Origin of the sequence: Micromonospora sp. DT233, assembly GCF_049841815.1 — a bacterium.
Lineage (GTDB): Bacteria > Actinomycetota > Actinomycetes > Mycobacteriales > Micromonosporaceae > Micromonospora.
Genome location: NZ_JBNCLB010000021.1, coordinates 1 through 57,671 on the forward strand (window position 1 = coordinate 1; position 57,671 = coordinate 57,671).

40 protein-coding genes, 1 pseudogene and 1 riboswitch (1 of these 42 running past the window's edge) are annotated in these 57,671 nt (G+C 73.3%); of the genes and pseudogenes, 16 read left to right on the forward strand and 25 right to left on the reverse strand.

The genetic code is table 11. From position 1 onward, the window contains the following. Window positions 1-649: 649 nt before the first annotated feature. Window positions 650-1,294, reverse strand: coding sequence for a LuxR C-terminal-related transcriptional regulator (locus ACLQ2V_RS27025; RefSeq protein ID WP_425721402.1), 645 nt, complete (start codon window positions 1,292-1,294; stop codon window positions 650-652). Between the two features lie 106 nt (window positions 1,295-1,400). After that, on the reverse strand, window positions 1,401-2,420 hold the full coding sequence (locus ACLQ2V_RS27030; RefSeq protein WP_425721403.1) for a LacI family DNA-binding transcriptional regulator: 1,020 nt from the start codon (window positions 2,418-2,420) through the stop codon (window positions 1,401-1,403). Window positions 2,421-2,703: 283 nt separating this feature from the next. Here ACLQ2V_RS27030 and ACLQ2V_RS27035 point away from each other — a divergent pair, with 283 nt between their 5' ends. Beyond that, the gene (locus ACLQ2V_RS27035) at window positions 2,704-5,067 is read left to right on the forward strand and encodes an AbfB domain-containing protein (RefSeq protein ID WP_425721404.1); all 2,364 of its coding nucleotides are present in this window, start codon (window positions 2,704-2,706) and stop codon (window positions 5,065-5,067) included. Window positions 5,068-5,122: 55 nt separating this feature from the next. On the opposite strand, the gene ACLQ2V_RS27040 is transcribed toward ACLQ2V_RS27035, so the two are convergent. The 10 genes from ACLQ2V_RS27040 to ACLQ2V_RS27085 all read right to left on the reverse strand — a co-directional run bounded on the left by ACLQ2V_RS27040 (window position 5,123) and on the right by ACLQ2V_RS27085 (window position 17,639). Next, on the reverse strand, window positions 5,123-5,725 hold the full coding sequence (locus ACLQ2V_RS27040) for a LutC/YkgG family protein (protein WP_425721405.1): 603 nt from the start codon (window positions 5,723-5,725) through the stop codon (window positions 5,123-5,125). After that, on the reverse strand, window positions 5,722-7,155 hold the full coding sequence (locus ACLQ2V_RS27045) for a LutB/LldF family L-lactate oxidation iron-sulfur protein (RefSeq protein ID WP_425721440.1): 1,434 nt from the start codon (window positions 7,153-7,155) through the stop codon (window positions 5,722-5,724). The genes ACLQ2V_RS27040 and ACLQ2V_RS27045 overlap by 4 nt, the downstream gene beginning before the upstream one ends. A 17-nt stretch (window positions 7,156-7,172) precedes the next feature. Continuing rightward, window positions 7,173-7,964 carry a (Fe-S)-binding protein gene (locus ACLQ2V_RS27050; protein WP_425721406.1) on the reverse strand — a complete coding sequence of 264 codons (792 nt, stop codon included), beginning with the start codon at window positions 7,962-7,964 and terminating at the stop codon, window positions 7,173-7,175. Between the two features lie 2 nt (window positions 7,965-7,966). After that, window positions 7,967-9,406, reverse strand: a complete 1,440-nt coding sequence (locus tag ACLQ2V_RS27055) for a rhamnulokinase (RefSeq protein WP_425721407.1) — start codon at window positions 9,404-9,406, stop codon at window positions 7,967-7,969. Window positions 9,407-9,471: 65 nt separating this feature from the next. Then, a complete protein-coding gene (locus tag ACLQ2V_RS27060; protein ID WP_425721408.1) occupies window positions 9,472-11,625 on the reverse strand; it encodes a bifunctional aldolase/short-chain dehydrogenase in 2,154 nt (717 codons plus the stop codon). Continuing rightward, window positions 11,618-12,799, reverse strand: a complete 1,182-nt coding sequence (gene rhaI / locus ACLQ2V_RS27065; protein WP_425721409.1) for an L-rhamnose isomerase — start codon at window positions 12,797-12,799, stop codon at window positions 11,618-11,620. Before rhaI ends, ACLQ2V_RS27060 begins: the two co-directional genes overlap by 8 nt. A 78-nt stretch (window positions 12,800-12,877) precedes the next feature. After that, the gene (gene rhaS, locus ACLQ2V_RS27070) at window positions 12,878-13,969 is read right to left on the reverse strand and encodes a rhamnose ABC transporter substrate-binding protein (protein ID WP_425721410.1); all 1,092 of its coding nucleotides are present in this window, start codon (window positions 13,967-13,969) and stop codon (window positions 12,878-12,880) included. Between the two features lie 31 nt (window positions 13,970-14,000). Further along, the gene (locus tag ACLQ2V_RS27075) at window positions 14,001-15,068 is read right to left on the reverse strand and encodes an ABC transporter permease (RefSeq protein ID WP_425721411.1); all 1,068 of its coding nucleotides are present in this window, start codon (window positions 15,066-15,068) and stop codon (window positions 14,001-14,003) included. Continuing rightward, complete coding sequence (locus ACLQ2V_RS27080; protein ID WP_425721412.1) at window positions 15,058-16,119, reverse strand: ABC transporter permease; 1,062 nt, start codon at window positions 16,117-16,119, stop codon at window positions 15,058-15,060. Before ACLQ2V_RS27080 ends, ACLQ2V_RS27075 begins: the two co-directional genes overlap by 11 nt. Beyond that, window positions 16,116-17,639: a sugar ABC transporter ATP-binding protein gene (locus ACLQ2V_RS27085; RefSeq protein WP_425721413.1), complete on the reverse strand. Its 1,524-nt coding sequence runs from the start codon at window positions 17,637-17,639 to the stop codon at window positions 16,116-16,118. The genes ACLQ2V_RS27080 and ACLQ2V_RS27085 overlap by 4 nt, the downstream gene beginning before the upstream one ends. Before the next feature lie 235 nt (window positions 17,640-17,874). Here ACLQ2V_RS27085 and ACLQ2V_RS27090 point away from each other — a divergent pair, with 235 nt between their 5' ends. Continuing rightward, window positions 17,875-18,897 (forward strand): LacI family DNA-binding transcriptional regulator, encoded by a 1,023-nt coding sequence (locus ACLQ2V_RS27090; RefSeq protein WP_425721414.1) that lies wholly within the window; start codon window positions 17,875-17,877, stop codon window positions 18,895-18,897. A gap of 15 nt (window positions 18,898-18,912) precedes the next feature. On the opposite strand, the gene ACLQ2V_RS27095 is transcribed toward ACLQ2V_RS27090, so the two are convergent. After that, window positions 18,913-23,559, reverse strand: a complete 4,647-nt coding sequence (locus ACLQ2V_RS27095) for a family 78 glycoside hydrolase catalytic domain (RefSeq protein WP_425721415.1) — start codon at window positions 23,557-23,559, stop codon at window positions 18,913-18,915. 611 nt (window positions 23,560-24,170) lie between these two features. Next, window positions 24,171-24,385, forward strand: a riboswitch (cobalamin riboswitch). Between the two features lie 138 nt (window positions 24,386-24,523). On the opposite strand from ACLQ2V_RS27095, the gene ACLQ2V_RS27100 reads away from it, so the two are divergent. The 7 genes and pseudogenes from ACLQ2V_RS27100 to ACLQ2V_RS27130 all read left to right on the forward strand — a co-directional run bounded on the left by ACLQ2V_RS27100 (window position 24,524) and on the right by ACLQ2V_RS27130 (window position 34,421). Next, complete coding sequence (locus ACLQ2V_RS27100) at window positions 24,524-26,917, forward strand: ribonucleoside-diphosphate reductase subunit alpha (protein ID WP_425721416.1); 2,394 nt, start codon at window positions 24,524-24,526, stop codon at window positions 26,915-26,917. Next, a complete protein-coding gene (locus ACLQ2V_RS27105) occupies window positions 26,914-27,966 on the forward strand; it encodes a ribonucleotide-diphosphate reductase subunit beta (RefSeq protein ID WP_425721417.1) in 1,053 nt (350 codons plus the stop codon). Before ACLQ2V_RS27100 ends, ACLQ2V_RS27105 begins: the two co-directional genes overlap by 4 nt. Window positions 27,967-28,115: 149 nt before the next feature. Continuing rightward, window positions 28,116-28,610, forward strand: a pseudogene (locus ACLQ2V_RS27110) (DUF6244 family protein); the annotation flags it as partial. Window positions 28,611-28,805: 195 nt separating this feature from the next. Beyond that, window positions 28,806-29,216: a hypothetical protein gene (locus ACLQ2V_RS27115; protein ID WP_425721441.1), complete on the forward strand. Its 411-nt coding sequence runs from the start codon at window positions 28,806-28,808 to the stop codon at window positions 29,214-29,216. 12 nt (window positions 29,217-29,228) lie between these two features. Continuing rightward, entirely contained in the window at window positions 29,229-29,681 is a 453-nt protein-coding gene (locus ACLQ2V_RS27120) for a SitI3 family protein (protein ID WP_425721418.1), read from the forward strand. A 508-nt stretch (window positions 29,682-30,189) separates the two neighbouring features. Next, entirely contained in the window at window positions 30,190-31,371 is a 1,182-nt protein-coding gene (locus tag ACLQ2V_RS27125) for an exonuclease SbcCD subunit D (RefSeq protein ID WP_425721419.1), read from the forward strand. After that, complete coding sequence (locus ACLQ2V_RS27130; RefSeq protein ID WP_425721420.1) at window positions 31,371-34,421, forward strand: AAA family ATPase; 3,051 nt, start codon at window positions 31,371-31,373, stop codon at window positions 34,419-34,421. Before ACLQ2V_RS27125 ends, ACLQ2V_RS27130 begins: the two co-directional genes overlap by 1 nt. 76 nt (window positions 34,422-34,497) lie before the next feature. On the opposite strand, the gene ACLQ2V_RS27135 is transcribed toward ACLQ2V_RS27130, so the two are convergent. From ACLQ2V_RS27135 to ACLQ2V_RS27150, 4 genes are all read right to left on the reverse strand, one after another. Beyond that, a complete protein-coding gene (locus tag ACLQ2V_RS27135; RefSeq protein ID WP_425721421.1) occupies window positions 34,498-35,634 on the reverse strand; it encodes an acyl-CoA dehydrogenase family protein in 1,137 nt (378 codons plus the stop codon). Between the two features lie 46 nt (window positions 35,635-35,680). Then, a complete protein-coding gene (locus ACLQ2V_RS27140; protein WP_425721422.1) occupies window positions 35,681-36,838 on the reverse strand; it encodes a CaiB/BaiF CoA transferase family protein in 1,158 nt (385 codons plus the stop codon). After that, window positions 36,835-36,990: a hypothetical protein gene (locus ACLQ2V_RS27145; RefSeq protein ID WP_425721423.1), complete on the reverse strand. Its 156-nt coding sequence runs from the start codon at window positions 36,988-36,990 to the stop codon at window positions 36,835-36,837. Before ACLQ2V_RS27145 ends, ACLQ2V_RS27140 begins: the two co-directional genes overlap by 4 nt. A 413-nt stretch (window positions 36,991-37,403) precedes the next feature. Further along, window positions 37,404-38,606 (reverse strand): macrolide family glycosyltransferase, encoded by a 1,203-nt coding sequence (locus tag ACLQ2V_RS27150; RefSeq protein WP_425721424.1) that lies wholly within the window; start codon window positions 38,604-38,606, stop codon window positions 37,404-37,406. Window positions 38,607-38,789: 183 nt separating this feature from the next. On the opposite strand from ACLQ2V_RS27150, the gene ACLQ2V_RS27155 reads away from it, so the two are divergent. The 3 genes from ACLQ2V_RS27155 (at window position 38,790) to ACLQ2V_RS27165 (ending at window position 41,741) form a co-directional block, all read left to right on the forward strand. Next, window positions 38,790-39,461 (forward strand): hypothetical protein, encoded by a 672-nt coding sequence (locus ACLQ2V_RS27155; protein ID WP_425721425.1) that lies wholly within the window; start codon window positions 38,790-38,792, stop codon window positions 39,459-39,461. After that, complete coding sequence (locus tag ACLQ2V_RS27160; RefSeq protein WP_425721426.1) at window positions 39,458-40,336, forward strand: 1,4-dihydroxy-6-naphthoate synthase; 879 nt, start codon at window positions 39,458-39,460, stop codon at window positions 40,334-40,336. Before ACLQ2V_RS27155 ends, ACLQ2V_RS27160 begins: the two co-directional genes overlap by 4 nt. 91 nt (window positions 40,337-40,427) lie before the next feature. Next, a complete protein-coding gene (locus ACLQ2V_RS27165) occupies window positions 40,428-41,741 on the forward strand; it encodes a PIG-L deacetylase family protein (protein WP_425721427.1) in 1,314 nt (437 codons plus the stop codon). A 206-nt stretch (window positions 41,742-41,947) separates the two neighbouring features. Here the strand turns inward: ACLQ2V_RS27165 and ACLQ2V_RS27170 are convergent, their stop codons facing one another. From ACLQ2V_RS27170 to ACLQ2V_RS27190, 5 genes are all read right to left on the reverse strand, one after another. After that, the gene (locus tag ACLQ2V_RS27170; RefSeq protein ID WP_425721428.1) at window positions 41,948-42,130 is read right to left on the reverse strand and encodes a hypothetical protein; all 183 of its coding nucleotides are present in this window, start codon (window positions 42,128-42,130) and stop codon (window positions 41,948-41,950) included. Window positions 42,131-42,331: 201 nt separating this feature from the next. Next, window positions 42,332-43,621 (reverse strand): macrolide family glycosyltransferase, encoded by a 1,290-nt coding sequence (locus ACLQ2V_RS27175; protein ID WP_425721429.1) that lies wholly within the window; start codon window positions 43,619-43,621, stop codon window positions 42,332-42,334. Beyond that, window positions 43,605-44,639 carry a Gfo/Idh/MocA family protein gene (locus ACLQ2V_RS27180; protein WP_425721430.1) on the reverse strand — a complete coding sequence of 345 codons (1,035 nt, stop codon included), beginning with the start codon at window positions 44,637-44,639 and terminating at the stop codon, window positions 43,605-43,607. Before ACLQ2V_RS27180 ends, ACLQ2V_RS27175 begins: the two co-directional genes overlap by 17 nt. 53 nt (window positions 44,640-44,692) lie before the next feature. Continuing rightward, a complete protein-coding gene (rfbH, locus tag ACLQ2V_RS27185) occupies window positions 44,693-46,003 on the reverse strand; it encodes a lipopolysaccharide biosynthesis protein RfbH (protein WP_425721431.1) in 1,311 nt (436 codons plus the stop codon). After that, window positions 45,996-47,036 carry an NAD-dependent epimerase/dehydratase family protein gene (locus ACLQ2V_RS27190; protein WP_425721432.1) on the reverse strand — a complete coding sequence of 347 codons (1,041 nt, stop codon included), beginning with the start codon at window positions 47,034-47,036 and terminating at the stop codon, window positions 45,996-45,998. The genes rfbH and ACLQ2V_RS27190 overlap by 8 nt, the downstream gene beginning before the upstream one ends. Window positions 47,037-47,253: 217 nt before the next feature. On the opposite strand from ACLQ2V_RS27190, the gene ACLQ2V_RS27195 reads away from it, so the two are divergent. Beyond that, window positions 47,254-48,519: an activator-dependent family glycosyltransferase gene (locus ACLQ2V_RS27195; protein WP_425721433.1), complete on the forward strand. Its 1,266-nt coding sequence runs from the start codon at window positions 47,254-47,256 to the stop codon at window positions 48,517-48,519. A gap of 44 nt (window positions 48,520-48,563) precedes the next feature. Here the strand turns inward: ACLQ2V_RS27195 and ACLQ2V_RS27200 are convergent, their stop codons facing one another. After that, window positions 48,564-49,214, reverse strand: coding sequence for a response regulator (locus ACLQ2V_RS27200; protein WP_425721434.1), 651 nt, complete (start codon window positions 49,212-49,214; stop codon window positions 48,564-48,566). Then, on the reverse strand, window positions 49,211-50,413 hold the full coding sequence (locus tag ACLQ2V_RS27205) for a sensor histidine kinase (protein WP_425721435.1): 1,203 nt from the start codon (window positions 50,411-50,413) through the stop codon (window positions 49,211-49,213). The genes ACLQ2V_RS27200 and ACLQ2V_RS27205 overlap by 4 nt, the downstream gene beginning before the upstream one ends. Window positions 50,414-50,581: 168 nt before the next feature. On the opposite strand from ACLQ2V_RS27205, the gene ACLQ2V_RS27210 reads away from it, so the two are divergent. From ACLQ2V_RS27210 to ACLQ2V_RS27220, 3 genes are read left to right on the forward strand one after another with little or no spacing between them, the layout of a single operon-like run. After that, on the forward strand, window positions 50,582-51,097 hold the full coding sequence (locus tag ACLQ2V_RS27210; protein ID WP_425721436.1) for a YceI family protein: 516 nt from the start codon (window positions 50,582-50,584) through the stop codon (window positions 51,095-51,097). Window positions 51,098-51,124: 27 nt separating this feature from the next. Then, window positions 51,125-52,063 carry an ABC transporter ATP-binding protein gene (locus ACLQ2V_RS27215; protein ID WP_425721437.1) on the forward strand — a complete coding sequence of 313 codons (939 nt, stop codon included), beginning with the start codon at window positions 51,125-51,127 and terminating at the stop codon, window positions 52,061-52,063. After that, entirely contained in the window at window positions 52,060-52,851 is a 792-nt protein-coding gene (locus ACLQ2V_RS27220) for an ABC transporter permease (RefSeq protein WP_425721438.1), read from the forward strand. The genes ACLQ2V_RS27215 and ACLQ2V_RS27220 overlap by 4 nt, the downstream gene beginning before the upstream one ends. 179 nt (window positions 52,852-53,030) lie before the next feature. Here the strand turns inward: ACLQ2V_RS27220 and ACLQ2V_RS27225 are convergent, their stop codons facing one another. Continuing rightward, window positions 53,031-57,671 carry the 3' portion of an SDR family NAD(P)-dependent oxidoreductase gene (locus ACLQ2V_RS27225; RefSeq protein ID WP_425721439.1) on the reverse strand. 4,479 nt of this gene lie beyond the right edge of the window, so only the last 4,641 of its 9,120 coding nucleotides appear in the window; its start codon lies off the right edge, out of view; the stop codon is at window positions 53,031-53,033.

The following is a 57,671-nucleotide window of genomic DNA, read 5'->3' on the forward strand; positions in this document are numbered from 1 at the left end:
GAAGCCTTCCTCACCCTCGCCTGCGCCATCATCTGCTGGCGCCGACTCCAACACTCAAAGAGTTAGGAGTTGTTAGAATCCGGTCCCGGCATGGACATGCCGGGACCGTGTTGCGACCACGAAAAAGTGTCGATCGACCGGATGCTTTTCGAACCGCCCGGCACCGCAGATCCGGCAAGGGCACGACCGGCGAGCGGCAACTACCGCCGCGACAGCCGATCCAGCGACCTGGACCCCAATTTGCATACTTGCTTGGAGCTATGTTTGTGCGCCGAGCTCGAACGGTTGCGCCTACTTGGAAGGCTCCGCCGCAGAGCGAGCTGCCTCAATCACGATCACTGACCCGCCCCCGTGTAATTCTGGTCACCTGAGCCCGGACAGTAGCCCGGAAGGTCCAGACCGCGCGACCCTTCCTGGTCAAAACCCCAGCGTCGGCCATGGTCCGGAATCCTCAATACCGACGATTTCCGGCACCCGAATCCCCACTCGACCGCCGTTGGCGCAGCTCAGGGCCGACGGCGATCGGCTAGATCAACCGTTCGTCCATAGTTGATCAGCGATCCAGCGCGCGCGGCCATCCCGACGGTCCTACCGACGGGTAGGGCTGACCAGGGCGCGGGCCCCGAGCCACGGCCGCACGCCGCCGGTGTCAGCTGCCGAGGTAGGCGAGGACGGCGAGCACCCGCCGGTTGTCGCTGCCGGAGAGGTGCAGGCCCAGCTTGATGAAGATGTTGTTGATGTGCTTGGCCACGGCCTTCTCGGAGACGAACATCCGGGCGGCGATGGCACTGTTGGATCGCCCCTCGGCCATCAGCCCGAGGACCTCCCGCTCGCGCGGGCTCAACGACTCCAGGGAGCGTTCCCGCGACCGACCGGTCAGCAGCTCGGCGATCACCTCCGGGTCCATCGCGGTGCCGCCGGCAGCCACCCGCCGGACGGCCTCGATGAACTGCGCGACGTCGAGGACCCGGTCCTTGAGCAGGTAGCCGACGGCACCCTCGCCGTCGGAGAGGAGCTCACGCGCGTAGAGCGGCTCGACGAACTGCGAGAGCACGAGCACCGGCAGCCGTGGCACGACGGCGCGGGCCTCGATGGCCGCCCGCAGCCCGTCGTCGGTGTGGTTCGGCGGCATCCGGACGTCGACTACGGCGACCTCGGGGCGATGCTCGATCAGCGCCGCCTTGACGTCCGGCCCGTTGTCCACGCAGGCCACGACCTGGAATCCGGAGGCCTCCAGCAGGCGCACGAGACCGTCACGAAGCAGGGCCGAATCCTCACCCAAAACGACCCGCACGTTTACCCTCCGTAATAGCTGGACACCGGCGGGCGCATCATCGCACAACCGGTTGCGGCCCCGGCCGTAGGGCGAACGCCGTCCTGGCGGGCGAGGACGTGGCGGGTCAGCCGCCGCCGGCAGGCCCGGTGCTCTCCCTCGGGACGAGGACGAACGGCGTCTGCACGGTGAAGGGATCGGGAACTTCCCCGCCCTCGATCCGGGCCACCAGGCGCCGCACCGCCAGCCGGCCGATCTCGTCCTTGTCCGGCGCGACGGTGCTCAGCGTCGGGGAGCTGAAGCGCCCCTCCTCGATGTCGTCGATGCCGATCAGGGCGACGTCGTCGGGCGCGCGGCGGCCGGCCTCGGTCAGCGCGCGCAGCGCGCCGATGGCGACGAGGTCGTTGTAGCCGAGCACCGCGTCCGGCGGCTCGTCGAGGGCGAGCAGCCCGGCCATCGCCCGCCGGCCGTCGCGCCGGCCGAACCGCTCGGTGGGCGCGACGAGCTGCGGGTACGCCGGCAGGCCGGCCGCCGAGAGCGCCTCGCGGTAACCGCGCAGCCGCAACTGCGCCGAGTGCCGGTCGTCGCCGGGCGACGCCCCGATGAACGCGATCCGCCGCCGGCCGAGCGCGATCAGGTGTGCCACGGCGGTCCGGCTGGCGGCGACGTTGTCGATGGCGATGTGGTCGTGCGGCACGTCGTAGACGCCCTCGCCGATGAGCACCAGCGGGGTGTCGGCGGTGCGGGCCAGCACCTCGGCCCGGCCGACCCGTACCGGGCTGAGGATCAGGCCGTCGATGGGGTGGCGCTGCGCGTCGCGCAGCAGCGCCAGCTCCGTGGCCCGGTCGGCGGCGGTGTTCTCCATCAGCAGCGTGTAGCCCAGCTCGGCGGCCTGCCGGATGGCCACCTCGGCCAGCTCCGCGAAGTACGGGTTGTTCAGCTCCGGGACGGCCAGGGCGATCAGCCCGGTGCGGCCCCGGCGCAGGTGCCGGGCGCTGAGGTTGGGGCTGTAGCCCAACTCGTCGATCGCCCGCTGGACGCGCCGGCGGGTCTGCTCGCCCACCGGGCGGTACCCGTTGACCACGTTGGAGACCGTGGCCAGGGAGACACCGGCGCGGGCGGCGATGTCCTTCAGGCTGACGACCATGCGCCGCTTCCTCCGGAGTCGTTCGGGCGCTGCCGTGCGGCGGGTCCCACCGAGGCGCCGATCGGCGCGGTTCGGAAAATACATCGACATACAGTGATTGACGGGACGTCCGCCGTACCTCTATAACGTTATAGGGAGCCGGTCGACTGTCAATGCGGCACCGTCGTCGTCCGACGCAGCCACCACCGGCGTCCGTCCCAAGTCGAGCGACCGCCCACGCCCACCACCAGCGCCGGGAGCCCGTTCCCCCGCCTCCCCGGCGACTCGTCCCTCTGGAGACGGCATGACTCGTCAGGCCACCATCCGCCGCCATCGCAGCCTCCTGCTCACCCTCGCCCTGGTCCTCGGCGTGCTCGCCGCACCGACCGGCCCGAGCGCCCCGGCCCAGGCCGCGCCCGCCAAGCCCCCGCCCCTGACCACCCCGTGGACCAGCCAGGCGCTGGTCGGCACGCCGCTGCCGGAGTACCCGCGCCCGCAGATGACCCGCGCCGACTGGCTCAACCTCAACGGCGAGTGGCAACTGCGGCAGTCCGCCACCGACGACGCCCCGCAGTTCGGCACCGACCTGCCCGAGCGGGTCAACGTGCCCTTCCCGGTCGAGAGCGCGCTCTCCGGGGTGCACCGCGCCGCGAACGACAACCGCAACTACCTCTTCTACCGCCGCACCGTCACCGTGCCGACGAACTGGGCCGGGCGGCGCACCCTGCTGCACTTCGGCGCGGTCGACTGGCAGAGCACCGTCTGGGTCAACGGCACCCGGGCCGGCCAGCACACGGGCGGCTACGACGCCTTCAGCTTCGACGTCACCCCGTACCTGCGGGCCGGGGCCAACGAGATCGTGGTCAAGGTCTGGGACCCCACCGACACCCGGCAGAACGGCAGCCTGCCGCCCATCGGCAAGCAGACCAAGCAGCCCAGCGGCATCTTCTACACCCCCAGCTCCGGCATCTGGCAGACCGTCTGGCTGGAGCCGGTCCCCACCGCCTCGATCAGCAGCGTCGACGTCTACCCCAACCTGGCCACCAACACCCTGCGGGTGCGGGTCTCCACCCGGGGCACCGTCACCGGGCACAGCGTCCGGGCCGAGGCGCTCAACGGCACCACCGTGGTCGGCTCCGCCACCGGCGGCTTCACCGAGTTCAGCGTCCCGGTGCCCAACGCCCGCCGCTGGTCACCCGACGACCCGTTCCTCTACAACCTGCGGGTCACCCTGCGCAACGGCCAGGGCGCGCAGGTCGACCGGACCATGCACTACTTCGGGATGCGGGAGATCAGCACCGGGCTGGTCGACGGCGTGCTGCGCCCGAAGCTCAACGGTCAGTTCGTCTTCCAGGTCGGCACCCTGGACCAGGGCTACTGGCCGGACGGGGTCTACACCGCCCCGACCGACGCCGCCCTCGCCTTCGACCTGCAGAAACACAAGGACCTCGGCTTCAACATGGTGCGCAAGCACATCAAGGTCGAACCGCAGCGCTGGTTCTACCACGCCGACCGGCTCGGCCTCCTGGTCTGGCAGGACATCCCCTCGCTGACCGCCCAGAACGTCGACCCGACCAACGCCCAGCAGGCGCAGTTCGAGGCCGAGGCGCGCGAGATCGTCGACGAGCACCGCAGCTCGCCCGCCGTGGTGGCCTACACGGCGTACAACGAGGGTTGGGGGGAGCGCGCCCTCGACGACACCCGGCGGGTCGCCCAGAACATCAAGGACCAGGACCCCACCCGGCTGCTCAACCCGCACAGCGGCTACAACTGCTGCCAGTCGCTCGGCAACCCCGGCAACGGCGACATCGACGACTGGCACGTCTACCTGGGCCCCGACTCGCCGTCGCCCTCGGCGACCCGGGTGGCGGTGCTCGGTGAGTTCGGCGGCCTGGGCCTGCACACCCCCGGCCACGAGTGGAGCCCCAGCGGCGAGTTCTTCGCCTACGAGTGGCAGACCAACCGCACCACCCTCACCGACCGGTACGTCGGCCTGGTCCAGGGCGCGCAGAACCTCATGCTCGGCAAGGGGCTCAGCGTCTCGATCTACACCGAGATCACCGACCTCGAAGGCGAGCTCAACGGCTTCCTGACCTACGACCGTCAGGTGGTCAAGATGGACGAGGCGCGGGTCCGCGCCGCCAACCTCGCGTTGATCGCCGCCTCGAGGACGGCGGGCGGCGCGACGCCCGTCGCGCTGCCGCTGGACACCCGGCGGTCGTTCCAGGTGACCACCCCCGGCTACACCAACCGCTACCTGCGCCACCAGGACAGCCTGGCCTACACCGAGGTGGTCGACGCGGGCAGCCCGGCGCTGCTCAAGCAGGACGCCACCTACACCGTCCGCCGGGGGCTGGCCGACGCCGCCTGCTACTCGTTCGAGTCGGTCAACTTCCCCGGCCAGTACCTGCGCCACGCCGACTCCCGGGTCCGCAACTCGCCCAACGACGGCACGGCGCTGATGCGCGCCGACGCCACCTGGTGCGCCCGGGTCGGGCTCACCGGCAGCGGCGTCTCCCTGGAGTCGTACAACTTCCGGGGGAAGTTCCTGCGCCACTACGACGCCCAGGTCTGGCTGAGCAACGGCGCCGGCGGGCAGGCGTGGAACACGCCCGCCTACTGGGCCGCCGACAGCACCTGGAACGTCACCACCCCCTGGGCGCCCTGACGCATCGACGTGGCGGGGCCGGCCGACCCCGGCCGACCCCGCGCGCCGACCGGCCTCAGCAGATCACGATCACCACGTGCAGGTTCCGGGGGCCGTGCACGCCCTCGACCCGGTTGAGCTCGATGTCGCTGGTGGCGGAGGGCCCGCTGATCCAGGTGAGCGGGCGGTGCGGGTCGAGCCGCGCCACGGCGTCCGGCACCCCGGCGACGACCTGCTCGGCGCGCAGCACGCAGACGTGCACGTCGGGCAGGAGCGTGATGAGCCGCCGCCCCTGCTCCGGGCCCGCGTCGAGCACGACGGTGCCGGTCTCGGCGACGGCCACCGCCGCCGCCGTGACCACCCCGTCGGCCCCGTCCACCTGCTCGGCCGACAGGCCGTCGTCGACCAGCGCCTCGACGGTCTCGGGCAGCCAGTGCCGGGGCAACCCCGGCGGGACCACGACCCGCCGGCCGCCGAGCACCGCGTCGACGACCTGCGCCACCTCGCCGTCGCAACAGAGGTGCACGGTGGCCCGGTAGTCGGTGAGCCGGTGCACCAGGACCTCGAGATCCACGACGCCGCCGCCCCGGTGGTAGTCCCGCGCCACCTCGGCGGGGGCGGCCGGGTTGGGGCCGAGCGCGGCGCGCAGCCGGCCGAGGATCAGCGCACGGGAGCTCATCGTCGCGCCCACCATTCCCGGAAGGTCTGCGGCGGCGGCTGCGGCAGGTCCCGCCCGATGGTCCAGCCGCTCAGCGGCGGGGGCAGGCCCCGCCCGCTCCGGCCGGCGAGGCGGGCGCCCCGCGCGGCGCGCTGCGCGGCCTCGTACAGCCTGCGGTGATCCATGGTGTACGCGGCGGCGGCCATCGCGACCGCCTCGGCGCTCGGCAGCCGGTGCTCGCTGCGGTACGCGGCGACCTGCCGGGCGCGCAGGTGCACCAGGATCGACGGGATGTCGATCATCACCGGGCAGGCGTCGAAGCAGGCCCCGCAGAGCGAGGAGGCGAAGGGCAGCGACGCGTTGTCGCCCACCCCGGTCAACTGCGGCGAGAGCACCGCGCCGATCGGCCCGGGATAGACCGAGCCGTACGCGTGCCCGCCGACGCGCTCGTAGACCGGGCAGACGTTCAGGCAGGCCGAGCAGCGGATGCAGTGCAGCGCCTGGCGGCCCACCTCGTCGGCGAGCACCGCGCTGCGGCCGTTGTCCAGCAGCACCAGGTGCACCTCCTGCGGCCCGTCGCCGGGGGTGACCCCGGTCCACATCGAGGTGTACGGGTTCATCCGCTCCCCGGTGGAGGCCCGGGGCAGCAGTTGCAGGAACACCTCGAGGTCGGCCCAGGTGGGGATCACCTTCTCGATCCCCATGACGGTGATCAGGGTCTGCGGGAGGGTGAGGCACATCCGGCCGTTGCCCTCGGACTCGACCACGGCGAGGGTGCCGGTCTCGGCCACCGCGAAGTTCGCCCCGGAGACGGCGACCCGGGTGCTGAGGAACGTGCGGCGCAGGTGCCGGCGGGCGGCGGCGGCCAGCGCCGCCGGCTCGTCGGTCAGCGCCGGGTCGACGCCGGGCATCTCGCGCAGGAAGATCTCCCGGATCTCCGCCCGGTTGCGGTGGATCGCGGGCACCAGGATGTGGCTGGGCCGGTCCCGCCCGAGCTGCACGATCAGCTCGGCGAGGTCGGTCTCCACCGGTTCGACGCCGGCCGCCTCCAGCGCCTCGTTGAGCCCGATCTCCTGGGTGGCCATCGACTTGACCTTCATCACCCGCTCCGCGCCGGTGGCCCGGACCAGCTCGGTGACGATCCGGTTGGCCTCGACGGCATCGGCGGCCCAGTGCACGGTGCCCCCGGCGGCGGTGACCGCCGTCTCCAGCTGCTCCAGCAGCTCGGGCAGGCGGGCCAGCACGTCGGTCTTGATCGCCGAGCCGGCGGCGCGCAGCTCCTGCCAGTCGGGGACCTCGTCGATCACCGCCGCCGACTTGGCCCGGATCGTGGCCGTGGCGTGGCCGAGGTTGCGGCGCAGTTGGGCGTCGGCCAGGCCGCGCCGGGCGGCCACCGGGAAGGGCTCGTCGCCGCGCAGCTGCCCGACGCCGCGCGGCGCGGTGGCCGGCATACCGAGGAAGGTCTCGCTCACGCCGTCACCCCCGCCCGCCCGACCGGCCCACCGGCTGCCCGCCCGACCGGGCCGGCGGCGGACTCGGTGCTGGCCAGGATCTCCGCCAGGTGCACGGTGCGCACCCCGGCCCGCAACCGGGACAGGCCGCCGCCGATGTGCAGCAGGCAGGAGGCGTCCCCGGCGGTGCAGACGTCGGCCCCGGTGGCCAGCACGTGGCGCATCTTGTCGGCCAGCATCGCCGTGGAGGTGTCGGCGTTCTTCAGGGCGAAGGTGCCGCCGAAGCCGCAGCACTGCTCGGCCTGCGGCAGCTCCACCAGGTCCAGGCCCCGGACCTCGCGCAGCAGCCGCAGCGGCTTCTCCCCCACCCGGATCATCCGCAGCGAGTGGCAGGTCGGGTGGTACGTCACCCGGTGCGGGTAGAACGCGCCCACGTCGGTCACCCCGAGCACGTCGACGAGCAGCTCCGAGAGCTCGTAGGTGTGCCGGGCCACCTCCTCGGCGCGGCTGGCCAGCCGCTCGTCACCGGCGGCGCGGGCCACCGTGGCGTGCTGGTGGCGCACCGAGCCGACGCAGGAGCCCGACGGGGCCACCACCACGTCGTACGGCGCGAAGGTCCGCACGTGCCGGCGCACCAGCCGCAGCGCCTCGTCCGGATAGCCGGTGTTGACGTGCAGCTGCCCGCAGCAGGTCTGCTCGGCGGGGAAGACGACCTGATGACCGAGCCGTTCCAGCAGCCGCACCGTGGCCTTGGCCGCCTCGGGGAAGAGGGTGTCGGCCAGGCAGGTGACGAAGAGGGCTATGCGCATCCTCAGTCCTCCCATCCGAGGCGTCGGGCGGCGGCCCGCCACGCCGGGGCGGTGCCGCGCGGCTCGTACCGCACGACCTGTTGGGTCCGGCGCAGCAGGGCCCGCAGCGCCGGCAGGTCGCCGCCGACGACACCGAGGGCGCGGGCCTGCACCAGCACGTTACCCAGCGCGGTGGCCTCGATCGGCCCGGCGAGCACCGGCAGGGCGCAGGCGTCGGCGGTGAGCTGGCACAGCAGCGCGTTGCGGGCCCCGCCGCCGACGACGTGCACGGCGTCGACGTGCCGGCCGGTGAGCCGCTGCGCCTGCGCCACGGCGCGGTGATGGGCCAGCGCCAGGCTGTCGAGGATGCAGCGGACCGTGGCCGCCGGGGTGGCCGGCACCGGCTCGCCGGCCCGACGGCAGGCGTCCGCGAGGCGCGCGGGCATGTCGCCGGGGGGCAGGAACGCGGGGTCGTCCAAATCCACCACCGCGCCCAGGGCCGGCTCCCCGGCGGCCCGCCGGAGCAGGTCGGTCAGCTCGACGGCGCCCCAGGCGCGCAGCGACTCCTGCAGCGGCCACAGCCCCATCACGTTGCGCAGGTAACGGATCGTGCCGTCCACGCCGGACTCGTTGGTGAAGTTGGCCCGCCGGCTGGCCTCGCCGAGCACCGGGGCGGCCAGCTCGACGCCGACCAGGGACCAGGTGCCGCAGGAGATGTAGGCGAAGTGCTCGCCCGCCGCCGGCACCCCCACCACCGCCGACGCGGTGTCGTGCGAGCCGACCGCCAGCACCGCCGGGTCGCCGGGCAGCCCCACCGAGGGCAGCACCGGGCCGATGCGGGTGCCCGGCTCGCGCAGCGGCGCGAAGAGTTCGGCGCGGATGCCCGCGTCGGCCATCAGGTCGGTCGCCCAGGCGCGGCGGCGCGGGTCGTAGAGCTGGGTGGTGGAGGCGTTGGTGACCTCGGCGCCGAGCTCACCGGTGAGCCAGTACGCGATCAGGTCCGGGATCAGCAGCAGGCGGTGCGCCGACTCCAGTTGCGGCGTGCCGGCGGCGGCGACGAGCTGGTACAGGGTGTTGAACGGCAGGTGTTGCAGCCCGGTGGTGGCGTAGAGGCGCTGCGCGCCCAGCCGCCCGGCCACCCGGTCGCCGACGCCGTCGGTGCGCCCGTCGCGGTAGTGCACCGGGTTGCCCAGCAGCGCGCCCGTGGCGTCGAGCAGCCCGTAGTCCACCGCCCAGGTGTCGACGCCGATGCCGGCGACCTCCCCGGCGGCGCGCAGGCCGTCGAGGACGCCCCGGTACAGGGCCAGGATGTCCCAGTGCAGGGTGCCCGCCACCCGCACCGGCTCGTTGCCGAACCGGTGCGCCGAGGTCAGTTCCAGCCGCCCCGGCGCGACCTCCGCCACCATCACCCGGCCGCTGGACGCGCCCAGGTCCACGGCGGCGACGCGGGCCGCCCCGCTCACCGTCGCCCCCTCGTCACCGTCGCCCCCTCGTCACCGTTGCCCCCGCATCGTCGCCTCGGCCCGGCTCAGCGCAGGAAGGCCGCGGCGACACCGGCGTCCACCGGGACGTGCAGGCCCGTGGTGTGCGACAGCTCCCCGCCGGTGAGCACGAAGACCGCGTTGGCCACGTGCTCCGGCAGCACCTCGCGTTTGAGCAGGGTGCGCTGGGCGTAGAACTCGCCGAGCTCGGCCTCCGGCACGCCGTAGACGGCGGCCCGCTGGGCGCCCCACCCGCCGGCGAAGATGCCGGAGCCGCGCACCACCCCGTCGGGGTTGACGCCGTTGACCCGGATGCCGTGGCCGCCGAGCTCGGCGGCGAGCAGCCGCACCTGGTGGGCCTGGTCGGCCTTTGCCGCGCCGTAGGCCACGTTGTTCGGGCCGGCGAAGATCGAGTTCTTGCTGGAGATGTAGACGATGTCCCCGCCCATCCCCTGCGCCAGCAGCACCCGCGCGGCCTCCCGGGAGACCAGGAAGGAACCCTTGGCCATCACGTCGTGCTGCAGGTCCCAGTCCGCCTCGGTGGTCTCCAGCAGCGACCTCGACAGCGACAGCCCGGCGTTGTTGACCACCAGGTCGACCCCGCCGAAGGCCAGCACCGCCTGGCGCAGGGCGGCGGCCACGGCGTCGCCGTCGCTGACGTCGGCGGCGACGGCGACCGCCACGTCGGCGGTGCCAGGCTGCGCGACGCCGGCGGCGGCGCCGATCTCGGCCGCGACCGTGGCGGCGGCCTCGGCGTCGCGGTCGGCGACCACCACGCAGGCCCCCTCGGCGGCGAGCCGGTGGGCGACGGCCCGGCCGATGCCGGAGCCGCCGCCGGTGACGAAGGCGATCCGGGTGGCGAGGGCCTTCGGCTTCGGCCGGCGGCGCAGCTTCGCCTCCTCCAGGGCCCAGTACTCGATCCGGAACTTCTCGGCCTCGTCGATCGGCGCGTACCGCGACACCGACTCCGCGCCGCGCATCACGTTGACGGCGTTGACGTAGAACTCCCCGGCGACGCGGGCGGTCTGCTTGTCGGCCCCGAAGCTGAACATGCCCACCCCCGGCACCAGCACCACGGCCGGGTCGGCGCCGCGCATCGGCGGGCTGGCCGGGCCGGCGTGCCGGGCGTAGTAGGCGCGGTAATCGTCGCGGTAGGCGGCGTGCAGCTCGCTCAGGCGGGCGATCGTGTCGTCGAGCCCGGCGGTGGGCGGCAGGTCCAGCACCAGCGGGCGGACCTTGGTGCGCAGGAAGTGGTCGGGGCAGGAGGTGCCGAGGGCGGCCAGCGCCGGGTGCCTCTCCCGGGCCAGGAAGTCCAGCACCACGTCGTCGTCGGTGAAGTGGCCGACCTGCGGCCGGTCGGTGGAGGCCAGCCCGCGCAGCACCGGGAAGAGCGCCGCCGCCCGGCGTCGCCGCTGCTCGGCGGGCAGCGGCCGGTAGCCGTCGACGACCGGGCCGAACGGCTCGGCCCGCCCCCGCGAATCGAGGTACGCCTGCGCGCCCCGGATGATCTCCAACGAGTGCCGTTCGCACTCCTCGCTGGTCGCGCCCCAGGCGGTGATGCCGTGCCCGCCGAGGATCACGCCGATCGCCTGCGGGTTGGCCCGCGCCACCGCCGCGATGTCCAGGCCGAGCTGGAAGCCGGGACGACGCCACGGCACCCAGAGCACCCGGTCGCCGAAGATCTCCTCGGTCAGCGCGGGCCCGTCGGCGGCGGCGGCGATCGCGATGCCGGCGTCGGGGTGCAGGTGGTCCACGTGCGGCGCGTCGACCAGGGCGTGCATGGCGGTGTCGATGGAGGGCGCGGCCCCGCCCCGGCCGTGCAGGCAGTAGTCGAACGCGCCGACCATCTCGTCCTCGCGCTCCACCCCGGGGTAGACGTCGACGAGGGCGCGCAGCCGGTCCAGCCGCAGCGCCGCCAGGCCGGCCTCGGTGAGGGTGCCCAGGTCGCCGCCGGAGCCCTTGACCCAGAGCAGGTCGACGGGGCCGCCGGTGACCGGGTCGGTCTGCTCGCCCTTGGCGGAGGTGTTCCCCCCGGCGTAGTTCGTCGTGCTCGGGTCGGCGCCGAGCCGGTTACTGCGCGCGATCAGCGCCTGAACCTCGGAGTGCATCGTCCTCACGCCTTCGTCTGCGTTTCTTCGGTGGTGGTCGGGCGCCCCGGCGGCGGGGGCCGGGGCCCCGTGCCGGCGGCGGCGCTCAGGCACCCCAGCCGGCCTGCTGGCCGCCGGCGCGCTCGACCCGGATCCGGTCGAAGTAGCCGGAGCGGGCGTACGCGGCCATCGGGTCCGGGTCCAGGCCCGCCTCGGCGCGGTGCTCGGCGAGCAGCGGCCGCACGTCGGTGTGGTACGCGTCCATCAGCACCGCGTTCGCGCCGAGCACGTCGCCGGCGCGCTGCGCGGCGGCGAGCGCCACCGGGTCGACCAGCAGCGCCTTCGCCGTGGCCTCCTGCACGTTGAGCACCGAGCGGATGATCGCCGGGATCTTCGGCTCGATGTTGTGGCACTGGTCGAGCATGAAGGCGATCCCGGCGGCCGGGTCCAGCGCGTCGGCCCGCACGATCTCGTGCATGATCCGGAAGAGCTGGAACGGGTCGGCGGCGCCGACCATCAGGTCGTCGTCGGCGTAGAAGCGGGAGTTGAAGTCGAACGCGCCGAGCTTGCCGGCGCGCAGCAGGAACGCCACGATGAACTCGATGTTCGTGCCCGGGGCGTGGTGCCCGGTGTCGATGACGACCTGCGCCTTCGGCCCCAACTCCAGACAGTGCGCGTACGCGGTGCCCCAGTCCGGCACGTCGGTGGCGTAGAAGGCCGGTTCGAAGAGCTTGTACTCCAGCAGCAGCCGCTGGTCGTCGCCGAGCCGGTCGTACGTCTCGCGCAGCGCCACCGTGAGCCGGTCCTGCCGGGCGCGCAGGTCGTCCTGGCCTGGGTAGTTGATGCCGTCGGAGAACCAGAGCTTCAGGTCGCGCGAGCCCGTGCGGTCCATGATGTCCACGCAGTCGAGCAGGTGGTCGATGGCCTTGCGGCGCACCCCCGGGTCGGGGTTGGTGACGCTGCCGAGCTTGTAGTCGTCGTCCTGGAAGACGTTGGCGTTGATCGCGCCGAGCGTGACCCCCCGGTCGGTGGCGTACGCGGCCAGGTCGGTGTAGTCGTCGACCCGGTCCCACGGGATGTGCAGGGCCACCGTCGGCGCGACGCCGGTGAGCCGGTGCACCACCGCCGCGTCGGCGATCTTCTCGTACGGGTTGCGCGGCACGCCCTGCTGCGGGAAGACCTTGAACCGGGTGCCGGAGTTGGCGTACGCCCAGGACGGGGTCTCGATGCGCTGGGCGCGCAGGGCCGACCTGACTCGCTGGAGGGTCTGCGCGTCGGGCTGCGTCATGGGGTTCTCCCGTCTCTGCGGTGGGCAGTTCCCCCGGTCGGTGCCACGCCGACGCGCGGCACCGGCCGGGGATGCGCCTCAGAACTGGAACTGGTCGATGTTGTTCTTGTCGAAGACGGTGGGCGGGCCGAGGACGACCACCCCGTCCTTGCCGACGGTGTACTCGCCGAGCTTGCCGGCGGTGAACTTGTCGCCCTCGGCGCCGGTGATCTGGCCGGAGGCCAGCGCCGCCCCGGCGTACGCCGCGAGGTAGCCCAGGTCGGCGGGGCTCCAGAGGGCGAACGCGTCGACGGTGCCGTCCTTGACGTACTGGCGCATCTGGTTCGGGGTGCCCAGGCCGGTCAGCTTGACCTTGCCCTTGTACTGCGACCCGCTGAGGTAGCGCCCGGCCGCCGCGACGCCGACGGTGGTCGGGGAGACGATGCCCTTGAGGTTCGGGTACGACTGGAGCAGCCCCTGGGTCTCCTGGAAGGACTTCTGGTCGTCGTCGTTGCCGTACGCCACGGTGACCAGCTTGATCTTGCTGTACTCGGGCTTCTTCAGCTCCTCCTTCATCAGCGCGATCCAGGCGTTCTGGTTGGTCGCGTTGGCGGTGGCCGAGAGGATCGCGATCTCGCCCGCGCCGCCGATCTGCTGCGAGATGAGCTTGACCTGGTTCTCGGCGATGCCCTCGGCGGTTACCTGGTTGACGAAGATCTGCCGGCACTCCGGCTTGGTGTCGGAGTCGAAGGTGACGATCTTCGCGCCGGCCGCCTTCGCCTGGTTGAGCGCCCCGCAGATGGCGTTGGGGTCGTTGGCCGACGTGACGATCACGTCCATGCCCTGCTGGGAGAGGGTGTTGATGTAGCTGACTTGGGACGAGGCGCTGGCCTCGGAGGGGCCGACCTCCTTGAACTCGCCCTTGAACTCGGCGATGGCCGCCTTGCCGCCGTTGTCGGAGACGGTGAAGTACGGGTTGTTCAGCGCCTTGGGCAGGAAGGCGATCTTCAGCCCCGCCTTCAGGGCGGCGTCGGGGTTCGCGGCGCCGCTGGCCTGGCCGCCGGCGGTGTCGTTGCCGCCGGCGTCGTCGCGGGTGGTGCCGCCGCCGCAGGCGGCGCTGAACAGCAGTGCGGCGAGGGCGAGGCCGGTGGCCCCGGCGCGGAGACCTCTGCGGTACAAGGACATCGTCATCCTTTCGAAGGTGGGTGGTGGGCGGTGGGCGTCACGGGGCGACGGGGTGGCGTTGTCGGCGGCGATGCAGCCGGGCGCGGACGTCGGCGACGGCGTTGGGTAGCACCACGGAGGCGATGAGCAGGCCGCCGGTGACGATGGTCAGCGCGTTGGCGTCCACGTCGGCCAGTTGCAGCGCGTTGCGCAGCACGCCGAGCAGCAGCACGCCGGCCAGCACGCCGGGCAGGGCGCCCCGACCGCCGAAGATCGAGACCCCGCCGAGCAGCACGGCGGTGACCACGGTCAGCTCCAACCCGGTGGCGTTGTCGCCCCGGGCGCTGGCGTAGCGCAGCGTCCAGAAGAGGCCGACCAGTCCGCAGACCGCGCCGGAGACCACGAAGAGCCAGAACTTCGTCCGGGCCACCGAGACGCCGGTGAAGGTGGCGGCCTGGTCGTTGTTGCCCATGGCGTAGAGCGCCCGACCGGCGGCGGTGGCGTGCAGCACGACGCCGAAGGCGACCGCGAGCGCCAGCACCGCGACCAGCACCACCGGGACCGAGGTGCCGGGGATGGTGCGCAGCACGGCGGCGGTCCAGTCGGCCGGGAAGTCCGCCACCGCCTGGTCACCGAGGACCACGAAGGAGAGCCCCCGGTAGAGGGCCAGGGTGCCGATGGTGACCGCCAGCGACGGCAGCCCGAAGCCGGTGACGAAGAGGCCGTTCACCGCCCCGAGCGCCGCGCCGGTCAGCACCACCACGACGCAGATCAGCTCCAGCGACAGCCCGCTGGTCAGCCAGAGCTGCCCCATCAGGGTGCTGCAGAGCCCCACCGTGCTGGCCACCGAGAGGTCGATCTCGCCGGTGATCACGATGAGCGTCATGGGCAGCGCGAGGAACGCCAGCGGCACCAGGTCGAGCAGCAGGAACTGCGCGTTGCGGCCGGTGGCGAAGTTCTCCACGGTCAGGCCGGCGACCAGCACGGCCGCCGCGAGCGCGGCGATGATCACCGCGTCCCAGGAGGCCAGCAGCCCGCGCAGGGTGGCCAGCGGGCCCGCCTCGGCCTCGACCCCGGCCTCGGCGTCGCCGGTGGGCGGGGCGGCGTAGAGGCTGTCATGCGCCATGGGCGCTCCTTGATCGCAGGCGGGCCGCCACCCGCAGGGCCAGCAGCCGGTCCAGCCCGATGGCGGCGAGGATGAGCGCGCCGACCACGGCCTGCTGCCAGAACGGGTCGATGCGCAGCACGGCCAGCGAGCTGCCGATCGTGGTCAACAGCACCGCGCCGAGGGCCGCGCCCCAGGCGCTGCCGCTCCCGCCGAAGATCGCCACCCCGCCGACCACGGCGGCGGCGACGACCTGGAGTTCCAGGCCGGTGCCGGCGGCGGCGTCGAGGGTGCCGAAGCGGGCGGCGTAGAGCACCCCGGCGAGGCCGGCGAGGGCGCCGTTGGCGACGAAGACGGCGAAGACCCGCCGCCCCACCGGGATGCCGGAGAGCCGGGCGGCGGCCGGCTCGGAGCCGATCGCGTAGAGCTCCCGGCCGCTGCGGTAGGAGCTCAGGTAGAACCCGACGGCGGCGACGACGACCAGCGCGACGAGAAAGAGCACGGGCACGCCGAGCACCGTCTGGTTGCCCAGCCGCAGGAACGACGCGGGCATGTCGGCGGCGTTGATCTGCCGGCCGGACGCCCACTGGTAGTCGATGCCGCGGAAGGCGTAGAGGGTGCCCAGGGTGATGACCAGGGCGGGCACCCGGGCCACCGCGATCAGGCCGCCGTTGACCGCCCCGCAGAGCGCGCCCAGCGCGACGCCCAGGGCCAGCGCCACCGGCCACGGGGTGCCGGGCGCGGCGAGGAAGAGCGAGCCGGTGGCGAAGGCGACCAGGCCCAGGATCGAGCCGACCGAGAGGTCGACGTTGCGGGTGACGATGACGAGGGTCTGGCCGACCGCCAGGATCACCAGGATCGCGCAGCCCAGCAGCAGGTCCTTGACGCTCTGCGCGCCGAGGAAGCGGTCGTTGCGCGCGACGGTCACCGCGACCAGCGCGCCGAGGGCGAGCAGCAGGCTCAGCTCGCGTACGGCCAGCAGCCGCTCGGCCAGCCTCCGGCGCTGCCGGTCGGGGCCGGCCGGGGCGCCCTTGGTGGGCGGCGCGGGCGCGTCGGTGTCGGTGCGGCTCATGCGCCCACCCGCTGACCGGTGGCGGCGAGCATGACGGTGTTCTCGTCCGCCTCGGCGCGGGGCAGCTCGCGGACCAGCCGCCCCTCGCGCATCACCAGGACCCGGTCGGCCATGCCGAGCACCTCGGGCAGCTCGCTGCTGATCATCAGGATGGCCAGCCCCTCGCCGGCCAGCTCCGTCAGCAGCCGGTGCACCTCGGCCTTGGTGCCGATGTCGATGCCCCGGGTCGGCTCGTCGACGATCAGCACCCGGGGCTCGGTGGCCAGCCACTTGGCCAGCACGACCTTCTGCTGGTTGCCGCCCGACAGGGTCGCCACGGACGCGCTCAGCCGGGCGGCCTTGACCCGCAGCCGCCGGGTCCAGGTGTGGGCCTCGGCGCGTTCCGCGCCGCCGAGCAGCAGCCCCAGCCGGCTCAGCGCCCGGCGGCGGGCCAGGGTGGCGTTGCGCTGCACCGACAGCTCCATCACCAGCCCTTGCTGCCGGCGGTCCTCGGGGACCAGCGCCATCCCGGCGGCGATGGCCCGGCCCGGCCGCCCGGCGGGGACGGCCCGCCCGGCCACCAGCACCTCGCCGGCGTCGTAGCGGTCGACGCCGAAGACGGCGCGGGCGACCTCGCTGCGACCGGCGCCGACCAGCCCGGCGAGCGCGACGATCTCCCCGCCCCGCACTGTGAACGACACGTCGGTGAAGACCCCCGCCCGGGTCAGCCCACGGACCTCCAGCAGGGTGTCGCGCGGCCGGGCGGCCCGCTTGGGGTAGAGCGCGGAGACGTCCCGGCCGACCATCCGCCGCACCACCTCCTCGACGCCCACGTCGGCGGCCGGGTCGGTGGAGACCCACGCGCCGTCGCGCAGCACGGTGATCCGGTGGCACAGGTCGAAGACCTCGTCGAAGCGGTGCGAGATGAACAGCACCGCCGCGCCGCGCGCGCAGAGCGACCGGGCGACGGCGAAGAGCCGTTCGACCTCCACCCCGGAGAGCGCGGCGGTGGGCTCGTCCATGACCAGGACCCGGGCGTCGAAGGAGATCGCCTTGGCGATCTCGACGAGTTGCTGGTCGGCGATGGAGAGCCCCCGGGCCGGGCGGGCCGGGTCGATCCGCACGCCCAGCCGGGCGAAGAGCCGCTCGGCGTCGCGGTGCATCGCTGTGGTGTCGATGCGGCGCAGGCCGCGCAGCGGTTGCCGGCCCATGAAGATGTTCTCGGCCACGGAGAGGTCGGGGAAGAGCGTCGGCTCCTGGTGGATCACCGCGATGCCGGCGGCCCGCGCGTCGGCGGGGTCGCGCAGCCGCAGCGGCCGACCGTCCATGGTGATCGTGCCGGAGTCGGGCGGGTGCGCGCCGGCCAGGATCTTGACCAGGGTGGACTTGCCCGCCCCGTTCTCACCGACCAGGGCGTGTGCCTCGCCGGGGTGCAGCGCGAGGCGCACCCCGCGCAGCGCGGCGACGGCCCCAAAGGACTTCGTCACGCCGTCGAGCACCAGCAGCGCGGCGCCGTCCCGGCCGGGCGCGTCGGCGGTCATCCGACCCCCTCCTGAATCGTTTCATACCTCGTGCATGGACCGTAGGGGCAGTCGTTCTTGAGCGTCAAGGGGTTCGATGATTTCCGCGCCGTCGCCGCGCGCCGCGCCCGGTCGGTCGCCGGGGCGGGTGCCGGCCGCGTGGATGAAACGTTTTACCCGCTATAGACTGCCGGGGCGACCTGGTCGGACGTCGTGCGCGTGTGCTCGCTAGAGCGCACTGAAAGGTAACGGAGTCATGGCAGCGGCGAACATCAAGGAGGTCGCCCGGCACGCCGGGGTCTCCCTGGGCACGGTGAGCAACGTGCTCAACCGCCCCGACACGGTCGCCCCCGCCACCCGGCAGCGGGTGCTCGACGCCATCACCACCCTCGGCTACGTCCGCAACGACTCGGCGCGGCAACTGCGCGCCGGGCACAGCCGCACCGTCGCCATCGTCGTGCTCGACGTGGCCAACCCGTTCTTCACCGACGTGGTGCGCGGCGCGGAGCAGGTGATCGAGGCGGCCGACGCCATGCTCGTGGTCTGCAACAGCGGCGAGGACGGCGCCCGCGAGCGCCGCCACCTGGAGCTGCTGGAGGAGCAGCGGGTACGCGGGGTCCTGATCACCCCGGTCGGCCACGGCCCCCAGCCCAACCTGGACAAGCTCGTCGACCGGGGCATCCCGGTGGTGCTGGTGGACCGGGGCGCGGGCAAGACCAACCGGTGCTCGGTGGCGGTCGACGACGTCCTCGGCGGCCGGCTCGCCATGGACCACCTGCTGGACCAGGGCCACCACCGCGTCGCGTACGTCGGCGGCCCGCCGGCCCTCGCCCAGGTCGCCGACCGGCACGCCGGGGCCGCCGCCGCGCTGGCCGACCGGGGCGGCGACGCCGAGCTGCGGGTGGCGGTGACCGGGAGCCTGACCGTCGCCGCCGGCCGGCGGGCCGCCCAGGAGCTGCTGGAATCCCCGGCCCGCCGCCGCCCCACGGCCGTCTTCTGCGCCAACGACCTGATCGCCCTCGGCGTGCTGCAGGAGCTCACCGCGCGGGGCTTGCGGGTGCCCGACGACGTGGCGGTCGTCGGCTACGACGACATCGAGTTCGCCGGGGCGGCGGCGGTGCCGCTGAGCTCGGTGCGCCAGCCCCGCGACCAGCTCGGCCGCACGGCGGCGCAACTGCTGCTGGAGGAGGCCGAGGCCGGTGCCGTGCACCGGCACCGGCACGTGGTCTTCCAGCCGGAGCTGGTCGTGCGCCGCTCCAGCGACCACCGGCGCCGCTGACGACACCGGCGCGGGTCAGGCCGCCGGGACCGCCGTGGCCCAGACGTCGGCGATGGACGGGTCGTGGTCGGCGTCGGTGTCCCGGAACCGCACCCGCACCACCCCGTCGGCGGTGGCGGCGGGGAGGTCGACGACGAACTGGTAGCTGACCGTGCCGCCGCCGGTGGCGGTGCGCCGCCACGACCGGGTCTGCGCCACCGTCCCGTCCACCACCACCTCGTAGGTCTTCAGTTGGGGTCCGTCGTAGGTCTCGATCGCCCGCAGCACGAACGGCTTGCCGGCCGGGACGGCGAGGTCGAACTCGAACCAGCCGTCGGGGTGGTCCAGGTTGGTGTAGCGGCGGGTCAGCCCCGCCTCCACGCTGGTCGCCGAGTGGGTCGACGCGGCCAGCCGGTGCGCCTGTTCGGACGCCGCGACGCCGAGGTCGACGTGGTCGGACGCCCCGGCCGGCGGGTTGGCGAGGCGTACGCCGATCGCGGCGGCCCGCCGCTCGGCCGCCGTGCCGCCGGTGGCGGCCGTGATCTGCGCCGACGACTCGGTCACCGAGACCGGCGCGGTCAGCACCGTCGAGACGGTGGCCTGCGCGCCGGCGGCGAGGTCGTAGCCGGTGCTGGGCGGCGCCACCCGCCAGCCGGCCGGGGCGGCGACGGTGAGCTGCCCGGTCGCCCGCACGGTGGCCCGGTTGCGCAGCACCGTGGCGACCGTCGTGGTCGCGCCCGGCGCGACCTCCGCCGGGCCCGGGGTGACCGAGACGACCTGCACGGCCGGCGCGACGGTGACCGTCCCCGAGACCGGCAGGGTGGCGGTGCCGCCGCGGCGGGTGTAGCCGGCCGAGCCCTCGACGGCCCCGCTGCCCACCGCCTGACCGGCGCCGACCCGCAGGTCGTAGCGGTGGCTGACGGTGCCGCCCGGCGCGACGGCGGTGGCCCGCTGCCCGACGGGGGTGACCGTCCAGCCGGCGGGGGCCCGCAGCGCGGTGGTCAGGTCGGCCAGCGGGTCCGCCCCGCTGTTGCTCACCGTCACGGTGGCGGCGACGACCTCGCCGGGCAGCCGCTCCCCCACCGGCAGGTCCAGCTTGACCACCGCCCCGACCAGCGCCGACGACGCCGCCGAGAGCCGCTGGTCGACGCGGGTGAACAGGGCCGCGAAGCGGTCGGCGTGGGCCTGGGTGAGGCGGCCCGCGGCGACCTCGGTGCGCAGCCAGCGGGCGGTGTCGGCGGCGATCGCCAGGGCCCGGTGCGCGCCGGCGGCGGCGGAGCCGGCGTTGCCCGCCACGTACGCCGTCCGCGCCGCCGTCGTCTCCGTGCCGAGCAGGCCGAGCCGCTGCCGCAGGTAGTCGGCCGTCGCCGGGCCCACCGCGTCGGCGAGCTCGTCGGTGAGCGCCCCCAGCTCCCGTACGGTGTCGCCGGCGTCGCCCAGGTCGCCGAGCGCGCGGTCGACGGCGAAGGCGTACGAGCCGGAACCGATCTCGTAGACGGCGACCGCGCCGTCCATTCGGACGAAGCGCACCCCGGTGGCCTGCTCCGCCGGCTTGCCGCCCTCGGTGACCGCGTTGCGCCCCGGGGCCGGCATCCGCACCGTGGCCGTGGTGTTCGCCGGCACGGTGAGCCGCAGCCGCATGTCGCCGCGCGCGTCGAGGTCCCAGTCGCTGACGATCGACCCGTACGCCGAGCGGTGCGTCGCCTTGGCCGAGGTGAGGCCGCCGCCGGGCTGCGGGGCGAAGACGATGTTCGACAGTCCCGGCTTGGCGGCGTCGGTCTGGATGCCGCCCAGGGTCCGGTACATCCAGTCGCCCACCGCGCCGTAGGCGTAGTGGTTGAAGGAGTTCATCGACACGTCGCCGAAGCTGCCGTCCGGCTTGATCGAGTCCCAGCGTTCCCAGATGGTGGTCGCGCCCTTGGCGATCTCGTAGCCCCACGAGGGGAAGGTGTCGTTGAGCAGCAGCCGGTAGGCGACGTCCAGGTGCCCGGTGGCGCTCAGCGCCGGCAGCAGGTCCGGGGTGCCGAGGAAGCCGGTGGAGAGGTGCCAGTCGTGGCGCTGCACGTTGGCGACCAGCTTGGCGGCGGCCTTGGCGCGCAGCGGGTCCGGCAGCAGGCCCATGCCGATGGCCACCACGTACGCGGTCTGGCTGTCGCCCTGCACGGTGCCGTCGGCCGAGACGTACGCGGTGACGAACGCCTGCGCGACGGTCTTGGCCAGCGCCGTGTAGCGGGTCGCGTCGGCGGTCCTGCCGATCGCGCCGGCCAGCTGCCCCAGCAGCCGCATCGTGTACGCGTAGTAGGCGGTGGCGAGCACGCCGCCCGGCGTCGGGTCCTGCAGGTTGAGCCAGTCGAGGTACGGCCCGCCGTTGGTGCGCAGGTTGCCCGAGCTGGTGCTCTCCAGCCAGGACGCGTACCGCGTCATCGAGGCGTAGTGCTCCTCGATGACCCGGGTGTCGCCGTAGCGCTGCCAGAGCGCGTACGGCACGGTGATCCCGGCGTCGGCCCACCCGGTCGCGCCGTCGCCGCAGCAGATCCGGGGCGCGACGTCGGGGTACGCGCCGTTGGCCGACTGCGCGTCGCGCAGGTCCTGCAACCACTTGGTGAGGAACGTCAGGCTCTCCATGTTGAACGTCGCGGTGTTGGCGAAGACGTTGATGTCGCCGGTCCAGCCGAGCCGCTCGTCGCGCGCCGGGGTGTCGGTCGGGATGGAGAGGAAGTTGCCCCGCTGACCCCAGGTGATGTTGCTGTGCAGCTTGTTCACCATCGCGTTGGAGGTGGTGAAGTCGCCGGTGAGCGCGCCGTCGGTGTGCATGACCAGGCCGGTGACGGTGGCCAGGGTCGGGGTGCCCGGGAAGCCGGTCAGCTCGACGTAGCGGAAGCCGTGGAAGGTGAACGTCGGCTGGTACGTCTCGGCCGCGCCACCGCGCAGCGTGTAGAAGTCGGTGGCCCGCGCGGAGCGCAGGTTGGCGGTGTAGGCGGTGCCGTCGGGGTTGAGCACCTCGGCGTGCCGGATGCGCACCCGCGTGCCGGCCGGGCCGGTGACCTTCAGCCGCACCTTGCCCACCATGTTCTGCCCGAGGTCGAAGATCCAGGTGCCGGGGGTGGGCTGGGTCAGCGCCTTGGCCGGCAGTTCCTGGGTGACCCGCACCGGCGGGTCGACCTGGGCGACGATCTTGTCGGTGGCGGCGACGGCGTCGACCGTGGCGGGCGACCAGGTGGTGTCGTCGAAGCCGGCCTGGTCCCAGCCGGCCGGCAGCCGGCGGGCGTCGTAGGTCTCGCCGTGGATCAGGTCGCTCTGCAGGAACGGCCCGGCCGTGACCTGCCACGAGCCGTCGGTGCCGACCGTCGCGCTGCGCCCGTCGGCGTAGTCGATCATCAGTTGGGCGCTCAGGTGCGGCCGGGAGCCGTAGTAGTCGGGCGGCAGCGAGGAGAGGCTGCCGGCGTACCAGCCGTCGCCGAGCAGCGCGCCGATGGCGTTGTCGCCCGAGCGGAGCTGGGCGGTCACGTCGTAGGTCTGGTACTGCACGCGCTTGGTGTAGTCGGTCCAGCCGGGCGCCAGCTCGTGGTTGCCGACCCGCTGGCCGTTGAGGGAGAGCTGGTAGACGCCGAGCGCGGTGGCGTAGATGCGGGCGCGGGCGACGGTGCCGTCGACCCGGAAGTCCCGGCGCAGCAGCGGGTTGGCGTCCAGCGCGACGAGCATGGCCTCGGTGTCGCCGGCCACCCGCAGCCCGGCGGAGGTGGGCGTGCCCGCCCCGAACGGGTTGCCGCCGTCGGTGAGCGGGGCCGCGAAGAGGGTGTCGCCGCCCCGGGTGACGGTGAAGTCGGAGAAGACCCCGGCCTCTTCCCCGGCGGTGCGCAGGCCGACCGAGCCGGCCCGGTGGGTGCCGTGGCGGGTGATGTCGACCTGAGTGTCGTCGACCCAGGTGGTGAAGGTGTCACCGGCGGCGGTGATGCGCAGGGTGTGCGGCGCGGTCAGCTTGTCGGCCGGCACCACCGCGCCGAGCGGCACCTCCTTGAGCACCGTCCAGGCGCCGTCGACCCGCACGTGCGGGCGCAGCTTGGCGCTGCCGCCGGTGATGGAGAACTGCCACATGTACGAGTTGACCGGGCCGCGCGCCCGCAGGTAGATCCCGGCGGCGTCGCGTTCCAGCCGCACGGTCGTGCGTACCGTGTAGTCGCTCCACGACTCGGTGGCCGGCGGCATGCCGATCCAGTCGGCCTGCCAGCCCGCGCCGCCGCGCACGCCGGTCTCCCAGCTCGCCGGGGTGCTCCACCCGGACTCGGTGCCCGTGGTGTCCCAGACCCGGACCTGCCAGAAGTACCGGGTGCGGGGGCGCAGCTGCGCGCCGGCGTACGGCACGAGGGTGCTCGCCCGGGAGGCGACCCGGCCGCTGTCCCAGGCGTCGGGGGTGGGCAGCCGGTCGACGCTGGTGGCGACGCGCACCTGGTAGTGCTGCTGGAGCGTGCCCCGGGTGGTGGACTCGAGCCGCCAGCCGAGGCGGGGGCGGGCCACGTCCAGCCCGATCGGGTCGGTGGCCCGCTCGGTGGTCAACCCGGTGACGGTCAGCGCGGCGGCGGCCGGCGCGGCGGCGGCCGGGCCCGGTGTCACCATCGGCGTCAGGCCGAGCAGCAGCACGAGGAGCGCGGAGGGTGCGGCACGCAGCCGCGTCGTGCGCATCATGGTGGTCCTCATCCCTGGGGGGCGGCGATCTCCGTCGGGTGGGTGGCGCGCGGGGCGGCGGCCGGGGACCGCCACGAGATGAATCGTTTCAGGCAGGCTACGCGCTCATGACCGCCACGTGAAGATGTAGACCGATGTCGATCGTCTCCCGCCGCCCGACCCCGCCGCGCCGCCGGGGTCGGCCCGGGCGGCGCGGCGGGGTCGGGGGTGGGCGGCTACCGCGTCACCGGCAGCAGCGCCCCGTACTGCGCGGTCACCTGGCTCGAAGGCCCCTCGGCCGCCCTGGAGAGCACGGCGGTGTGCGGGCAGTACGAGTGCCGCCAGGACGCGGCGCAGCTTCGGTGCGGACGAGGTCACGGCGACCCCGCCGTTCGCATTGGGACCGACCCGGCCACATGGCGACCGGGCCGGCACCGATCGCCCGTTGCCGGCCGCCGGGAACCGGCACCCGGTCGCGAACCGGTTGCCGCCCGGCGTCGCGGGGGCGCCTCCGCGCCGAGCGACGGCTGCCCCGACCCGGGACGTCCGGCCCGCCAGGCCGCCGACCGCTGAGAGGAAGCCGACACGCCGACCCGACATCTAGTGTTGCCACCTTGCCGCAGGCGGCATATATGGTGTTCACCGCAGCTGGTTCGGCCGCTCTGCCAAGAGCGGTCGAGGCAACAGGGAACCCGGTGGAAATCCGGGACTGCCCCGCAGCGGTGAGTGGGAACGACCGCCGTCATGAAGCACTGGGCCGCCCGGCCCGGGAAGCGACGGCCAGTAGGCGACCGGCACGTCCGGTGGTGCCCGCGAGTCCGAAGACCTGCCAGCGCGCCGCACGCGCCGCGTGCGGCGGTCGAAGGCCGCGCGGGACGGCCGACGCCAACGGCCGGCCGGTGCCGGCGGATGCGCCCCTGCGGGCGTCCGGTGGCGTCGCTCCCGCGCGTTCGTCGACCTGGGTCGACACGCCTCGGGAGGGGACATGACGACGACGCAGGAGCAGGTGGCGGCCGATCGGACGGCACCGGAGCAGCGCCGGCAGGCGATGCTGGTCCGCAAGCGCACCGGCGACACCGAGCCGGTCAACCTCGACAAGATCGTCCGGGCGGTGCGGCGGTGGGTCGCCGACCTGGACGAGGTGGACCCGTTGCGGGTCGCCACGAAGACGATCAGCGGCCTCTACGACGGGGCCACCACCGCCGAGCTGGCCAGGTTGTCGATCCAGACGGCGGCGGAGCTGATCGGCGAGGAGCCGCAGTACTCCCGGCTGGCGGCGCGGCTGCTGGCCGCGTACGTGGACAAGGAGGTCCGCGGTCAGGGCGTGGCCAGCTTCAGCCAGTCCATCCGGTACGCCCACGGCCTGGGCCTGATCGCCGACGACACCGCCGGGTTCGTGGCGCGGCACGCGCGCCTGCTGGACGACGCCGTGGACCCGGGCGGTGACCTGCGGTTCGAGTACTTCGGGCTGCGCACCGTCACCGACCGGTACCTGCTGCGCCACCCCGAGTCGCGGCTGGTGGTGGAGACGCCGCAGCACTGGCTGCTCCGGGTGGCCTGCGGGTTGTCCGAGACGCCCACCGAGGCGATCGGCTTCTACCGGCTGATGTCGTCGCTGGCGTACCTGCCCAGCTCGCCGACCCTGTTCAACTCGGGCACCCGGCACCCGCAGCTGTCGTCCTGCTTCCTGGTCGACTCGCCCCGCGACGAACTGGACTCGATCTACGAGCGGTACCACCAGGTGGCGCGGCTGTCGAAGTTCTCCGGCGGCATCGGCATCTCCTGGTCGCGGGTGCGCGGCCGAGGCGCGCTGATCCGGGGCACGAACGGCCGCTCGAACGGCATCGTCCCGTTCCTCAAGACCCTCGACGCCGGCGTCGCGGCGGTCAACCAGGGCGGCCGGCGCAAGGGGGCCGCCTGCGTCTACCTGGAGCCGTGGCACCCGGACATCGAGGAGTTCCTGGAACTGCGGGACAACACCGGCGAGGAGTCCCGGCGTACGCACAACCTGAACCTGGCCAACTGGATCCCCGACGAGTTCATGCGCCGGGTCGAGGCCGACGGCGACTGGTCGCTGATCGACCCCACCACCGCTCCGGAGCTGCCCGACCGCTACGGCGCGGACTTCGACGCCGCGTACCGGGCCGCCGAGAAGCGGGCGGTCCGCACCGTCAAGGCCCGCGACCTGTACGGGCGGATGATGCGCACCCTGGCGCAGACCGGCAACGGGTGGATGACGTTCAAGGACCCGTCGAACCGGCTCTCCAACCAGACCGGCACGCCGGGCAACACCATCCACCTCTCCAACCTCTGCACCGAGATCCTCGAGGTCAACGACGACACCGAGACCGCCGTGTGCAACCTGGGCTCGATCAACCTCGGTGCCCACCTGGGCGCCGACGGGGTCGACTGGGAGAAGCTGCGGGCCACCATCCGCACCTCGGTGGTCTTCCTCGACCGGGTGATCGACGTCAACTACTACCCGGCCGAGCAGGCCGCCGCCTCGAATCCGCGGTGGCGGCCGGTCGGGCTCGGCCTGATGGGCCTCCAGGACGCGTTCTTCACCCTGCGCCTGCCGTTCGACTCGGCCGAGGCGAAGGAGCTCTCCACCCGGGTGCAGGAGGAGATCCTCCTGACCGCCCTGGAGACCTCCGCCGGCCTGGCCGCGCGCCACGGCCCCCATCCGGCGTACGCCGAGACCCGCGCCGCCCGCGGTGAGCTGCACCCGCAGCTCTGGGGCGTCGAACCCACCCAGCGCGAGCGGTGGGACGCGCTGCGCGCGACGATCGCCGCCCACGGCCTGCGCAACTCGCTGCTGGTCGCGATCGCCCCGACCGCGACCATCGCCTCCATCGCCGGCTGTTACGAGTGCATCGAGCCGCAGGTGTCCAACCTGTTCAAACGCGAGACCATGTCCGGCGAGTTCCTCCAGGTCAACACCTACCTGGTCCGCGAGTTGAAGGCGCGCGGGCTGTGGACGCCGCGGATCCGGGAGCGGATCACCCGCGCCGAGGGCTCCGTGCAGGAGATCACCGAGCTCCCCGCCGACGTGCGGGAACTCTTCCGTACCGCGTGGGAACTTCCGCAGCGGGCACTGATCGACCTCGCCGCCGCTCGGGCGCCGTACGTCGACCAGTCGCAGTCGCTGAACCTGTTCATGAGCGCGCCCACCATCGGCAAGCTCTCCTCGATGTACCTGTACGCCTGGAAGTCCGGGCTGAAGACCACCTACTACCTGCGCTCGCGTCCCGCGACGCGCATCCAGCAGGCCACCGTCGCCGTCACCCCGGCCGCCGAGCCGGTCGTCGCCGTCGGCGGCGACGCCGAGGCGTCGGCCTGCTCCCTGGAAAACCCCGAGAGCTGCGAGGCCTGCCAGTGAGCACCGTCGACGAGACCCGTACCGCGCACACCACCGCCACCGGCGAGCGGCACCTGCTGCTCGACCCCGGCATGGACCTGACCCTGCGGCCGATGCGCTACCCGCACTTCTTCGACCGGTTCAAGGACGCCATCCGGAACACCTGGACTGTGGAGGAGGTCGACCTGCACTCCGACCTCGCCGACCTGGCCCGGCTCTCCCCCGCCGAGCAGCACCTGGTGTCCCGGCTGGTCGCGTTCTTCGCCACCGGCGACACCATCGTCGCGAACAACCTGGTGCTCAACCTGTACCAGCACGTCAACTCCCCGGAGGGGCGGCTCTACCTGTCCCGGCAACTGTTCGAGGAGGCCGTGCACGTCCAGTTCTACCTCAATCTTCTGGACAGCTACGTGCCCGACGAGAAGGAGCGGTTCGCGGCGTTCGCCGCCGTGGAGAACATCCCGTCGATCCGGCGCAAGGCGGAGTTCTGCTTCCGCTGGATCGACTCCATCCACGAGTTGCGCGAGCTGCGGACCCCCGATGACCGAAGAGCGTTCCTGCTCAACCTGATCTGCTTCGCCGCCTGCATCGAGGGGCTGTTCTTCTACGGGGCCTTCGCCTACGTCTACTACCTGCGCTCCCGGGGCCTGCTCAACGGCCTCGCCTCCGGCACCAACTGGGTGTTCCGCGACGAGTCCATGCACATGGCCTTCGCCTTCGACGTCGTCGACATCGTCCGGCGCCAGGAGCCGGACCTGTTCGACGACGACCTGGTCCGCCAGGTGCGGGACATGCTGGCCGAGGCGGTCGAGTGCGAGGTGCAGTTCGCCGAGGACCTCCTCGAACAGGGGGTGTCCGGGCTCTCCCTCGCCGACATGCGCGAGTACCTGCAACACGTGGCCGACCGCCGGCTCGCCCAACTCGGCATCGCACCGCTCTACGGCTCGACGAACCCGTTCGCGTTCATGGAGCTCCAGGACGTCCAGGAGCTGTCCAACTTCTTCGAGCGGCGGGTCTCCGCGTACCAGGTCGGGATAACCGGCACCGTCACCTTCGACGACGACTTCTGACCGGCAATCCAGGATCGACAGCTGGTTGCCACGACGGCTGCCGCACCGAGGGAGATGACTCAGAGGCATCTGTTCCGCGGTGACGTCGAAGTACTAGGTTGCAAGCTCCGGAATCCGTTCTCGGTCGGGGTGGCTGACGGGTGTCGCGTATGGAACAGGTCATCAGGGAGCTAAGCGCCCTGACGGTGGGCGTCGAGCGGGCGCTGGGCCACACGGCGGTTGCCGAGAGGCAGGCCCACGCGATAGCCACCCGGGCCGCGAGCGCCGGATATACCGCTGTTGGTGGTGGAGTCGCCCGGATATGTGCGGTTGTCGCCACCATCCAGGGCGGACTGGGCGGCCTTGCCGCTGGGGTCGGCGAAGCAACCACTGTCGCCAAAGCCTTCCCGCAGCTGGCCACAGCACAGGAGACCATCGCCGCGCTGACCTCGGTCCAGCAGCGCATCGCCAGCGTTCGCAGCACTGCCGCCGCGACCATCAGCCACGTCGACGACGCCAGACAACTCGTCAGCGAGGTCCTGCGCGGTGGAGAACCAGGCCCGCTGTTGCAGGCTCTCGACGGCGTCAAGCAGGTGCTGGTGCTGCTCGTACAACGCAGCGGTTCTGCCCAGCACGCCGCCGAGGCGGTGACCACCCAGGCCCGGCGGCTGGGATCATCGGGAGCAGCGACCGGGGCTGACCAGAAGCCACCGGTCAGCCCCGCCCCGGTGGACGAGCCCTCCCCTGTCGTGTCCGGCCGTGGGGAGAGATCCCCCGCCGAGTTGCCGCCATGGAGCAGACAGCCCACCGGGGCCGCCAAAGGCACACCGACCGGCCCTCGTACCAGGATCGGACCGAAGGTGGATGCCAGCAACCGGCGGGCGCTGGAGTTGGAGAACGAATGTGCCGACAGCGTGGCCGCCAAGGGGTACCTGGTACACCAAAACCCAACCCCGCAGGAGGTTGGCGAGGCCCGTGCCCGTACCGGCGACAGCGGCAACCCGGACAAGGACCCGGACTACCTCGTGGAAGGCCATGTCTTCGACTGCTACTCGCCAGCGGCGCGCACATCCGTGCGCAATCTCTGGAGCCAGGTCCGGGAAAAGATCGATGACGAGCAGAGCCAGCGGGTGGTGCTCAATCTCAATGATTGGAAGGGTGAGATGGGCGCGTTGCGACGTCAGTTCGACGACTGGCCGATCGACGGGCTGAAGGAACTGGTCGCGGTCAAACCCGACGGTACGATCCAAGAGATCATCCGTCGAGACTGAGAAGGGGCCGACATGGGCGTCGAGTTCCGGCTGATCCTGGCCGGTGATCCTGCGGTCGAGGAGGTCGCCGCCCTGACCGCCCTCGACCCCCGCGAGAAGCCGCAGCCGGCGGCGAACCCGCGACTGTTCACCGCTCGCCTCTACGACCAACGCGGCTACGCCGTCACCGTCCGCGCCGGCACGCACGGCTACTACGAGGCCGAGTCAGATGGCGACTCCCGCTGGGAATGGGAACCCGAGACGTACGTCAACGTCACCTTCTCCATGCGCGCCGACGACCTGGCCGACAAGGGAATCCCCAACATGGCGACGGCAGTGGCCAGGGTGTTGGCCGGTCAGGGCGAGGACGCGGCCCTGATCCAGGACGGCAACCACCTTCTACTGACCCGTGCTGGCGGGATCGTCCGCATCCACCACGCCGACTGGTGGAACCACTACCGCCTGGCGCACCTCGTCACCGGCTGAATGCGACGTCTCGGTCCGATACCGGGCGCGCCCCGCGCCTACCCGACCGGCCGGCGTTGGGCGCGCGAGCCGCCGTACGCGGCGAGGGCGTGGAAGGCCGCCTTCGGCGTCCACCAGCCGTCCGGCAGCACCCGGACGATCCCGTGCGCGGCCAGGTCGAGGTCGCGCTCGGGTCGTCGGTGCTCGACAGGTGCCGGGCTACCAGGGGATGACCGTGGATCGGGCCGCCGCCCGGGCCTGGACCAACAAGAACGCCATCTACTGCCGCTGGCCGCACCGGGCGGCGCTGGGCGTCGCGGCGTCCGCGCCGTGCCCGACAAGGTGCTGGTCGAGATCGTCGATGAGGTCTTCCTGCCGCTCGTACACGGGCACGCCTGAAGGTATGTCGCAGTCGCCACGAATCGACGGGCTCAAATTCCTACGATTTTCGATCCATACCAGAATCTTTGCGCCGGAACCGCCGGGACACACCAAGTTTTCGGCTCGTACTGTGATCGGCTGAGGTGATGTGCCGCAGTCGAGTCGTGTCCTAACGTCAGCACTCGTGCGTTTCCTTCACACCTCGGACTGGCACCTCGGTCGCCATCTGCACGGTCTCAGCCTGCACGATGCGCATCAGGCGTTCATCGATCATCTGGTCGACGTGGCGCGTGACGAACAGGTTGATGCCGTGCTCATCGCCGGCGATCTCTACGACCGAGCGGTGCCTCCACCCGATGCGGTCGGTCTGTGGGATCAGGCACAGACCCGGCTCGCACTGGAGGCGGAGACGCAGGTGATCGCCATTGCCGGCAACCATGATTCGCCGGCCCGGCTGGGAGTCGGTTCCCGGTTGTTGGAGCGGGCCGGTGTCCACGTGCGGGTGGGCACGGGTGCCGTGGGTACGCCGGTGATCTTCGAGGACGAGAGCACCAGGATCGCGTGTTACCCGATACCGTTTCTCGAACCGGCCTCGGCGGTGACCGCCTGGGGAGTTGAGGATCGCAGCCACGCCGCAGCCCTGCGTGCCGCCATGGGACGGGTCCGGTCGGATCTGGTTACCCGTCGCGGCCATCGGTCCGTCGTGATGGCGCACGCCTTCGTCTCCGGCGGGCAGTCCTGCGACACCGAGCGGGACATCAGCGTGGGTGGGGTACAGCATGTGCCCGGCGCGACGTTCGAGGGCGTCGACTATGTCGCGCTCGGTCACCTGCACGGGCGGCAACGGCTGGCCGACGGGTTGCGGTACAGCGGTTCACCGCTGCCCTTCAGCTTCTCCGAGGCCGCGCACGTCAAATCGTCCTACCTGGTGGATCTCGGTGTCGACGGGCTGCGCGGTGTCGAGGAGATCCCTGCCCCGGTGCCGAGGCGGATGGCCCGGCTCGCCGGCACCGTCGAGGAGTTGCTGACCAGCCCGACCTACCGGGCCGACGAGCAGTGTTGGGTCGAGGCGACGCTGACCGACAGCGTCCGACCCATGGCACCGCACGATCGGCTCAAGCGCCGGTTCCCACACCTGCTGAAGCTCGTCGTGCCGAGCCTGGCCGCCGACCTGGACAGCCGCGACGTCGCCGAACTCGACCGACTCTCCCCGGTCGAATTGACCCTCGACTTCGTCGCCCAGGTACGCGGCCGGCCCGCCGACGGCGATGAGACGGCGCTGCTGCAACACGCCTACGACGAGCTGCGCCGGCTGGAGGCGACCCGCTGATGCGACTTCACCGGCTGACCCTGACCGCGTTCGGGCCGTTCCCCCAGACGGTCGTTGTCGATTTCGAGAAGCTCACGGCCGATGGCCTGTTCCTGATCCACGGCGACACCGGCGCTGGCAAGACAACCGTTCTGGACGGGATCTGCTTCGCCCTGTACGGAGCCGTGCCCGGCTCGCGGGACGACGCCAGGTCTCTGCACTCCCAGCACGCCGTCGCCGGCCTCGGCCCACGTGTCGACCTGGATGTCACCCTGACCAACCGGCGGCTGTTGATCACCCGTACCCCGGAATGGGTCCGTCCCCGGAAACGCGGCACCGGAACCACCCGCGAAACGGCACACGTCGAGATCATCGAGCAGCTACCGGATCGCACCCAGACGTTCGTCACCCGCGACCATCGAGAAGCCGCCGACTTGATCATGGCGGAGATCGGTCTCGACGTCCATCAGTTCTGCCAGGTGGTCCTGCTGCCCCAGGGCGGGTTCGCCAGATTCCTGCAGGCATCTCCCGACGAGCGGCAAGGACTCCTCCGCAGCCTCTTCGACATCGACATCTTCACTCGCGCCGAGCGTTGGCTGGCCGACCGTCGTACGCAACTCGGCCAACAGGAACGTGCGGCCCTCGGCACGATCCGCGACCTGACGCAGCGCTTCGCCGAGGTGGTCAAGGTGGCGGTGCCGACGGACCTCGACAGCCCCGACGTGTTGGCCGAACTGGACGCCTGGGCCGCTGCACACCGGGAACGGGTCGGCGAACTGGTGCAGACCCTGGCTCAGGGCGTGGCCGTGGCTGCGGCGCAGGAGAACCGCCTGGATCAGGTCCGGCAGGCCGCCGCGACGCTGGCCGGGCGCCAACGCGAGCACCGCGCCGCGGTTGCCCAGCGCGATGAGCTGATCAAACGTATGCCGGAGCGTGACGAGTGGAAACGCCGGCTCGACCTCGCTCGGGCGGCAGCGGCGCTGAAGCCGTACCTGGACCAGGTCGACCGCAGACGCGACCACCTCGACCTGCTCCGCCGGCAGACGATCGAACACCTCGCTTCCCTGCCCGCTGACGTGACGGTGCGGCCGGATCAGACGTCGTCGACCGCCCCCGAGAGGGCCGCAGTCCTCGACGTTGCCGATCTCGACCTCGACGCGCTGACCGACGCGGAACGATCCCGCACCGCACAACTGCACGCTGCCGAGAGCGCCCTCGGCAGCGAGAAGCGACGGACCACCCTGCTCCGCCAGCGGACGACGGTCAGCAAGAAGCTGGAGGATCTGGCCAGCCGGAGGGAGAAGGTCGACACCCAACTCGCCGAACTACCCGCCGAGCGTGCCGAGGTCGCGGCGCGGCACGAGCAGGCGCGGACGGTCGCCGCTGACCAGGCCGCCGCCGAACTACGCCTGGCCGAGGCGCAGAAGCAGGCCAAGGCGTGCAAACGGCGCGACGACCTCACGGGCCAACTCGCCACCGCCGAAGCGCAACGGCACGCCGCCATCGACCGCCACCAGGCGGCAGAGGCCCGGCATCTCGACGTACGGCAGCGGCGGCTGGCCGGGATGGCAGCGGAACTCGCCGGGGAGTTGCAGTCCGGAGAACCCTGCGGGGTCTGCGGTTCACCGGTTCACCCCGCCCCCGCCCGGGCCGCCGCCGACGCCGTCTCCGCCGCCGACGAGGAACGCGCCAAGGCTGCGACGAACGAACGGCTCAATGAGCGCCGCGCTGCCGAGATCGTCGTCGAGCGGACCACGTCCCAGCTCCAGGAGATCGCCGAAGCAGTCGGCGATCTGACCACGGCCCAGGCGAAGGCCACGGCGACCGAGAGCCGCAAGGCGGTTCGGATCGCGGCGGAGGCGGCGAAGCTGGCGGACGGGCTCCGTGTCCAACTGGAAACCCTCGACGTGCAGTTGGCTGATCACCACCGCGAGGCCGCCGACATCGGCCGAGAGGAGGCTGCCGCGACCAACCAACACGACACCCTTACTGCCCAGATCACCGATCTCGACGCCACCATCGACGCCGTTCGCGGCGAGGACAAGAGCCTGCAGTTGCGGATGACCCGGCTGTCCCAGGAGATCGCGGAGGTCAGGACCGCCGCGAGCAACCTCGGGCTGTGGCGACAGGCGGCAACCGAGCTCGCCGACGCCCACCGGGAGGCAGACCGGCACCTGCACCTGTCGGAGTTCGCCGACACGGCCACCGCGCGCGGCGCAGCCCTGACCGACCCTGAGGTGGCCACCCTGCAGGAGCGGATCGAGGTCTTCGACGGCGAGCACAGCAAGATCGCGGGACGGGCGCAGGACCCCGCTCTGCTCGCCGCCGCTCAGGAACCGGCGCCGGACGTCGAGGGCAGCGAAGAGGCCTACCAGGCCGCGCGACTACGGGCCACCGAACTACATGCCCAGCACGGGCTTGCCGTCGATCAGCACGATCGGCTGAAGCAGTTGGGCCCCGACCTGGCCAACGCCGTTGCCCTATGGCGGCCCGTCCACGCGGAGTACGCGACGGCCAACCGGATCGCCCAGCTCGTCGAGGGCAAGAGCAGCGACAGCAACACCCGGATGACCCTCTCCACGTACGTGCTGACCCATCGGTTCCGGCACGTCGTGACGGCCGCGAACACCCGTCTCGGGCAGGTCACCTCCCATCGCTATCTGTTGCGACACGTCACCGAGTCCGACACGGGCCGCCGGACCGGCCGGAGCGGGCTCGGCCTGTCGGTCATCGACTCCTGGACCGGCCAGGACCGCCGCCCGGCCACGTTGTCCGGTGGGGAGACCTTCCTGGTCTCGCTCTGCCTGGCGCTTGGCCTCAGCGATGTGGTCCTAGCCGAGGCGGGCGGTACGCAGCTCGGCAGTCTCTTCGTCGACGAGGGCTTCGGCAGCCTGGATCAGGAGGCCCTCGACCAGGTACTCGACGCGCTCGACGGTCTGCGCGCCGGCGGTCGTACCGTCGGGCTGGTCAGTCACGTCGCGGAACTGCGCAGGCGCATACCCTCCCGGCTGCACGTTCGCAAGACGACGACCGGCTCGTCCGTGACCGTCGAGGCCACCGCGCTGGAATGAGACCGGCTCGGCGACAACGGTGCCAGGTCCGTGGTAGGTGCCGTGATTCGAAACCCGCGCCCTGCTGAAGCACAATTCACAGGCCCAGGGACCGGCCGATCACCTCCTTCATGATCTCCGTGGTGCCGCCGTAGATCGTCTGCACGCGGGCGTCCAGGTACGCCTTCGCCACCGGGTACTCGCGCATATAGCCGTAGCCGCCGTGCAACTGCAGGCAGCGGTCGACGGTGCGCTGCTGCAACTCCGTGCACCACCACTTCGCCATCGCCGCCGTCTCCGCGGTGAGGGTGGGCTCGACCAGGCACTGGTCGACGAAGACGCGGCCGAGGCGCAGTTCGGTGGCGAGCTCGGCCAGCACGAAGCGGTTGTGCTGGAAGGTGCCGATGGGGCGGCCGAAGGCCTGGCGCTGCTTGCAGTAGTCGAGGGTCTGCGCGAAGACCGCCTCGGCCCCGGCGAGTGCCGCCACGGCGATCGACAGCCGTTCGAAGGGGAGGTTGCGCATCAGGTACGCGAAGCCCTGGCCCTCCTCGCCGAGCAGGTTGGCCGCGGGCACCCGGACGTCGGCGAGGAAGAGCTCGGCGGTGTCCTGCGCCTTCTGCCCGATCTTGTCGAGGTTGCGGCCCCGCTCGAAGCCGGCCATCCCCCGCTCGACCACCAGCAGGCTGATCCCCCGGTGCCCCGCGCCCGGGTCGGTGCGGGCCACCACGATCACCAGGTCGGCCAGGATGCCGTTGCTGATGAAGGTCTTCTGGCCGTTGAGGACCCAGTCGTCGCCGTCGCGCACCGCGGTGGTGGTGATGCCCTGCAGGTCGCTGCCGGCGCCGGGCTCGCTCATGGCGATCGCGGTGATGGTCTCGCCGGAGCAGAAGCCGGGCAGCCACCGCTGTTTCTGCTCGTCGTTGGTCAGGTCGGTGAGGTACGGCCCGATGATGTCGTTGTGCAGGCCGAACCCCGGGCCGCTCGCCCCCGCCCGGGCCAGCTCCTCGGTGAGCACGGCGTTGAAGCGCCGGTCGGTCACCCCGCCGCCGCCGTACCGTTCGTCGACGAAGAAGCCCAGCAGGCCGGCGGCGCCGGCGGCCCGCCACAGGCTGCGGTCGACGACGCCGTCGGCCTCCCAGCGTTCGTGGTGCGGGGTGATCTCCCGGGCGATGAAGGCGCGCACCAGTTCGGCGAACGCGAGGTGGTCGGCGGAGAAGATCGCGCGCTGCGCCATGTGTCGGCTCCTTGCTCGTGGCCGGATTCCGGGGCCGCGATACGCATCAGTGGGACCCTGGTCTGTGGTGGACCGCGCCGTCGCCCAGCCACCGCGGCAGGTGCGCGCCGAGGCCCCACTCGGTGAGCACGGTCTCGGTGTCGGCGCCCGGCAGCGGCGGAGGGCCGCCGATCTGCCCCGGCGTGGCCGACAGGCGGGGCGCGACCGCGGGTTGCCGCACGCCGGAGTGCTCCTCGTACGTCGCGCGCGCCACCAGGTGCCGGTGGTGCTGCGCCTCGGTGAGCGACAGCACCGGCGCCACGCAGGCGTCGGTGCCCTCGAACAGCGCGGTCCACTCGTCGCGGGTGCGCTGGGCGAACACCTCCGAAAACCGGGCGCGCAGCACCGGCCAGCCGGCCACGTCGTGCTGGGCCGGCAGGTCGGCGTCGGCGATCCCGAGCAGCCGCAGCAGCTCGGCGTAGAACTGGGGTTCCAGCGCGCCGACGGCCATGTGTTCGCCGTCGGCGGTCGGGTAGACGTCGTAGAACGGGGCCCCGCCGTCGAGGAGGTTGCGGCCGCGCTCGGGACGCCAGGCCCCGGCGGCCAGCAGCCCGGCGAACATGGTGGTGAGGTGGGCGGTGCCGTCGACGATGGCGGCGTCGACGACCTGCCCCTGGCCGGTGCTCCGGGCCACGTGCAGCGCCGCCAGGCAGCCGACGACGAGGTAGAGCGCCCCGCCGCCGAAGTCGCCGACGAGGTTGAGCGGGATCTGCGGCGACCCGCCGGCCCGGCCGATCGGGTGCAGGGCCCCGGCGACGGCGATGTAGCCGATGTCGTGGCCGGCGGCCCCGGCCAGCGGCCCCTGCTGGCCCCAGCCGGTCATCCGCCCGTAGACGAGGGCGGGGTTGCGCGCCAGCGCGGCCTGCGGCCCGATGCCGAGCCGTTCGGCGACCCCGGGACGCCAGCCCTCGATCAGGATGGCGGCCCGGTCGGCCAGCCCGAGGACCACCTCGGGCCCGTCGGGGTGCTTCAGGTCAACCACGACCGACCGCTTGCCCCGGTTGAGCAGGTCCCGCCCCGGGTCGCCGGCCGACAGCGCGCCCGGCTCCGGTCGGTCGACCCGGACGACGTCGGCTCCCAGGTCGGCCAGCAGCATCGCCGCGAACGGGGCGGGGCCGATCCCGGCGAGCTCCAGGACCCGGACCCCGGCCAGCGGGCCGCTCACGCGGCGCCCCCGGACGTCTCCGGCGTCGTCGGCGGCCGTGACGCGACGCCGCACTCGTCGGTCGGCCGGGGGCGGCGGCCCCCGTCGCGCAGCGCCTGCGGAGCACGATCGGCCCGATCGGCCCGATCGGCCGCCAGTATGGACAGATCCATCGACGCATCCCCCACGAACGGCTCGGGTTCGAGTTCCACCGCAGCATCGACCGGTTGGCCCCTGGCGCGCAAGTCACCGGGCTGCCGCGCTGCGACGGCCCGGGGGCGCAGCGGGTGGGTGGCCGGCCGGCGGCTCGTGGGCGCTCGGCACCGCGTGACGGGCCTGGCGTGCTGGTCGCTGTGATCGATCTTTCCGGACAGGTGGTCGTCGTCACCGGCGCGGGACGCGGCCTGGGTGAGTCCGACGCTCGGCTGTTGGCGGCCAGGGGCGCGCACGTCGCCGTGCACGACGCCGGAGTCGAGCGCGACGGCAGCGGCGACGACGGAGGACGTGCTGGGATGGGCGACCCGCCCCGCCGGGTGAGCGGTCCACCCGGCGGGCACCCGGCCCGGACCCGCTCCCGGGGCCCGCCTCAGCGGCGGGCCCGCGCCTCGATGTAGTCCGCCGCCAGCGCCGGGCCGTCGATCGCCCGCAGGTCGTCGCGGAGCGCGTCGAGGTTGCCGCGCACCGTGTCGTCGGCGACCAGCGCGTCCACCACGGCGCGCAGCCGCTCGGCCGTGACCTGCTGGCCGGACAGGTCCACGCCGAGTCCCAGCTCCGCCAGGCGGGCGGCGGTGATCCGCTGCTCCGGCATGTGCGGCAGCGCGACCACCGGGGTGCCGAAGTACAGCGCCTCCATCACGCTGTTCATGCCGACGTGCGAGATGAAGACGTCGGCGCGTTCCAGCACGGCCAGCTGCGGCACCCAGCGCATCAGCTCGACGTTCTCCGGCACCTCACCGAGCGCGGCCCGGTCGACCTCATCCCCCACCGCCACGACCACGTGCCACCGCGTCCCGGCGAACGCGTCCAGGCAGGTGCGCAGCAGGCCCTCGAGGTTGTCGTAGTGGAAGCTGCCCATCGACACCAGCGCCACCGGCCGCTCCGGGGCGGGCGGGGCCCACTGCTGGGCGGGTCGGTCGCCGACGCCGACGCCGACGAACGCGAACCGGTCGTCGAACGTCTCGTGCGCCGGCTGGAACCGCCGGGGCAGGAACACCAGGTTCGCGTCGTCGGCGGGCGCGGTGAACTCCTCCAGCGTCACGTCGCCCAGGCCGTGCTCGCGCAGCAGCACACCCATCTTGACGAAGAAGTCGATGATCGCCGGGTGGGTGCCGTCGATCTCGCCGGCGTACATCGCGCCGATCTGCTGGGTCAGCGAGTAGTGCTCGTTGGAGGCGATCGTCGCGAACATCTCGATCGCCGGGCGCTTCCACTTGCGGGCCAGCACCCGCCCGGCGGCGAAGGTGCTCACGTCGTAGAGCAGCACGTCCGGCACGTCGTCACCGAACCCGGCCTCGTACTGCGGCACGGTGGCGATCGCCTCGTCGATGGAGCGGACCGGCTCGTGCGCCATGTACTCGGCGTCGATCTGGTGCAGCAGCTTGCGGGACGCCAGGGGCGACTCGTACGGCATCGGCGTCGCCCCGACGGCGGTGACCAGCGGCGCCATGCGGCTGTTCGTCGCGTACGTCACCCGGTGTCCCCGCCGCACGAGCTCCGCGACGACGGGCAGCGTCACGTTGATGTGCCCGATCGCGGGCAAGGGCAGAAACGCCACGTGGAACGTCGACATGTGCGGAAGCGTCCCACCGCCCACCGGACGCGGGGCGGGACGGCCGACAACTCTGAGGAAGTCCCCAGCGATTTCCTGCCCCGCCCGCGACAGTCAGGGGAAACACCTGGTTTTGCTGGAATCCCCGCCCGCCGGCGTGCTGAGTTGGGTCGGACAGCTCGGTCCGATGGAGAGCGAGACGCCGTGAGTCAATCAGCAGGGCCCAGCGTCGGGCAGGAGTCCCACAGACCACTGACGCCCGGTCTGGAGGTCTTCTCCCTGGGCTGGCCTGACCAGGCGCCCGACACGGTCTGCGGCTGGGGATCCAGCGAGCCGCACACCCAACTCGTCCGCAAGGGCCTGACCGACATCCTCCAGACGTACGGGGTCCGCACCCTGACCGACGCCGGCTGCGGCGACCTCGCGTGGATGAGCACCCTCGACCTGAGCGGCGTCGACTACGTCGGGCACGACGTGCACGAACGGGAGTCCTGGCCGGGGCTGCGCCGCCGCGGCTACCAGCTTCAGGTCCTCGACATCACCACCGAGGACGTCCGCCCGTCCGACCTGCTGATCTGTCGGGACGTCTTCATCCACCTGCCCAACGACATGGTGCTGGCCGCCCTGGCCCGGTTCCGCGCCTCGTGCCGGCTGCTGCTGACCACGAGCTACACCAGCGACCCGACCCTGCCCGGGGGCGGCTTCTCCAACCTGGAGCGGATGGCGGCACCGAGCCTGCGGCACGCGAAGCTGGACCTCACGCTGGCGCCGTTCGGCCTGGGTGAGCCGCTGGAGCGGATCCCCGAGGACTGCCCGAACAAGTACCTGTGCCTGTGGGACCTCTCCGCCGTGCCGTCGGGCGGGACCGTCCGATGAACGACCGGCTCCGCATCGCCCACTCCCCCTGCCCGAACGACACGTTCGTCTTCCACGCCTGGACGGCGGGTCTGCTGCCGGGGTGTCCGCCGCCGACGGTCACGCTGGCCGACATCGACGTCACCAACGGCATGGCCGAGCGGGGCGAGCTCGACGTGCTGAAGATCTCCTACGCGGCCCTGCCGTACGTGCTGGACAAGTACGCGCTGCTGCCCACCGGGGGCGCGCTCGGGCACGGCTGCGGGCCGCTGGTGCTCACCCGGCAGGCGTGCGCGCCGGCCGACCTGGCCGGCCGCGTGGTGGCCATCCCGACCGAACGCTCCACCGCCTACCTGCTGTTCCGGTTCTGGGCGCAGCAGGCGTGGCCGGGGGCGCAGGTGCGCACGGTGGTGCTGCCGTTCCACGAGATCATGCCGGCGGTCCGCGACGGTGTGGTCGACGCCGGGCTGGTCATCCACGAGGCCCGGTTCACCTACCACACGTACGGCCTGCACTGCCTGGTCGACCTCGGGCAGGCCTGGGAGGGCCGCACCGGGCTGCCGATCCCGCTGGGCGCGATCGTCGGGCGGCGCAGCCTCGGCGCGGAGCGGCTGGCCCAGATCACCGCCGCGATCCGCGCCTCGGTCCGGCACGCCTGGGCCGATCCGGACGCCTCCCGGGCGTACGTTCGGCAACACGCGCAGGAGATGGCGCCGGACGTGCTGGAGGGGCACATCGGGCTCTACGTCAACCCGTACACCGAGGACCTGGGCGTGGGGGGCCTGGCCGCGGTGCGGACGATGCTCGACCTGGCCGCGGCGGCCGGTCTGGTGCCGCCGGTGCGGGCGGACGCCCTCGCCCCGCCGACGCCGGCCAATCCCGTCCCCGCCGCCTGAACAGCCGGCGCGGGGCGCGGCCGCGTCCAGGGCGTCGGCCACGGAAAGACCAGGAAGGTCGTTGGTGGGACCATCACGGACAGGAGGCGTCGTGCCCCTCGATTCGCCACGACCGGCCGGGCGAGCCGGCCTGCGGGTGCTCGCCATCGGGGCGCACCCCGACGACGTCGAGATCGGCGCGGCGGCGCTGCTGGGCAAGCTGCGCGACCACGGTCACGAGGTGCACATCCTCGTCCTCACCGACGACCCGGCGAACCGCGAGACGCGGCGGGCCGAGGCCCGCAACGGCGCGGCGGAGCTGGGCATCGGCCCGGACCGGGTCCTCTTCGCCGGGATCGAGCAGGGCTACCTGCGGGGGGACATCGACGAGGTCCGCCTGGTCCGGGAGCTGATGGGGCGGCTCGACCTCCAGCCGGACCTGGTGGTCACGCACACCGGGGCGGACAGCCACAACGACCACGGCGCGGCCAACCGCGTCGCGCACGCGGCGTTCCGCGACCGCGTCTTCCTGCACTACTCCACCCACGTCTCGGCCGAGATCAGCCACTTCCGGCCGACCGTCTTCGTCGAGGTGACCCCGGACCGGCTGCTGGCCAAGGACCGGGCGCTGAAGTGCTACACCTCCCAGGCGTCGAGGATCGGCCGGCACGACCTGGCCGCGTACGAGGAACTGCTCGGCCGGCGCGCGAGGCTGGACCGGGCGGAGGGTTTCGAGGTCGGTCTCCAGTACGGGGCGACGGAGGTCGCGCGGAAGACGATCGCGCTCAGCGACTCCCCCTTCCACCGCTTCTGGCTGCCGACGGTGCACGACGGCAGGGTCACGCTCCTCTACGAGGCGCACACCGCCGGCCGCACCCCGGCGGCGTTCCGGCACCAGGACATCGCCCGGGACGCGCTCCGGCAGGCGTTCGTCGAGCAGTGGTCGCCCTACCCGCTGCGGGAGCGCTGCTCGGACACCGACGAGGCGCTGGCCGCCGCCCGGGGCGGCAGCGTCATCACCGTCGGCGGCCCGGACACGAATCCGGTGGCGCGGCGGTGCCAACAGGCCGACGCCCTGGTCTGGGCCCTGGAGGGTGGTGACGGCGGTTCCCCGCCCCGCGCGCTGCGAAATCGGCGCACCGGCACCCGGCTGGCCGTGGTCGGCGCGACCCGGGAACTCGGGTACGTCGTACGCGTTCCGAACCCCCTCGCCGCCGGTGCGCGCGTGGTCGGCGTGGCCGGCGTCAGCGACGTCGCGACGCGCGCCGGGGTGGAGTTCCTGGCCGACCCGAGCCGGTCGCCGGAGCTGGCCCGCGTCTTCGACGACCATCCCGACGCGCAGGTCGTCTACGCGGCGCAGGCCGACGGGCTGCGGATCGTCGACGTGCAGCAGGTGACGCCGGCGGCGGGCGAGGGCGGGCACTGACGAGGGCGACGCCGGGCCGGACTGACGGGCGGCGACGCCGGGCGGGACTTACGGGCGGCGACGCCGGGCGGCAGTGGCGGCGGCGACGCCGGGCCGGCACCGACTGCGTCACCGACGCAGGCCGGTAACGGCGTCGGTGACGCCGTTACCGGCCTGCGGAAAGCAGTCCGGCCGTCCGGCCGGGACCCCCCCACCGGGAATCGGCCCTACCGGCTCCGGAGCCTGCGCCCGAACCCGATGCTCCCCACGCCGATACCCAGAGCCAGGACGATGAGGACCACCGTGTGCGCGCCTTCCGACAGGTCGGCGAGCAGCAGCGCGAGAATCGCCACCGCGGCCACCCCGAATCCGACGAGCATCTGGACGAAGGACCCCTTGCTCCGCGCCATTGTGTTCTCCTACTTCTCTGTCGGCCGTCGGTGGTCCGGCCGCCGACAGGCTCATGGGAATGCCGCTCGGCTGCCTCATTCGAACGTATCAGCGCCGGGTAGCCGAACAGACGATGCCCTTCGCGAGACTGCGGTAGTTACTGGTTCTCTCCGGTAGGCGTTGCCCGCCGTCGGCGGTGGTGGTAGTGGAGCGTCGACCGGCTAGCCGACCGGCGTGATCGGGGAACTGCCGGGCGCAGACCCGGCCGGCAGCAGGGTCGCCAGCGGCCGGCGGTCGGCCAGGATCTGCTCCAGCCGGTCCGCGACCGCGACCGCACCACCGGCCTCGTGCACCGACCGGCTCAGCTCTTGCGCCCGACGCCGGAAGTCGGGATCGGCGGCGATCGCCTCGACGGCGGCCCGCAACGTGTCGGCGTCGAGCTCCTCCGGGTTGATCGAGCGACCTACCCCCAGGTCGACCACCTGCCGGGCGGTCGGGTACTGGTCGGCCTGCTGGGGCACCACCACCGCCGGCACGCCCTGGTACATCGCCTCCATCAGGCTGCCCGTCCCGCCCTGACAGACGAACACCGAGGCGTGCTGCAGCACGGCCAGGTGCGGCACCCACCGGTGCGCCTCCACGTTGGGCGGCAACGGCCCCAACTCTGCCGGATCCGCCGACCGGCCGAGGGTCATCACCACGTGCCACGGCGTCCCGGCGAAGGTGCGGGCGCAGGTGCGGAAGAAGTCGGGCCGCCGGTTGACGGTGGTGCCCAGCGACACCAGCAGCACCGGCCCGGCGCCCTCCGGCGGCGTCCACTGGCCCTCGAAGTCCGCCGGCCGCAGGCAGGGGCCGGCGAAAAGGTAGTCGGCACCGAAGGTCTCCCGCTGCACCTGGAACTCCCAGGTGACGAACGAGATGTTCAGCGCCGCATCGTCGCCGAGGGTCAGGCCCCCTTCGAAGAGCTCGGCCGTGCCGGTTGCCGCGAACCGGACGGTCAGCTCCGCGACCAGTTCGGTCCAGCGCGGGTCCGCGTGGTTGACCGCTTCGTCCGGCTCCGGAAGCGCGCTGGCGTTGGCCCGCCGCACCTCCGCGTTGTCGCCGATCCCGGCGTAGGTGCGCACGGTCGGCACCCCGTACCGGCGGCCCAGCGCGACGGCGACGTCCGAGACGAGCGCGTCGTGCACGATCAGGTCGGGCGGGTCCACTTCGGCGCAGGCCAACGCGGCCTCCAACGGCGCGAAGCTCTCCCGGACGAACTCGATCATCAGCGTGGTCGTGCTCGGCGGCGGCGACAGCGACTCGGGGAACGCCGAGCGGTACGACACCACCCGCGCGCCGGTCTCGGCGACCACGTCGGCGAGCCGGTCGGCGACCAGGTAGGTGACCCGGTGACCGCGCCGGAGCAGCTCCTCCGCCATGCCCAGGGTCGCCTTGAGGTGGCTGAACGCCGGGAAGGCGATCCAGAGCACGTGGTAGGAACTCCGATCGGGTTCAAGCGACAGTGACATGGTGTCCTCCGGGCCGTCCGGCCCTGCTCGTGGTGGAAGGGGTGGCATCGCTCAGCCGGACGACCGCCTCGAGTAGCGTCGCCTGCCCCACGATGGCGCTGCGGTGTTCGTCGCGGCGCGTCGGCTCGACACACGCCTCGGCGAAGTCGCCGACCATCAGCAGGAACTGGTCGGCGGCGGGCAGTCGGTGCTCGGTGACGGTGTCGGCCTGGTGCAGGCGGACCACCGGGCGGGCCCCCGGCGGCGGGGTGAAGGCCCAGTCCACCTCGATCCGGCCCGCGCTGCCCCAGACCGCGTACGTGTTGCGGTAGGCGTGCGCGAGGCCGAAGTCGCACTGGGCGGTGACCCCGGCGGAGTCGGCCAGCAACGCGGACCCGGAGACGTCCACACCGATGTCGGGGTCGTCGCGCAGCCGGGCACCGACCACCTCGACGTCCGGGCCGAGCAGCGAGGCAGCCAGCCGCACGGGGTAGCAGCCGGTCTCCCGCAGGGCCCCACCGGCGAGTTCCCGGCTGTACCGGATGAGCCCCCGGTCGGCCTGCGGCACACCGAAGGAGGCGCTGACGACCCGCACGTCACCGATCGCGCCCTCGGCGATGCGCTCCCGCACCCAGCCGTGCTGGGGGTGGTCGAGGAAGGCGAAGTTCTCCACCAGCGCCAGGCCGGCGGCCCGCGCGGTGTCGGCCAGCCGTACGGCGGCGGCCGCGTCCACGGTCAGGGACTTCTCCACCAGCACGTGCTTGCCGGCCCGCAGCGCCGCGTCCGCCCACTGCTCGTGCAGGGAGTTCGGCAGCGCGACGTAGACCGCCTGGACGTCGTCGCGCGCCAGCAGCCGCTGGTAGCCGGTCACCGCCGCGCCGCCGAACCGGTCGGCGAACGCGCCGGCCTTCTCCGGGGTACGGCTGGCCACGGCCGCCAGCCGCAGCCGGTCACAGGCCATGATCGCCGGGACGGTTCGCCGCCAGGCGATGTCGGCCGTGCCGAGCACACCGACGCCGATCGGCGAGGGTTCGGTCATGCGCAGATCCTTCGATCGGGCGTCGTCCGTGGTCTCGCTCACCGTCACGGCCGTCAGCGCCGCCGGTCGACGAACTCGCGGATCGAGGCGACCATGTAGTCGGCCATCTCGATGGTGATGCCCGGGTACACGCCGATCCAGAAGCTGCGGTCGGTGATGATGTCGCTGTTGGTCAGGTCGCCGCTGATCCGATAGTTCTGGTCGGCGTAGGCGGGGTGACGCACCAGGTTGCCGGCGAAGAGCAACCGGGTGCCGATCTTGCGGGAGCCGAGGAACTCCAGCAGTTCGCCGCGGCTGAAACCGGCGTCCTCGGTGAGCGTGATGACGAACCCGAACCAGCTCGGGTCGCTGCCCGGCGTCGGCTCGGGCAGCAGCAGACCGGGCACGCCGTCGAGGCCCTCGCGCAGCCGCCGCCAGTTGCGCTTGCGGGCGGCCACGAAGTCGTCGAGCTTGGTGAGCTGGGTGAGCCCCAGCGCCGCCTGGCTGTCGGTGGCCTTCAGGTTGTACCCGACGTGGGAGAAGATGTACTTGTGGTCGTAGCCGTGCGGCAGGTCACCGAGCTGGTACGAGTACCGCTTCAGGCACTTGTTGTCCTCGCCCGGCTCGCACCAGCAGTCCCGCCCCCAGTCCCGCATCGACTCCACGACCCGGGCCAGCTCCAGGCTGTTGGTCAGCACGCAGCCGCCCTCGCCGGTGGTCAGGTGGTGCGCCGGGTAGAAGCTCACCGTCGAGAAGTCGCCGAACGTGCCGGCGTTGCGGCCCTGGTAGGTGGAGAGCACCGCGTCGCAGGTGTCCTCGATGAGGAAGAGCCCGTGCGCGCTGGCCAGCTCCGCGACCTCGGCCACCGGGAACGGGTTGCCCAGGGTGTGCGCCATCATGATGGCCCGCGTGCGCGGCGACAGGGCCGCCTCGATCCGCTCCACGGTGGTGTTGTAGGTGACCAGGTCCACGTCGACGAATACCGGCACCAGCCCGCACTGCACGATGGGGTTCACCGTGGTCGGGAACCCGGCGGCCACCGTGATCACCTCGTCCCCCGGCCGCAGCCGGCGGTCCCCCAGCTCCGGTGCGCCCAGCGACGCCAGCGCCAGCAGGTTGGCCGACGAACCCGAGTTGGTCAGGTGGGCCTTGCGCACCCCCATCGTCCGCGCGAAGAGCCGCTCGAAGCGCAGCGCCGCGGCCCCGGACGCGATGCGCAGGCGCAGCGCCTGCTCCACCAGCGCCACCCGGTCGTCCTCGTCGAGCACCGCGCCGGAGGGCAGGATCGGCGTCACCCCCGGCACGAACTCCGGTTCCGTCGACGCCTGGTCCCGGTGCAACTTTCGCACCTGCTCCAGAATCGATTGCACGTCCGTGTCAGCCACGGGTCTCTCCGTCCAGTACGAGGGTCGAGGTCGAGGTCGAGGTGGCGGTGCCGGTCCCGCCGTCGCGGGCCGGCGGCTCGCCCGCGACACCCACCGGCGCCGCGACGGTGTCCCAGACGGCCCGCAGGGTCTCGGTCAGGCGCCGGCGGGGCGACCAGCCCAGGCACCGCCGGGCCAGTCCGATGTCCAGCGGCAGGTCACCGGCCGCACCGTGGCGACGCCCCGGCGGCGGCGGGACCCGGACGACCGTGGCGGTCGACCCGGCGATGCGGAGCAACTCGTCCACCGCGTCGGTGAGCCGCACCCCCACGCCGCCACCGACGTTGACGACCGGCGCGACGCTCGGCCGGACCGCCGCGCGGAGCACCGCCTCGGCCACGTCCCGGACGTCGACGATGTCCCGGACCCCGGAGATCGGGGGCAGGCGCAGCTCGGCCGGGTGGCCGGCGAGTTGGTGGGCGAGGCCGCCGATCAGCCCGTGCCGTGGCGCGAAGGGGCCCAGCGCGAGGCTGAGCCGCAGCACGACGGCGTCGACGCGGCCCTGGGCGACGGCCCGGGTGACCAGCTGGGTCCCGGCCAGCTTCGCCTGCCCGTACGGGCTGGTCGGCCGGCCCGGCAGGTGCTCGGACAGGAGGTCCAGGCCGGGCTGGTCGCCGTACTCGTAGGCGGAGCCGAGGTGCACCAGGCGGGCCGGTCGGGGCAGCGCGGCGACGGCCGCCACGACCCGCCCGACCAGCGTCACGTTGCCCACGATCAGCTCGTCGTCGGTGGTGGCCCAGAGGGCGCCGGCCGCGTTGACCACCAGCGTGGGACGCAGCTCGGCCAACGTGGCGAAGAGCTCGCCGCCGGTGGCGCCGACCAGCTCCAGGCGCCGGGTCGGCCACGGGGTGGGCTCGGTGCGGCGGCGCACCACACCGGTGACCGGCCAGCCGGCGGCGTGCAGCGCCGCGCAGACGGCACGGCCGATGAAGCCGGCCGCGCCGAGCACCACCGCGGTCGGCGGCCCGAGCTCACCGGGACCTGCTGCGCGCATCGGGCCCTCCGGCTTCCGGGACGGGGGTCGTCGGGGCGGGCGCCGCTGGTCGGCGGCCACACCTGCCGCCACTATCCACGGCGCCCGATCGGGGGCGGACCGCCGGCGACGGAACTCTGGGTGTTTTCCCTGACTCCGGCGGTGCCCGTCGCTGAACCAGGCCCCCGCCGACCACCCTGAATCCGGACCGGATCGCCCGCCCGTCAGGAGTGCAACCGTGCGCGTGCTGTTCGCCACCATTCCCGAGAAGTCCCACCTGTTCTGCCTGACGCCCGTCGCGTGGGCGATGCGGGCGGCCGGACACGAGGTCCGGGTGGCCAGTTGCGTCGAGTTCGTCGACGTCATCGCCGCCACCGGGATGACGGCGGTGGCCGTGGGCAGCAACGACGAGATCAGCACGGCGATGAGCGGCAACCGGGAGACCCAGCAGTGGGACACGGTGAACTGGAGCGACGTCTCCCCGGACCGGCCCGACCACCAGCAGGAGGTCGACCGGGCGCAGCTCGGCGCGTACGGGTGCGCGATGTACAACGAGCCGATGTTCGACGACCTGGTGGCGTTCGCCCGGTCCTGGCAACCGGACCTGGTGGTCTGGGACCCGCTGACCTACTCCGGGCCGATCGCCGCCGCAGCGGTCGGCGCGGCGCACGTGCGGTCGCTCTGCTTCGCCGACGTGTGGGTGAAGAAGCGCCAACTGCTGGGCAAGCTCGGCGCGCAACTGCCGCCCGAGCAGCGGTCGGACCCGCTGGCCTCCTGGCTGACCGCGCGGGCGGCGGACTACGGCGGGACGTTCAGCGAGGAACTCACCACCGGGCAGCTCACCCTCGACCCGCTGCCGGCGAGCCTCGCCATCGACACCGGCGTACCGAGCACCCCGATCCGCTTCGTGCCGTACAACGGGCCCGCCGTGGTGCCGGACTGGCTGCGCACGCCGCCGTCGCGGCCCCGGGTGTGCCTGAGCCTCGGCGCCTCCAACACCGAGCGGTACGGCGGTGACTACGTCTCCAAGGCCGACATCCTGGCCGCCCTGTCCGAGCTCGACGCCGAGGTCGTCGCCGCGCTGCTGCCCGCCCAGGTGAACGAGGTCGGCCCGCTGCCCGGCAACGTCCGGGTGGTGCAGTCGGTGCCGCTGCACGCGCTGCTGCCCACGTGTTCGGCGCTGATCCACCACGGCGGCTTCGGCAGCTACGCCAACGCGTTGGTGTACGGCGTGCCGCAGCTGACCGTCACCACACCGGTGGCCGATCAGCTCTACCGCGGCGCGGGGCTGCGCGAGCAGGGCGCCGGGCTGCTGCTGGAGAGCGGCACCGCCACCGCGGACGACGTGCGGCGGGCCACGGCGCGGCTGCTCGACGAGCCGGCCTTCGCCGAGCACGCGCGCCGGCTGCGCCACGAGGCGGTGTCCCGCCCGTCCCCGTCCGACGTGGTGCCGATGCTGGAGAAGCTGGCCGCCGACCGCCGCACGGCACCCTGGCCGCACTGACCCCGGCCGCACCGACGCCGGTGGCGGCCGGGGCCCGGCTCGCCTCAGCGCCGCCCGAGGCCCGCCTCGTGCGCGACGAGGCCGGCCTGGGTGCGGTTCGTGCAGCCGAGCTTGTCCAGCACCCGCGACACGTACCCCTTGATCGTCGCCTCCGACAGGTGCAGCCGGGCCCCGATCTGCGCGTTGGACAGGCCCGCGCCGAGGTGGCCCAGCACCTCCACCTCGCGCTCGGTCAACGCGCCGATCTGCTGCCGCGCCCGGTCCCGGGCCGACCCGCTGTCGGTGGAGGCGGTGACCAGCCGGCGGGCGGCGGCCGGCGACAGCACCGTGTGCCCGTCGGCGGCGACCCGCACCAGCCCGATCAGGCTCTCCGGCGGGGTGGACTTGACCAGGAACCCGGTTGCCCCCAGGCGCAGCGCCCGCAGCACGTACTGGTCGGCGTCGAAGGTGGTCAGCACCACGATCGGCGGCGCGTCCGGGCGGGCGTTGATCCGCTCGATCGCGGTCAGCCCGTCCACGCCCGGCATCCGCAGGTCCATCAGCACCAGGTCGGGCCGGCTGCGCGCCACCGCCTCGACCGCCGCCGCCCCGTCGTGCGCCTGGTCGACGACCTCGATGTCGCCGGCCGCGCCGAGGATCCGGCTGAGGAAGACGCAGACCATCGGCTCGTCGTCGACGACCAGCACCCGGATCATCCGCCCACCGCCGGTTGCGCCGTCGGCACGTACGAGGGCAGGACCGCCTCCAGGCGGAACCCGCCCTCCGGGGTGGGCCCGGCGCGCAGCGTGCCGTGCACCAGCTCGATGCGTTGGCGCAGGGTGACGATGCCCAGCCCGGAACCGCTGCCGACGAGGGCCCGGCTGGGCCGGGCGGTGGGCGGGCTGTTCTCCACCTCGATCCGCAGTCGGGACTCCTCGTACCGGACCCGCACGGTCACCCCCGCGCCCGGCGCGTGCTTGCGCGCGTTGGTCAGCGCCTCCCGCACGATCCGGTACGCCGTGCGCCCCACCACCGGCGACGCCAGCGACCGGTCGCCGGACTCGACCAGGTCGACCGGCACCCCGACCGCGGCCGACTCGGCGACCAGCGCGGTCAGCCCGTCGACCGTCGGCGTGCCGTCCTCCTGCGGTGCCCGGCGCAGGATGCCCACCAGGTCGCGCAGCTCGTCGAGGGCCTGACAGCCGGCCGCCCGCAGCTCCTCCGCGGCCTGCCGGGTCGCCTCGTCCGGCGCGGTCATCCGCAGCGCGCCGGCCTGCAGCACCATCAGGCTCACCCGGTGGGTGACCACGTCGTGCATCTCCCCCGCCAACCGGGTCCGCTCCTCGTCGCGGGCCTGCTCGGCGAGGAGGTGCCGTTCCCGTTCGGCCCGTTCGGCCCGCTCGGTCAGGGCCAGGACCAGGCGGCGGCGGGCGTCGAGGTAGAGCGCCAGCAGGGGCCCGACGGCGGTCCGCAGCACCGCCAGCGTGATGATCGTGGCCGACGGCTCCCAGGGGCGGGCCACGACGAAGGTCAGCAGACCCAACGCGACGTACGCGACCCGCCGGTCCCGGCTGTGGAACGGCGGCCCGTATGCCGCGACCACGGTCGCGAACGGCGCCCACACGTTGCCGGCCGACGCCGGCGTCAGCGCGTGCACCGGCGAGATCAGCAGCGTGACGGCCAGCGTGAACAGGCCGAGCACGACGACCACGGTCAGCGGCGCCCGGCGGCGCAGCACCAGCGAGGAACAGGCCAACGCCTGCGCGCCGAGCAGCACCCAGGCCAGCGTGCCCGGCCGCTCCGGCCACCAGCTCCCGCCGGCCAGGGTGTTGCCGGTGTCCAGCAGCACGAAGAGCACGGCCAGGACCACGTCGAGGGCGACCCGGTGCCGGTAGTGCCACGGTGCCTCCGTCATGCCCTAGACCGTAAGGCATCGCCCGGCGACGCGAACCGACCCGAATCCCGGCGGCGGTGCCGCAACCGACGAAAGTCGTACGCCCGCACCGCCGCCGCTACCTTCGTCGGGTCGGGATCCACCGGCTCGCCCTGCCGCCGGGCGCCGCGAAGGGGTGCAATGGACGGCATGGAAACCAGCCGAGAGAGCACCACCGTGACCCCTCCGTTGGGGCGGTACGACATCGACCCGACCCGGTCGACGGTCCGGTTCCGCACCACCCACATGTTCGGGCTGGGCAAGGTGACCGGCACCTTCGCGGTCCGCTCCGGGACGGTCGAGGTCGTCGAGCCGCTGGCCGCGTCGAGCGTGCGGGCGGAGATCGACGCCGCCAGCTTCCACACCGGAACCGCCGCGCGGGACCGCACGGTCCGCTCGGCCACGTTCCTCGACACCGACCACCACCCCACGATCACCTTCGTCTCCGCGGGCATCGACGGCACCAACCTCACCGGGCAGTTGACGGTGCGGGAGGTCACCGGGCCGGTCACCCTGGCCGTGCAGGAGTCGGCGAACACCACCGACGGGTTCCGGGTCGTCGCCACCACCCGCATCGACCGGCTCGAGTTCGGCGTGACCGGCTCGCGGGGCATGACCGGGAGGTACCTCGACCTGACGGTGGAGGCCGCGTGCGTACGCCGCTGAGGCCCGCCGCGACCGAGGGGGTGGGCCGTGGCTGACGCGGTGGTGGTGGAGGGCCTGCACCGCAGCTACGGCGCGGTGCAGGCGGTGCGGGACGTGAGCTTCACCGTCGCGCACGGGGAGATCTTCGCGCTGCTCGGGCGCAACGGCGCCGGCAAGAGCACCACGTTGGAGATCCTGGAGGGCTTCCGGGCCCGGGACGGGGGGCGGGCGGAGGTGCTCGGCCTCGATCCCGGGGACCGGGCCACCGCCCGGCGGCTGCGCGAGGCGATCGGCGTGGTGCTCCAGGACATCGCGGTGGAGCCGTACCTGACGGTCCGGGAGACCATCGCCCGGGACGCCGGCTACTACCCGACCCCCCGCGACGTCGACGAGGTGGTGGAGCTGGTCGACCTCGCCGGGCAGGCGCGGCGCAAGGTCCGCGACCTCTCCGGCGGGCAGAAGCGCCGCCTGGACCTGGCGCTGGGGATCATCGGCAACCCCACCCTGCTCTTCCTCGACGAGCCGACCACCGGGTTCGACCCGAACGCCCGGCGGGGCGCGTGGCAGCTCGTCCGCGACCTGCGCGACGCCGGGCTGACCATCGTGCTCACCACGCACTACATGGAGGAGGCGCAGGAACTGGCCGACCGGGTGGCGGTGATGTCGGCGGGCACGATCGTGGCCATGGGTCCCACGGCCAGCCTCGGCGGGCGGGACGCGGCGCTGACCCGGATCGCGTTCACGCTGCCCGACGGGTGCGCGGTGGCCGACCTACCGGTGCCCGCCACGCTCACCGACGGGCAGGTCCGTGTCGAGACGCTGGAGCCGACCGTGACGCTGCACCGGTTGACCGGGTGGGCGTTGGAGCGCGACGCCGTGCTGGCCGGGCTCACCGTCGACCGGCCCAGCCTGGAGGACGTCTACCTGCGCCTGACCGACGACGAGCCGGCGACGCCCGCCCGCAGTCTCGAAGGGAGCAACCAGTGAGCACCGTCGCCGCGCCCCGGGCGCCCCGCCGCGACCTGGCCCTGCTGTGGCACCAGATCCGCTACGAGCAGCTCAGCTTCTGGCGCAACCCGCAGAGCGCGTTCTTCACGTTCCTCTTCCCGGTCGTGGTGATCGCGATCTTCGGGGCGCTCTTCGGGGACGTGGGCAGCAGTGAGTACTTCTACGGCCGGTCGGCGATGCAGTACTACGTCTCGACCATCGCCGCGGTCTCCGTGCTGGGCGCCTGCTACAGCCAGCTGGCGATCGTGCTGTCGACCCGCCGGCAGAACGGGCTGCTCAAGCGGGCCCGCGCGACGCCGCTGCCGACGTACATGTACTTCCTCGGCCTGCTCGCGCACTGCATCGTGGTGAGCGTGGTGGACGTCCTGCTCATCATCTTCGTCGGCAGGCTGTACGGGGTCCGCTTCCCGGCCGCCGCCCAGTGGCCGGTGATCGCGGTGACCGTGGTGCTCGGCGCGGCCAGCTTCTGCGCCCTGGGGGTCGCGGTGGCGTCGCTCATCCGCAACGCCGAGGCCGCCCCGTCGGTGGTGCAGTTGGTGCTCTTCCCGCTGGTCTTCGTCTCCGGCACGTACATGCCGATCCACTCCGAGGTGCTGACCATGGTGACCGGCGCGCTGCCGGTGCAGCCGTTCAACGAGGCCCTGCTGGGTGCGTTCACCGCGCAGTCGGGGGTGCCGTGGCGAAGCTTCGCCGTGCTGCTGGCCTGGGGCGTGCTCGGCGCGGTCGTCGCCATCCGCCGCTTCCGCTGGGACCCCCGGCCGGAGTGAGACCGGGCCGGCGTCCGCCGGCCCCCTGGACGGCCCCACGCGGGCCGGGCGGCCGTGGCCCCTCACCCCCCGGGGCGGCCACGGCTGCCACCTCCGGCCACCCTCGGGCCGGATACGGAGGGGCCCCCGCGGTGCGGCGGGGGCCCCTCCGCCAGCTCCGGCGGAGCCAGTCGTCTGCCTCAGATCCGGCGGAGCCACTCCTCGACCACCCCGGCGGTGGAGGCAGCCAGGTCCTCCATCATCGTGAAGTGGTTGCCGGGCACGTCGACGACCTCGTCCGCCTCGCTCCACCCGGTCTGCCACTGCCGCGCCGGCAGGTCCTCGCCGCCCGGCATCGGCGCCCCTGCGCGCACCAGCAGCACCGGCGCGGTCAGCTTCGGCGGGGTCCAGTCGCCCAGCAGGTTGAAGTACCAGCTCATCGCGGAGAGCCGGGCCGCGTCCATCCGGGCGAAGCTGGCCTCCCGGTCGAACATCCCGCCGAGGAGCTGGTCCTCGAACTGGCCGAGGGAGTCGTCACCGGGCACGTACGTGTCGAGCAGCGCCACCCCGGCGGCGCTCGGGCCGTCGCGGTCCAGCCGGGCCGCCGTGGCGTGCGCCAGCACCCCGCCGGAGGAGGAACCGAGCAGGGCGAACGGGTGGTCACCGACCTGTTCGCGCACCATCCGGGCCAGCAGCTCCACCAGCGCCTCGGGGGTGGCCGGCAGCGGCTCCCCCGCGGCGAAGCCGGGCACCGCCAGCGCGACGACGTCCCGCACGTCGCGGAACGCCGAGGCGAACCGCGCGTACTGGTGCACGCCGGCCAGGGCGACCTGGGAGCTGAAGCAGACCAGCCGGATCGGTTCCGGGCCCTTCGCGAGCCGCACGGCGGTCGGCAGTTCGTCCACCTCCGCCGCGTCGGCGAAGGTCGGTCGCAGCCGGGCCACGCTCTGCAACAACTCGAAGCCCTCCCGGAGGCGGCGCTGCTCACAGGCCTGCCGGAAGAGGACCCCGACGACGTCCTGGGCCGGCCGGGGCGCGGCGGGCTCGTCGACACCCGACGCCACCGGTTGCGCGACGCCCAGTTCGGTGTCGAGGAACTCGGCCACGGCGCGCGGCGAGGCGTAGTCGAAGGTCAGCGTGACCGGCAGGGCCAGCCCGGTCGCGGCGGCCAGCGCGTTGCGCAGCTCCACCGCGGTCAGCGAGTCCAGGCCCAGTTCGAGGAAGGGCTGCTCCGGGGCGACCGCCTCGGGCGAGGGGTGGCCCAGCACCCCGGCGGTGGCGGCGCGGACCACGTCGAGCAGCGCCGCGCCCCGCGCCGGGCCGTCCAGCTCACGCAGGCGGCGGGTCGGGGACGGGCCGCTGCCCCCGGCGGCGCGCCGCCGCGCCGGACGGGCCAGCCCGCGCAGCAGCGGGGCGGGCTCCGCGCCCAGCGCCGCGACGTCCAGCCGGAGCGGCACGAGCGCGGCGGCGTCGACCCGCAGGGCCGCCTCCAGCAGGGCCAGCCCCTGCTCGTCGGTGAGGGCGAGCACCCCGCCGCGCCGCATCCGGTCCCGGTCGACCTGGTCGAGCCGGCCGGCCATGCCCTGCTCCCAGGCCCCCCAGGCCAGCGACACCGCCGGCAGGCCGTCGGCCCGCCGCTGGTCGGCCAGGGCGTCGAGGACCGCGTTCGCGGCGGCGTAGTTGGCCTGCCCGGGGGTGCCGAAGGTGGCCGCCGAGGAGGAGAAGAGCACGAACGCGGCCAGCGGCGCGTTTCTAGTCAGCTCGTGCAGGTGCAGCGCGGCGTCCACCTTGGCGCGGAACACCGCGTCGAAGCGGGCGGGGGTCAGCGAGCCGAGCACCCCGTCGTCGAGGACGCCGGCGAGGTGCAGCACGGCGGTGAGCGGGTGCCGCGCCGGCACCGTCGCCAGCACGGCGGCCAGGGCGTCCCGGTCGGCCGCGTCGCAGGCGACCACGGTGACGTCCGCGCCGAGCGCGGTCAGCTCCGCGCGCAGCGCCGCCGCCCCGGGGGCGGCGGGTCCGCGCCGGCTGACCAGCAGCAACCGGCGTACGCCCCGGGCGGTGACCAGGTGGCGCAGCACCGGCCCGCCGAGGGCGCCCGTCGCGCCGGTCACCAGGACCGTGCCGTCCGGGTCCCACCCGGTGTCCGGTCCCTCGGGCGCGGCCACCCGGGCCAGCCGGCCGGCGAGCACCCGCCCGGCGCGGACCGCGAGCTGCGGCTCGCCGCAGCCCAGCGCCGCCGGCAGGGCCAGCACGCTCTCCGGCTGCCCGTCGACGTCGACGAGGACGAAGCGGCCCGGGTGCTCCGACTGGGCGGTGCGCACCAGGCCCCACGCCGCCGCGGCGGCCAGGTCGTCGGGCCGGTCGTCGCCGGTGCCGAGGGCGCCCCGGGTGACGACGGCCAGCCGGCTGCCGGCGAACCGGTCGTCGGCCAGCCAGGCCTGCACGGTCTCCAGGGCGGCGGCGGTGACGTCCCGCACCGCCCCGGCGGGGTCGGTCGCGGGGTGCGCCGGGCCGGGCCGGCCGGTGACGCAGACCAGGACCAGCTCCGGCAGGGTCATCCCGGTGGAGACGGCGGCGGTCAACGCCGTCAGGTCGGCGAACGACTCGACCGGGACACCCGCCGTGGTGAGCGGAGCGGCGATCGCCAGCGCGTCCGAGCCGACCAGCACGCACCGCCCGGAGACCGCGTCGTCGACCGGCACGGGCACCCAGTCCACCCGGAACAGCCAGTCGTCGGCGGGCTCGGAGCGGCGCGTCGGCGCGGCCGCGAGGGGGCGCAGGGTCAGCGCGTCGACCGAGGCCACGGGCCGTCCGGCCGGGTCGACGGCGGCGATCGCGACCTCGTCGGCACCGGTCGCGGTCAGCCGGACCCGCAGCGCGGTGGCGCCCTCGGCGTGCAGGTCGACGCCGCGGAACGCGAACGGCACGAGCCGGCCGGCGGCGCCGGGCAGCAGGTACGCCAGCCCGTGCAGGGCGGCGTCGGCGAGCGCCGGGTGCAGGCCGTACCGGTCGGCGTCGGCGCGGGCCGACTCCGGCAGCACGACCTCGGCGTACAGCTCGTCGTCGCGCCGCCAGGCCGCGCGCAGGCCGTGGAAGGCCGGCCCGTAGCCGACACCGTCGTCGGTCGGCGCGTCGTAGGCGCCCTCGACGTCCACCTCCACGGCCCCCGGCGGGGGCCACGGCGTCGCGTCGAACGGTGCGGGCTGCGACCCGTCCGCCGCGCTCAGTGCGGCGGTCGCGTGCAGCGTCCACGGCTCGTCGCCGTCGGCGGCGGCGGGCCGGGAGAAGATCCGTACCCGGTGGCCGCCCGCCTCGTCGGCGGGGTCGGTGACCACCCGGACCTGCCGGTCGACGGCGTCGTCGAGGCGCAGCGGCGTGGCGAGGACGAGTTCGTCCACCCGGGCGGCGTCGGCGTGCTCCCCGGCGTGCAGCGCCAGCTCCAGCAGCGCGGTGCCCGGCACCACCGGCGTCCCGGCCACCAGGTGGTCGGCCAGCCACGACGGAGCCGTCACGCCGAGCCGACCGGTGCAGACGGAGCCGCCGTCGGGCAGCGGCACGCAGGCACCGAGCAGCGGATGGCCGGCACCGGTCAGGCCGGCCGCGGCGAGGTCGGTGGGGGCCGAGCCGGCGTCCGCCCAGAACCGCTGCCGCTGGAACGGGTACGTGGGCAGGTCGACGCGGCGGGCGGCGGTGCCGGCCCAGCACGCCGAACGGTCCACCCGGTCGCCGTCGGCCAGCAGGCCGCCCAGCACCGCGCCGAGCGTGGTCAGCTCCGGCCGGCCCCGCCGCAGCAGGGCCCCGCAGGTCAGCTCCGGTTCCCCGCCGCGCAGCGCCTCCTCGACGGCGGTGGCCAGCACCGGGTCCGGGCCCAGCTCGACGAAGCGGGTGACGCCGGCCGCGTGCAGGTGGGCGACCGCGTCGTGGAAGCGGACGGCCTCGCGGACCTGCCGCACCCAGTACTCCGGCGCGCCGACGTCGGCGCCGACGGCCACGGTGGAGACCAGCGGGATCCGCGCCGGGTGGTACGTGACGGACTCGGCGACGGCCCGGAACTCCGCCAGCATCGGCTCCATCCGGGCCGAGTGGAAGGCGTGGCTGACCCGCAGCCGTCGGGTCGGCCGGTCGGCGAAGTGACCGGCCACCGCCAGCACCGGGGCCTCCTCGCCGGAGAGCACGACCGCGTCGGGGCCGTTGACCGCGGCGATGCCCACCCCGTCGACCAGCAGCGGCGACACCTCCGCCTCGGTCGCCCGGACGGCCACCATCGCGCCGCCGGGCGGCAGCGCCTGCATCAGCCGGCCCCGGGCGGCCACCAGCCGGCACGCGTCGGGCAGGGTGAGCACCCCGGCGACGTACGCGGCGGCGAGCTCGCCGACCGAGTGGCCGATCAGGTGGTCGGGGCGCAGCCCGTACGACTCCAGCAGCCGGTACAGCGCCACCTGGAGCGCGAAGAGTGCGGGCTGGGCGTACCCGGTGGCGTCCAGCGGGCGGTCGCCCTCGGCGGGCGTGGAGTCGTCCCACAGCACGTCGCGCAGCGGCCGGTCGAGTTCGGCGTCGAGGTGGACGCGGACCTCGTCGAACGCCTCGGCGAAGACCGGCGCGGTCGCGTACAGCTCCCGCCCCATGCCGGGGCGCTGGCTGCCCTGCCCGGTGAACAGGTACGCCACCGGGCGGGTCCCGGAGCGGCCCCGGGCCAGCTGCGGGGCGGTCTCGTCGGCGGCGACGGCGGCCAGGCCGGCCAGCAGCTCGTCGCGGTCGACGCCGAGCACGACCGCCCGGTGGTCGAAGACGGTCCGCGCGGTGGCCAGCGAGAGACCGACGTCCAGCGGGTCGACCTCGGG

Bases quoted from the DNA above. Each gene is read 5' to 3' on its own strand.
- ACLQ2V_RS27030 (WP_425721403.1), bottom strand. From the start codon at position 2,420: ATGGTCGTCAGCCTGAAGGACATCGCCGCCCGCGCCGGTGTCTCCCTG.
- ACLQ2V_RS27035 (WP_425721404.1), top strand. From the start codon at position 2,704: ATGACTCGTCAGGCCACCATCCGCCGCCATCGCAGCCTCCTGCTCACC.
- ACLQ2V_RS27040 (WP_425721405.1), bottom strand. From the start codon at position 5,725: ATGAGCTCCCGTGCGCTGATCCTCGGCCGGCTGCGCGCCGCGCTCGGC.
- ACLQ2V_RS27045 (WP_425721440.1), bottom strand. From the start codon at position 7,155: ATGCCGGCCACCGCGCCGCGCGGCGTCGGGCAGCTGCGCGGCGACGAG.
- ACLQ2V_RS27050 (WP_425721406.1), bottom strand. From the start codon at position 7,964: ATGCGCATAGCCCTCTTCGTCACCTGCCTGGCCGACACCCTCTTCCCC.
- rhaI (WP_425721409.1), bottom strand. From the start codon at position 12,799: ATGACGCAGCCCGACGCGCAGACCCTCCAGCGAGTCAGGTCGGCCCTG.
- rhaS (WP_425721410.1), bottom strand. From the start codon at position 13,969: ATGACGATGTCCTTGTACCGCAGAGGTCTCCGCGCCGGGGCCACCGGC.
- ACLQ2V_RS27075 (WP_425721411.1), bottom strand. From the start codon at position 15,068: ATGGCGCATGACAGCCTCTACGCCGCCCCGCCCACCGGCGACGCCGAG.
- ACLQ2V_RS27080 (WP_425721412.1), bottom strand. From the start codon at position 16,119: ATGAGCCGCACCGACACCGACGCGCCCGCGCCGCCCACCAAGGGCGCC.
- ACLQ2V_RS27085 (WP_425721413.1), bottom strand. From the start codon at position 17,639: ATGACCGCCGACGCGCCCGGCCGGGACGGCGCCGCGCTGCTGGTGCTC.
- ACLQ2V_RS27090 (WP_425721414.1), top strand. From the start codon at position 17,875: ATGGCAGCGGCGAACATCAAGGAGGTCGCCCGGCACGCCGGGGTCTCC.
- ACLQ2V_RS27095 (WP_425721415.1), bottom strand. From the start codon at position 23,559: ATGATGCGCACGACGCGGCTGCGTGCCGCACCCTCCGCGCTCCTCGTG.
- ACLQ2V_RS27100 (WP_425721416.1), top strand. From the start codon at position 24,524: ATGACGACGACGCAGGAGCAGGTGGCGGCCGATCGGACGGCACCGGAG.
- ACLQ2V_RS27120 (WP_425721418.1), top strand. From the start codon at position 29,229: ATGGGCGTCGAGTTCCGGCTGATCCTGGCCGGTGATCCTGCGGTCGAG.
- ACLQ2V_RS27130 (WP_425721420.1), top strand. From the start codon at position 31,371: ATGCGACTTCACCGGCTGACCCTGACCGCGTTCGGGCCGTTCCCCCAG.
- ACLQ2V_RS27135 (WP_425721421.1), bottom strand. From the start codon at position 35,634: ATGGCGCAGCGCGCGATCTTCTCCGCCGACCACCTCGCGTTCGCCGAA.
- ACLQ2V_RS27145 (WP_425721423.1), bottom strand. From the start codon at position 36,990: ATGGATCTGTCCATACTGGCGGCCGATCGGGCCGATCGGGCCGATCGT.
- ACLQ2V_RS27150 (WP_425721424.1), bottom strand. From the start codon at position 38,606: ATGTCGACGTTCCACGTGGCGTTTCTGCCCTTGCCCGCGATCGGGCAC.
- ACLQ2V_RS27160 (WP_425721426.1), top strand. From the start codon at position 39,458: ATGAACGACCGGCTCCGCATCGCCCACTCCCCCTGCCCGAACGACACG.
- ACLQ2V_RS27170 (WP_425721428.1), bottom strand. From the start codon at position 42,130: ATGGCGCGGAGCAAGGGGTCCTTCGTCCAGATGCTCGTCGGATTCGGG.
- ACLQ2V_RS27175 (WP_425721429.1), bottom strand. From the start codon at position 43,621: ATGTCACTGTCGCTTGAACCCGATCGGAGTTCCTACCACGTGCTCTGG.
- ACLQ2V_RS27180 (WP_425721430.1), bottom strand. From the start codon at position 44,639: ATGACCGAACCCTCGCCGATCGGCGTCGGTGTGCTCGGCACGGCCGAC.
- ACLQ2V_RS27190 (WP_425721432.1), bottom strand. From the start codon at position 47,036: ATGCGCGCAGCAGGTCCCGGTGAGCTCGGGCCGCCGACCGCGGTGGTG.
- ACLQ2V_RS27200 (WP_425721434.1), bottom strand. From the start codon at position 49,214: ATGATCCGGGTGCTGGTCGTCGACGACGAGCCGATGGTCTGCGTCTTC.
- ACLQ2V_RS27205 (WP_425721435.1), bottom strand. From the start codon at position 50,413: ATGACGGAGGCACCGTGGCACTACCGGCACCGGGTCGCCCTCGACGTG.
- ACLQ2V_RS27210 (WP_425721436.1), top strand. From the start codon at position 50,582: ATGGAAACCAGCCGAGAGAGCACCACCGTGACCCCTCCGTTGGGGCGG.